Here is a 56291-nt window from a genome sequence, read left to right on the forward strand (position 1 = left end):
CCTCGCACTATCTCTTCGTCGCTGATCTCGTCTGGTTTCATCACGTTGCCCTCCTGGCGTTGCTGGCTTACCCTCTATTGGGACACATCAGTTTGAATCGCACCCTGCGCACGCATTCTGTATGTTTCAGTGGCAGAATGCTGCCTTGCTTCCGGTCCTTCCCCAGCCCAGTCGCATCCGCCAACCGGTTCAGCCGTGCCGCGGAAGGTTTTTCAACCAGCTCATGCCTCCTGCAGGGAGGCGGAGGTCAGCGCAATATGAGCGACACGCCAACTGTCTATCAAGCCTTTTTGGGCAATACCTATCTTTTCGGCGGCAACGCGCCCTACGTCGAAGAGCTCTACGAGAATTACCTCACCAACCCGGCCAGCGTGCCGGAAAACTGGCGCGATTACTTCGACGCGCTGCAGCACGTGCCCGCCGTAGATGGCACGAACGCCCGCGATATTCCGCACCTGCCGGTCATCAATGCGTTTGCCGAGCGCGCCAAGCAGGGCGGCACCCGGGTCGTGGTGGCCAGCGCCGACGCCGAAATGGGGCGCAAGCGCACGGCGGTGCAGCAACTCATCGCCGCGTACCGCAACGTGGGCCAGCGCTGGGCCGATCTGGACCCGCTCAAGCGCGCCGAGCGCCCGCACATTCCTGAGCTCGAGCCGTCGTTTTACGGCTTTGCCGATGCCGACCTCGAAACGGTGTTCGACACCAGCAACACCTTCTTCGGCAAAGACAAAATGCCGCTGCGCGACTTGCTCAACGCGTTGCACGAAACCTATTGCGGCACGTTGGGGGCGGAGTTCATGCACACCACCAACCAGGCGCAAAAGCGCTGGTGGCAGCAAAAGCTCGAGAGCATCCGCAGCAAGCCGCAGTTCGATGCGCAAAAGAAAAAGCACATCCTCGATCGCCTGACGGCCGCCGAAGGTCTGGAGCGCTACCTGCACACCAAATACGTGGGGCAGAAGCGCTTTTCGCTCGAAGGGGGCGAGAGCTTCATTCCGGCGATGGACGAACTGATCCAGCAGGCCGGCACCAAGGGCGTGCAGGAAATCGTGATCGGCATGGCGCACCGCGGCCGTTTGAACGTGCTCGTCAACGTGCTGGGCAAGATGCCTGCTGACCTGTTCGCCGAGTTCGAACACACCGCGCCGGAAGATTTGCCCGCAGGCGACGTGAAATACCACCAGGGCTTCAGTTCCGACGTGACGACGCCGGGCGGCCCCGTGCACCTGTCGCTGGCCTTCAATCCGTCCCACCTGGAAATCGTCAATCCCGTGGTCGAGGGTTCGTCGCGCGCGCGCATGGACCGCCGCAGCGACCCCAAGGGCAGCCAGGTGCTGCCCGTGCTCGTGCATGGCGACGCGGCCTTCGGCGGGCAGGGCGTGAACCAGGAAACCCTGGCGCTCGCGCAGACCCGCGGCTACACCACGGGCGGCACGGTGCACATCATCATCAACAACCAGATCGGCTTTACGACGTCCGACCCGCGCGACATGCGCTCGACCGTGTACTGCACGGACATCGTGAAAATGGTCGAGGCGCCGGTGCTGCACGTCAATGGCGACGACCCCGAGGCCGTGGTGCTGGCCACCCAGCTCGCGCTCGAGTTCCGCATGGAATTCCGCCAGGACGTGGTGATGGACATCACCTGCTTTCGCAAGCTGGGCCACAACGAGCAGGACACGCCCAGCCTGACGCAGCCCCTGATGTACAAAAAAATCGCCGCCCACCCGGGGACGCGCAAGCTGTACGCCGACAGGCTGGCGGCGCAGGGGCTTGGCGAATCGCTGGGCGACGAGCTCGCCCGTAGCTACCGCACTGCGCTCGAAGAGGGCAAGCGCCCGGTGGCGCCCGTGCTCACCAATGTGCAGCGCAAATTCGAGGTCGATTGGTCGCGCTACCTCGGCCAGAAATGGACCGATGCCTGCGACACGGCCATTCCCGTGTCCGAGTGGAAGCGTCTGGCCGAGCGCCTGACGACTTTGCCCGACAGCATCACGCCGCACCCCTTGGTCAAGAAGGTCTATGACGATCGCGCTGCGATGGGCCGCGGCGAAATTCCCGTCGATTGGGGCATGGGCGAGCACATGGCGCTTGCGTCCCTGATGGCGAGCGGCTACCCCGTGCGCCTTTCGGGGGAAGACAGCGGCCGCGGCACGTTCACGCACCGCCATGCCGTGATCCACGACCAGAACCGCGAACGCTGGGACGCTGGCAACTACGTGCCCCTGAACCATGTGGCCGACAACCAGGCGCCCTTCGTCGTGATCGACTCCATCCTGTCTGAAGAAGCTGTGCTGGCTTTCGAATACGGCTATGCGTCGAACGACCCGACTTCGCTCGTGATCTGGGAAGCCCAGTTCGGCGACTTCGCCAACGGCGCCCAGGTAGTCATCGACCAGTTCATCGCCTCGGGCGAGGTCAAGTGGGGGCGCATCAATGGCCTGACGCTGATGCTGCCGCACGGCTACGAAGGGCAGGGGCCCGAGCACAGCTCGGCGCGCGTCGAACGCTTCATGCAGCTCGCGGCCGACACCAACATGCAGCTCGTGCAGCCGACCACGGCGAGCCAGATTTTCCACGTGCTGCGCCGCCAGATGCTGCGCGACCTGCGCAAGCCGCTCGTGATCTTCACGCCCAAGTCGCTGCTGCGCAACAAGGAGGCGACCTCGTCTTTGTCCGAGTTCACCAAAGGCAGTTTCCAGCCGGTGATTGGCGAGCACAATGAAGAGGTGCTCGCCAAGGCCGCCAAGGTCAAGCGGGTGATCGTCTGCTCAGGCAAGGTCTATTACGACCTCGCGAAAAAGCGCGCCGAAAAAGGCGCGGACGATGTGGCAATCGTGCGCCTCGAACAGCTCTACCCGTTCCCGCACCGCGCCTTTGCCGCCGAACTCAAGAAGTACCCTGCGGCCACGGACCTCGTCTGGTGCCAGGACGAGCCGCAGAACCAGGGTGCCTGGTTCTTCGTGCAGCACTACATCCACGAAAACATGCTCGACGGCCAGCGGCTTGGCTACGCGGGCCGCGCGGCTTCGGCATCGCCGGCCGTGGGCTACGCGCACCTGCACCAGGAGCAGCAAAAAGCCCTGGTCGAAGCCGCCTTCGCCAAGCTCAAGGGTTTTGTCCTGACCAAATGACAAGGCCATAAACCCCCTCAGAACAAAACCCTTTTCGAAAGAATTCTCATGGCTATCGTAGAAGTCAAAGTCCCGCAACTGTCCGAATCCGTGGCCGAGGCCACGCTGCTGAACTGGAAGAAAAAGGCCGGCGAGGCCGTGGCCGAGGACGAAATCCTCATCGAGATCGAAACTGACAAGGTGGTGCTCGAAGTGCCGGCCCCGGCCTCGGGCGTGCTTGCGGAAATCGTCGTCGAAGACGGTGGCACCGTGGTGTCGGAGCAGCTGATCGCGAAGATCGACACCGAAGCCGTCGCCGGTACCCAGGCCGCTGCTCCTGCGCCCGCGGCCAGTGCTGCTGCTGCACCCGCTGCGCCTGCCGCCGCTACGGCAGCGTCCGCCGCCGGCGCCAAGGCGGGCGTGGCCATGCCCGCTGCGGCCAAGCTGATGGCAGACAAGCAGCTGTCCGCCGCAGCCGTCGCCGGAACCGGCAAAGACGGGCGCATCACCAAGGGCGACGTGCTCGGCGCCCTCTCTGCGGGCGCTGCCAAGCCCGCAGCTGCGAGCATACCGACGGGCGTCACCCCGCCCACGCTGCCCGCCGTGGCCGCGCCTGTGCCGGCGCCGAACCTGGGCGACCGCCCCGAGCAGCGCGTACCCATGAGTCGGCTGCGCGCGCGCATCGCCGAGCGCCTGCTGCAATCGCAAGCGACCAACGCCATCCTCACCACCTTCAACGAGGTCAACATGGCGCCGGTGATGGAGATGCGCAAGAAGTTCCAGGAAAAGTTCGAGAAAGAGCATGGCGTCAAGCTCGGCTTCATGAGCTTTTTCGTCAAGGCGGCCGTGCACGCGCTCAAGAAATACCCGGTCCTGAACGCCTCGGTCGATGGCAACGACATCATCTACCACGGCTACTTCGACATCGGCATCGCCGTGGGCAGCCCGCGCGGCCTGGTGGTGCCCATCGTGCGCAACGCCGACCAGCTGAGCTTTGCCGAGATCGAAAAGAAAATCGCCGAATTCGGCCAGAAGGCCAAGGACGGCAAGCTGGGCATCGAGGACATGACGGGCGGCACCTTCTCGATCTCCAACGGCGGCGTGTTCGGCTCCATGCTCTCCACGCCCATCATCAACCCGCCGCAATCGGCCATCCTGGGCGTGCACGCGACCAAGGAACGCGCCGTGGTCGAAAACGGCCAGATCGTGATCCGCCCGATCAACTTCCTGGCCATGTCCTACGACCACCGCATCATCGACGGCCGTGAGGCCGTGCTGGGCCTGGTCGCGATGAAAGAGGCGCTCGAAGACCCGGCGCGCCTGCTGTTCGACATCTGAGCTGCGTATCCGTCTGTATCTGCCCACCGTGGTGCGGAGCCTTTGACGGCGCTGCGGCACGTGGGTTTTTCGTTCACCGAACCTGAGAAATCCCCATGTCCAAACCATTCGACGTCGTCGTGATCGGCGCCGGCCCCGGCGGCTACATTGCAGCCATCCGTGCCGCGCAACTGGGCTTCAACGTGGCCTGCATAGACGCCTGGAAGAACGCCAGCGGCGGGCCGGCGCCGGGCGGCACCTGCACCAACATTGGCTGCATCCCCTCGAAGGCACTGCTGCAGTCCTCGGAATATTTCGAGCACGCCAAGCTCCATTTTTCAGAGCACGGAATCACCGCCAGTGGCGTGAAGATCGACGCCGCACAGATGATCGCGCGCAAGGATGCAGTCGTGAAACAGAACAACGACGGCATCCTCTACCTGTTCAAGAAGAACAAGGTCAGCTTCTTCCACGGCCAGGGTTCGTTCGTCCAGGCCACCGAAGCCGGCTACGAAATCAAGGTGTCGGGCGGCAGCGAAGAAACCCTGCTCGGCAAGCAGGTCATCGTTGCCACGGGGTCCAGCCCGCGCGCGCTGCCCGGCCTGCCTTTCGACGAGGAGCTGGTGCTGTCCAACGACGGCGCGCTGCGCATGGGGGCGGTGCCCAAGCGGCTTGGGCTGATCGGCTCGGGCGTGATCGGCCTCGAGATGGGCTCGGTGTGGCGCCGGCTCGGCGCCGAGGTCACGATCCTCGAAGCGCTGCCGACCTTTCTGGGTGCGGCCGACGAGCAGATCGCCAAGGAGGCAAAAAAAGCCTTCGACAAGCAGGGCCTGAAAATCGCGCTGGGCGTCAAGGTCGATGAGGTGAAGAAGACCGGCAAGGGTGCAAAAGCCGCCCTTTCCATCGCCTACACCGACGCCCAGGGCGCGGCGCAGTCGCTGGAGGTGGACAAGCTCATCGTCTCGATCGGGCGAGTGCCACATACCGCGGGGCTCAACCCCGAGGCCGTGGGCCTGCAGCTCGACGAGCGCGGCGCCATCGTCGTCGATGCCGATTGCAAAACCAACCTGCCCGGCGTGTGGGCCGTGGGCGACGTGGTGCGCGGCCCCATGCTCGCGCACAAGGCCGAGGAAGAGGGCGTGGCCGTGGCTGAGCGCATCGCGGGCCAGCATGGGCATGTCAACTTTGGCACCATTCCGTGGGTGATCTACACCAGCCCCGAAATCGCCTGGGTGGGGCGCACCGAGCAGCAGCTCAAGGCGGACGGCGTGCGCTACAAGGCGGGCACCTTCCCGTTCCTCGCGAATGGCCGCGCGCGCGCGCTCGGCGACACCACGGGTATGGTGAAGATGCTGGCCGACGCCGACACCGACGAAATCCTGGGCGTGCACATCATCGGCCCCATGGCGAGCGAGCTCATCGCCGAGGCTGTGGTGGCGATGGAGTTCAAGGCCAGCAGCGAAGACATCGCGCGCATCTGCCACGCGCACCCGAGCCTGAGCGAGGCCACCAAGGAAGCCGCGCTCGCGGTGGACAAGCGCACGCTGAACTTCTGAAACTTATAGAGAAATTGGCTGCTAGTGTAGTGTTTGATACTTGATGCGACAAATAAAACCGATGGATTTTTGGTCTGGGCAAGGCGCAAACCGCAGCGATACCGGGTGGTATCGCGAGGATTTGCAACGCGGCCCGGGCCGAAAAGACGCGGTTTTATGTCGCAGATAGCGTCGAACACTACACTAGTGCTTGTGTATCAAGCACTGGCAGCTATTCTTTTCATAGAAACTCCAACGTGAACGTCAAAGAGGCCTACCAGGCCGCACTCGCCGCCAAGGGCTTTCAGAGCGATCCGGCGCAGCTGCGTGCCGTGCAGGCATTGCAGCGCTGCGCCGACGAATGGGCTGCCTACAAGGTGCGGCGCTCGAATGCGCTCAAAAAGCTCATCAACCGCCCCGAGGTGCCGCGCGGGGTGTATATGTATGGCGGCGTGGGGCGCGGCAAGAGCTTTCTCATGGACTGCTTTTTCCAGGCCGTGCCGATCAAGCGCAAGGTGCGCCTGCACTTCCACGAATTCATGCGCGAGGTGCACCGCGAGCTCGCTGCGCTGCAGGGCACGGTCGATCCGCTCGACGCGCTCGGGGCGCGCATTGCCAAGCGCTACAAGCTCATCTGCTTCGACGAGTTCCATGTGGCCGACATCACCGACGCGATGATCCTGCACCGCCTGCTCGTGGCCTTGTTCGACAACGGCGTGGGCTTCGTCACCACGTCCAACTTCGCGCCCGACGATCTGTACCCGAACGGTCTGCACCGCGACCGCATCCTGCCCGCGATCGCGCTGCTCAAGCAAAAGCTCGAAGTCGTGAACGTGGACAACGGCACCGACTACCGGCGGCGCACGCTCGAGCAGGTGCAGCTGTACCACATGCCGCTCGGTCCTGCGACCGACGCGGCCATGGCACATGCCTTTGCGCAGCTTGCCGAAGGCTCGGACGACGATGACCCGCTGCTGCACATCGAGGGGCGTGAACTGCGCGCGCGGCGTTGTTCGGGCGAGGTGGTGTGGTTCGACTTTCGCACCCTGTGCGACGGGCCGCGCTCGCAAAACGACTACCTCGAAATCGCCACGCGCTTTCACACCGTGCTGCTGTCCGACGTTCCGGCGATGACTGCGAGCATGGCCTCGGCGGCGCGGCGTTTCACTTTGCTCGTGGACGTGTTGTACGACCGGCGCGTCAAGCTGGTTCTTTCGGCCGCGGTGCCGCCCGAGCAGCTTTACACCGAGGGGCCGCTCGCGCACGAGTTTCCGCGCACGGTGTCGCGGTTGCACGAGATGCAGTCCAAGGAATACCTGGCGCTCGAGCGCCGCAGCGTCGATACGGGGTTGACATGAGATTTGCACGTGGCATTGGTTTGGCGGGGCTTGCGGTGTTTACCGCCTGGAGCGCGGCGCAGGCCCAGCCGCCGGCAGCCGTTGCGCGGCCTGAGGACGCGGGCGTGCAGGCCGAGCGTGCGCACCTTCAGCAGCAGCGCGCCGCCATTGCGCAGCAGCGCGCGCGCGAAGAAAAGGCGTGCTACCAGCAGTTCGCTGTCGAAAACTGTCTGCGTGACGCGCGCCAGCGCGCGCGCCAGGCCGAAGCGCCTTTGCGCCAGCGTGAACTCGAACTCAACGACCAGGAGCGCAAACGCAAGGCGGCCGAGCGGCTGCGCGAGATCGACAAAAAACAGAGCGAGGCGGCCAAGCCGCCGCCCGCGGGCCGCAGCACGCTGCGCCCCAAGCCCGACACGGCCGCGCAGCAGCAACAGCGTGAACGCGACGCCCAGCACCGCGCCCAGGAGTCGCGCGCGCACCAGCAAAGTCAGGCGGCACAGCAGCAGCGGCGCATGCGCGACAGCGCCGAACAAGTCCCGCGCGAGCGCGCCCGCTACGAAGAAAAACAACGCCAGGCGCAGGAGCACCGCGCGCGTCTGGAAAAAAAGCGCGCCGAGGATGCGGCCGCGGGGCGCAAACCCGCCGCACCGCTGCCACCGCACCCATGAGCTGTGCCGGCGTTCAGGGTGCGGGCACGCCGTCCACCTTGACCACTGCCAGCGACAGGTTGTCGCCGGCGCCCCCGGCGCGGCTGCGGGCTTTGTCGATCAGGAATTCACTGGCTTCGCGCGGCGTCAACGCCTCGAGCACCGAGGCGAGCTCTGTAGGGGTGAAGTAGTGCCAGACCCCGTCGCTGCAGGCGAGGAGTACGTCGCCCGGCTGCAGACGCTGGATGGTGTGCAAGGCGGCCGGAGGTTCGCTTTCCGTGCCCAGACAGCCCACGAGAATGTTGGAGCGCGGATGGTTTTGCGCTTCGGCTTCGGTCAGCTCGCCACGGTCCACCAATGCCTGCACGTAGGAATGGTCCTTGGTGCGAAATGCCAGTTGCCCAGCGCGGAAGTGGTAGATGCGCGAATCCCCCGAGTGCACCCAGTGGCAATCACCACCGGGGTTGATGACGAAGGCCGCGAGCGTGCTGTGCGGCTCCTGCTCGGACGAAATGGCCGTGAGACGGATCACCAGGTGTGATTCCGCCACCAGATTCTTGAGCAGGATCTCCGCGTCGTCGGTGATCGGTGAGTAGCGCTCGAACAGCTGGCGCGCCGTGAGCATGACCTGGTCCGAGGCCTTGCGCCCGCCGCTGCGCCCGCCCATGCCATCTGCCACCACGGCGAGGACGCAACCCTTGTGCCGCGGGTGCACCAGCAGCGCCACCTGATCCTGCTGGTATTCGCGGTCGCCCTTGTGGATGCCGGTTGCGGCAAGCAGGCGGTAGGCGTCAGCTTTGGGTGCAGGGCGCGGCGGCGCGGCGCCGCGTGTCCTCACCACAACTTCCACCACGGGTTCGACCTGGGCTTGAAGCCCTGGGTCAGGTAGGTGCTTTGCGGGTAAGAGGCCTCGAGCACGCGGCGCGTGTCGTCGCGCAACTGGGTCATACCCAGTGCGTCGTAGGACTGCATCAGAATGTAGAGCGCCTCTTCGAGCGCAGGCACGTCCTTGTATTCGGCCAATGCGGCTTGCGCCCGGTTGATGGCTGCGACGTAGGCGCCGCGTTGGTAGTAGTAGCGCGCAACGTGCACCTCGTAACGGGCCAGCGCATTGACGATGTAAATCATGCGCTGGCGCGCATCGGGGGCGTATTTGGAGTCCGGAAATCGGGTTACCAATTCACGATAAGCCTCGAAGGAGTCTTTTGCCGCCTTCTGATCGCGCTCGGACAGGTCCTGGCGCGAAATCCAGGAGAACAGTCCCAGGTCGTCATTGAAGTTGATGATGCCTTTGAGGTAGAGCGCATAGTCGAACGCAGGGCTCGCCGGGTGCAGCTTCATGAAGCGGTCCAGAGTTGCGATCGCCTGGGCTTTCTCGCCGTTCTTGTATTGGGCATAGGCTTTCTCGAGCTGGGCCTGCTGCGCCAGCGGGGTGCCCGCGGCGCGGCCTTCGAGTTTTTCATAAAGGTCTATGGCCTTGTCGAACGCGCCGCCGTTCATCTCGTCCTTGGCCTCGGAATAGAGGCGATTCGGACTCCAGCCCGCGGTCGGGTCGGTAGGGGCGCTGGAGCAGGCTGCCAAAATGCCGGCGGCCAGCAGAACGGAGACGAGAGACGAGGAAGGGCGCAGCATCGCAGGTAGCTTTCAGACAAATACGCAAGGGAGCCGAGGGCACGGCGGCTCCCTGGTCGGCCGGGGCATTGTAGCGGGCGAGCCCAGCTTGCAAGAGCAGAGCAAAGGCCCTTCGCCGAAGTTACCCGTTCAAGCAAAAACGTGCCGTTTGCAGGCCCAGCACCGTCAAGAGCAGCGAGCCGCCCAGATGCAGCGTCGTCGTGCCCAGTGCCAGGGCGTAGCGCTGCTGCTGCAGCAGGGCCACGACTTCGGCGGAAAAGCTCGAGAAGGTCGTGAGCGCGCCCAGGAATCCCGTGATCAGCGCCAGGCGCCAGACCGGATCAAGCTGCGGCAGCGCCTGGAACACACCCACGCACAGCCCGACGAGGTAGCCGCCGACGAGGTTTGCGGCGAGCGTACCCCAGGGGATCAAGCCGCCGGGGCTGAGCCACAGGCCCAGCTGCCAACGCAGCAGGGCACCGGCGCAGGCGCCGAGGCAGATCGCAAAAATGTGTAGCATGGGGCGCAGTCAGTATGTGTCATTTTGGGCGCTGTGCAGGGCGTCTTGAGCCTGCGCCGCATTCAACTATTGTGCTGCAGCATGCGCAATAGGCCGTGGAAGTGCCAAAATTGTAGAAATAACGTGGAGCACAAAACCAATGTTTGTTACTGCTGTGGGATTCTGGCGCAAGGGTTCTTTTCGGGCCTTCCCGCGCATTGGGGCTTTGGCTGTGGCTCTTGGAGCGCTAGGCGTCAGCGCTTGGGCTCAGCAGTTCGAGGCGCGCCGATCCATCTATGTGGAAGCCGGTGGCAGCCTGGACAACAATGGGAGTGCCAGCACGGCCGTGCTGGGCCTGAGCCTGCCCATGCAGCAAAAGCTCTGGGGCGGCCGCATCGGCATGGCCTGGAATTTTTACCTGGGAGGCTGGGACGGCGACGCGCGCGAAGGGCAGCGCAAATACTACGCACAGATAGGCGTGGTGCCCATGTTCCGCTATCATTTTAATGATGGATCGTCGCCCTGGTTCGTCGAAGGCGGCATAGGCGCGTCCTACATGCACAAGACCTACCAAGTGGGCGACAAGCGGTTCGGCACGCGCTGGAATTTCAGCGATCATCTGGGTGTCGGTCGGGTTTTCGGTGATCAGCACGAGCAGGAACTTGGGCTTTATGTCAAGCATGTCTCGAATGCCGGATTCAAAAAGCCGAATCCTGGGGAGACCTTTTTGGAGCTGCGCTACGCACACGCTTTTTGATGGCTTGGCGCAGGGGTGCCGGGGTCGGGCCTGAAACGCAGCCGGGTTGCTGGGCTTGGATGGCGTCAGATTGAGGCATGATCACGTCTTCACGCTGCTTTCTCGCTTTCCCGGAGAAATACCATGTTCAAGCACATTCTGGTTCCCATAGACGGCTCCAAAACCTCCATGCTCGCGGTGTCCAAGGCCGCAGGCTTGGCCAAAACTTTTGGCAGCAAGGTCACTTTGCTCTATGTGATCGATCCTTATCCGTTCACGGGCGTGGGGGCGGACTTCGGGTATGGCCAGGAGCAATACCTGACCGCCGCGACGGCAGAAGCCAACATTGCCATCGATGCGGCCAAAAAAGCCATGTCCGAGGCGGGGGTGCAGGCTGAAGGTGTCATCGCCGAAGGGCATGTGGTGCACGATGCCATCGTCGAAGCGGTAAAAAATATCGGTGCCGACCTCATCGTGATGGGTTCGCACGGCCGCCGTGGCCTCGAAAAGCTCATGCTTGGCAGCGTGACGCAGCGCATTCTGAGCCTGGTGCATATTTCTGTGCTCGTGGTGCGCGATTGATGCCCATGGTGCCAGCGGGAACCGCGCAAGCGCCAAGCTTACTGACCGCGCACGACGTTTACCTGTTTCGCGAAGGTACGCACAGCCGCCTGTATGAAAAGCTCGGTGCGCATTTTTGTACGGTGGATGGCGCGGCGGGAGTGCAGTTCGCCGTGTGGGCGCCCAATGCGGCGCGTGTGAGTGTGATCGGCGACTTCAACGGCTGGGCCAAGGATGCGCATCCCTGTGCGCCGCGCGCCGATCACTCGGGCATTTGGGAGTGCTTCATCCCCGGCGTGCAGCAGGGTGATGTCTATAAGTTTCACATCCAGTCGCGCCACCACGGCTACGCCGTGGACAAGGCCGATCCGTTCGCCGTCTATGCCGAGCTGGCGCCGCGCACCGGCTCGCGCGTCTGGCCGCTCGACTACGCCTGGGGCGACCAGGACTGGATGGCGCGCCGGCGCAGCACGAACGCGCTCGATGCGCCCATCAGCGTCTATGAGGTGCACCTGGGCTCGTGGCGGCGCGTACCCGAAGAGGGGCAGCGCTTTCTGAGCTACCGCGAAATCGCGCCGCTGCTGGCCGAGCACGTGCAGGCGCTGGGCTTCACGCACGTGGAACTGCTGCCCGTGATGGAGCACCCGTTTTATGGTTCGTGGGGCTACCAGACCACGGGCTACTTCGCGCCCACGGCACGCTACGGCACGCCACAGGACTTCATGTACCTGATCGATTACCTGCACCAGGCGGGCATAGGCGTGATCCTTGACTGGGTGCCCTCGCACTTCCCGACCGATGCGCACGGCCTGGCGTATTTCGACGGCACGCATTTGTTCGAGCACGCCGACCCGCGCCAGGGTTTTCACCCTGAATGGAGCAGCGCGATCTTCAACTACGGCCGCAACGAGGTGCGCGCGTTCCTGCTGTCGAGCGCGCTGTTCTGGCTCGAGCACTACCACGTCGATGGCTTGCGCGTCGATGCCGTGGCTTCCATGCTCTACCTCGACTATGCCCGTACCGAAGGCGAATGGATTCCGAACCACTACGGCGGGCGCGAAAACCTGCAGGCCATAGACTTTTTGCGCCAGCTCAACACGGCGGCCTACCGCGAGCACCCCGACATCCAGACCTACGCTGAAGAATCGACGGCCTGGCCCATGGTGTCGCGCCCCGTGGCGGCAGGCGGGCTGGGCTTTGGCCTCAAGTGGAACATGGGCTGGATGCACGACACGCTGCGCTATTTCCAGCGTGACCCGCTCTATAGGCGCCATCACCACGGGCAAATCTCTTTCAGCATCTGGTATGCCTTCAGCGAGAACTTCATCCTGCCGCTGTCGCACGACGAAGTGGTGCATGGCAAGGGCGCGCTGATTGGCAAGATGCCCGGCGACGAGTGGCAGCAGTTTGCGAACCTGCGCCTGCTGTATGGCGCCATGTGGGCGCACCCGGGCAAAAAGCTGCTGTTCATGGGCGGTGAATTCGGCCAGCGGCGCGAATGGCAGCACGAGGAGAGCCTCGAGTGGCATGTGCTGCAATACCCGCTGCACGCGGGTGTGCAGCGCTGGGTCAGCGACCTGAACCGTTGCCAGCGCGCGCAGCCGGCCTTGCATGCGCAAGACTTTGTGCACGAGGGCTTCGCCTGGGTCGATTTTCACGACGCTGAGGCTTCGGTGCTGAGCTTTCTGCGCCGCGGCCGCGAGGCACAGGACCTGGTGCTGGTCGTGTGCAATTTCACGCCCGTGCCGCGCGCGCACTACCGCGTCGGCGTGCCATCTGCCGGGTACTGGCAGGAGCTGCTCAACAGCGACGCAGCGGAGTATGGTGGCAGTGGCATGGGTAATGGCGGTGGCGCGCACACCCAGGACGTGGCTGCGCACGGCTATGCGCAATCGCTATCGCTGCTGTTGCCGCCGCTGAGCGCGCTGTATTTGAAACCTGTTTCGGGGTGACGCGGCAAAGCCAAAGGGCGCCGGCAGCTACCTGCCGGCGCCCTTTGGGGTGTGGCGTGTGCCAGCCGATGGCCTGCGTTACATGCGTTCAAAAATTGCCGCGATGCCCTGGCCGCCGCCGATGCACATGGTCACGAGCGCGTAGCGGCCCTGGATGCGCTGCAGCTCGTACAGCGCCTTCACGGTGATCAAGGCGCCCGTTGCGCCAATCGGGTGGCCCAGCGAAATGCCCGAGCCGTTGGGGTTGACCTTGGCGGGGTCGGCACCCAGGCCCTTGGTGACGGCGCAGGCCTGCGCGGCAAAGGCCTCGTTGGCTTCGATGACGTCGATCTGGTCGAGCTTGATGCCGGTCTTTTTCAGCAGCATCTGCGTGGCGGGCACCGGGCCTATGCCCATGAGTTTGGGCTCCACGCCGGCGTGCGCGTAGCCCACGAGGCGCGCGAGCGGCTTGGCGCCGCGCGCCTTCGCGGCGCTGGCTTCCATCAGCACTACGGCGGAGGCGGCGTCATTGATACCGCTGGCATTGGCGGCGGTGACGGTGCCGTTTTCCTTCACGAACACGGGCTTCATCTTCTGGAAGTCCTCGAGCGTGGCGCCGGGGCGGAAGTGCTCGTCTTTCTCAAACGCGACTTCGCCTTTTTTGCTCTTCATCATCACGGGCACGATCTGGCCCGCGAAGCGGTTTTCGGCCCAGGCGCGCTCGGCGCGGTGGTGGCTCTCGAGCGCCAGCGCGTCCTGGTCTTCGCGCGTGATGCCGAACTCTTTGGCTACGTTTTCGGCCGTCACGCCCATGTGGATGGTGTGGAAAGGGTCGTGCAGCGCGCCGACCATCATGTCCACCATTTTGGTGTCGCCCATGCGCGCGCCCCAGCGCGTGGCGAGCGAGACGTAGGGCGCGCGGCTCATGTTCTCGGCACCGCCGCCCACGGCCACGTCGTATTCGCCGAGCAAAATGCCCTGGCTCGCGCTCACGATGGCCTGCAGGCCCGAGCCGCACAGGCGGTTGACGTTCATCGCGGGTGTTTCTTTGGGGCAGCCGCCGTTGATCGCCGCCACGCGCGAGAGGTACATGTCGCGCGGCTCGGTGTTGACCACGTGGCCGAACACCACGTGGCCCACGTCCTTGCCCTCGACCTGGGCGCGCGCGAGCGCCTCCTTGAGCGCGGTGGCGGCCAGATCGACGGTGGGGATGTCCTTCAGGCTACCGCCAAAGGTGCCAATGGCGGTGCGCACGGCGCTGACGACGACGACTTCACGGGTCATGTTCACTTCCTTCAATGATGAAAATATAGGCAAAAAAGGTGTTTTACGCAGTATCTACGGGCGCTAGCAGCTATCGAAAAAAGAATGGTGCAAGCTGCCGGCGCACCCTGCCTCTTTGCGCTGAGGGGCTCTGAGCATACTCCGCGCAGAAATCACAGCACCTCGCTCGCGAAATCGGCCAGGCGCGAGCGTTCGCCGCGCGCGAGCGTGATGTGGCCGCTGTGCGGCCAGCCCTTGAAGCGATCCACGGCGTAAGTCAGGCCCGAAGAGCCTTCGGTGAGGTAGGGCGTGTCAATCTGCGCGAGGTTGCCCATGCAGATGATCTTGGTGCCGGGGCCGGCGCGCGTGACCAGCGTCTTCATCTGCTTGGGCGTGAGGTTCTGCGCTTCGTCGATGATCACGTATTTGTTCAAAAAGGTGCGCCCGCGCATGAAGTTCATGCTCTTGATCTTGATGCGGCTGCGGATCAGCTCGTTGGTTGCGGCGCGGCCCCATTCGCCGGCGTTGCCGCCATCGCCCTTGGCGAGAAATTCGAGGTTGTCGTCGAGCGCACCCATCCACGGCCCCATTTTTTCCTCTTCGGTGCCGGGCAGAAAGCCGATGTCCTCGCCCACGCTCACGGTGGCGCGGGTCATGATGATCTCGGTATAGCGGCGCTCGTCGAGCACCTGTGTGAGGCCCGCAGCCAGCGCCATGAGCGTCTTGCCCGTGCCCGCCGTGCCTGCGAGCGTCACGAAGTCGATGCTCTGGTCCATGAGCAGATTCATCGCGAAGTTCTGCTCGCGGTTGCGCGTGGTCACGCCCCAGACGGCGTTTTTGGCCGAGCCGTAGTCGGTGAGCGTTTGCAGCACGGCGCTTTTGTCGCGGATTTCGACCACGCGCGCGAACAGGCTGGGCTCACCCGGGGCCTCGAAGTGGACGAACTGGTTGATCAGCAGTTGCGCCACCAGCGGCCCGCCGATGCGGTAGTAGGTGTGCGCGCCGTTTTGCCAGCTCTCGATGTGCTTGCCCGCGCGGCTCCAGAAGTCGGGCGGCAGCGCGAGCACGCCGGCGTAGAGCAGGTCCCCGTCCTCGAGCACCTTGTCGTTCTGGTAGTCCTCGGCGGTCAGGCCCAGCGCACGTGCCTTGACGCGCATGTTGATGTCTTTGGAAACCAGCACCACCTCGCGCGGCGCGTGCAGCTTGCGCAGCGCCTCGACCACGCCGAGGATCTGGTTGTCGGCCTTGCCCGGCGGCAGGCTGGTGGGCAGCGGGTAGTCGAGCGGCGCGGTCTGGAAGAACAGATGCCCCTTGGCCGTGCGCTGGCCCGTGGCGTCGAGGCGCAGGCCCAGCGCCATGTCGCCCGCGTGCAAGGCGGCCAGCGCGTCCAGCGTGCGGCTGGCCTGGCGGCCGTTGCGCGCAACCTCGGTCGTGCCCTTTTTGTGCGCGTCCAGCTCTTCGAGCACGATCATGGGCAGGAAGATGTCGTGTTCCTCGAAGCGGAACAGGCTGCTCGGGTCGTGCAGCAGCACGTTGGTATCGAGCACGAAGAGCTTGGCCGGGCCTGAGGCGCGGCGTTTTTTCGGTGCGGGTGCGCTGGCCGCGGCCGGCGCCCTGGTGGCAGCGGGGCCATGCGCCGACGGTTCCTTGCGGCTGCCCGGGCGCGCAGCGCGCGCGCGCGGGGCGGCGGGCGTTGGCGCCGTTTCGGGCGCGCGGGATGAAGTGGGTGCGACGGGCGCAGCGGGTTGCTCCGCGGGTGCGGTGCTTGGCACGAGCTGCAGGGCGGGGATTGTCTCGGCACGTGCGGCGGGGCGCACTGCCGCGGAGGCAGGGGCGGCCAGGGTTTCAGCGGTCAGACGGTCGGCGCGGCGGCGCGGGGCAGGGGGCAGGGGCATGGTGGGATGGGGGTGAGGAGGGGGAAAGTGGCTCAAAAAACAAAAAGCCGCCAGGAAACCCCGGCGGCTGGAAGGAGGAGAGGACGCAGAGCAGTGCTCAAGTGCATTGAACCATTATGCCTACGGTTCGTGAACAGGCTCGTAAACGACTCAGCAAGACTCAGGCGGCTTTTTTGTTGAGCGCCTTGACGGCCTTGACGGCCTTGAGCACTTCATCGACATGGCCGGGCACCTTGATGCCGCGCCATTCTTGCAGCAGCACGCCGTCGGGGCCGACGAGGAAGGTGCTGCGCTCTATGCCTTTGACCTTTTTGCCGTACATGATCTTGTTCTTGACCACGCCGAACATGTGGCACATTTTTTCTTCGGTGTCGGCGATGAGTTCGAACGGCAGTTCGAGCTTGGCCTTGAAGTCTTCGTGCGACTTCATGTTGTCGCGCGACACGCCGAACAGTGCCGCGCCGGCCTTGACGAAGTCTTTGTATTTGTCACGGAACTGCATGGCCTCGGTGGTGCAGCCCGGCGTGTTGTCCTTGGGGTAAAAATAAAGCACCAGGATTTGGCCCAGGTGCGAGGTGTTGGATACCTGGATGCCGCCCGTGGCGTTGGCTTCGAATTCAGGCAGGAGTTTGTTGACAACGATCGCCATGGCTTTCAGTCTCTCTGGAGGTAGTCGTTGGAAAGCCGGGAGCACATAAGAAGGCTGGAATTCGAGGCAGGAACCCAAAGCACCATCCCCCGGCCGCAATCCGCAATTTTACCGCGGAAAGCTTTACAAACAAAGCTTTACACCGAATGGCAGGCCCGTCGGCGCGCGCGGCATGGTGCATGGCGCCAGCGGGTTTTCGTCATGTCGCCGGCGCTTCGAGCACCAGCGCCGCAACCACTTTGCGCCCTTCGTGGGCGAGCACGTTGTAGGTGCGGCACGCGGCGGCCGTGTTCATGGTTTCCAGCGCCAGGCCCAGGGCCACGAGTGGCTGCAGCCAGGCTGCAGGGACGAAGCGGTGGCGGTTGCCGCTGCCCAGCAGCAGCACTTCGACGGGGCGCCCGGCGGCCTGCGCCGCAGGTGGTGCCGCAAGGTGCGCGGCAAGGTGCGCGGCAAGGTGCGCGGCAAGGGTGGCAAAGTGGGCCGGGCCGAGGTCTTCAAAGCGCGCGCAGTCCCAATCCAGGCGCAGACCGTCCGAGCCGAGGATGACGCTGTGGGTGATTTTTTCGCTCTCGACGGCGATCCAGCCGGGGCCGTAGCCGCGGATGGTCTGTGCTTCGGAGCGTTCGGGCGCGAATTTCATGGGCAGTTCGTGGGTGCGCGAGGGGGCGGCGCCAAAGGCGTGCGCTGCAGTGAAGCGCCGGGGGCGGATAGCGATCGTGCAGTAGCGGCAAAATCGACCGATCCGGCCGCCGATCTATGGTCAAATTATAGGTTTTCGGCGCTTTTGCCATCGTTTTGGGGCTGCCGCCCCTGGATTGCCGTCCGCTTATGAAAATCATCCAGAAATCCGCCAAGCTTGCCAATGTGTGCTACGACATCCGCGGGCCCATCATGGACGCGGCGCGGCAGATGGAAGAAGAGGGGCACAAGATCATCAAGCTCAACATCGGCAACCTGGCGGTGTTCGGCTTCGATGCGCCCGAGGAAGTGCAGCAGGACATGATCCGCAACCTGCCGAACTCGGCCGGTTATTCGGACAGCAAAGGCATTTTCGCGGCGCGCAAGGCCGTGATGCACGAGACGCAAAAGCTTGGCATCGCGGGCGTCACGCTCGACGACATTTACCTCGGCAACGGCGCGAGCGAGCTCATCGTGATGGCGACCAACGCGCTGCTCGACAACGGCGACGAGCTGCTCGTGCCCTCGCCCGACTACCCGCTGTGGACGGCGGCCGTGAGCCTCTCGGGCGGCACGCCCGTGCACTACCTGTGCGACGAGGGCAACGGCTGGATGCCCGACCTCGACGACATCCGCCGCAAGATCACGCCCGCCACGCGCGGCATCGTGGTCATCAACCCCAACAACCCCACGGGCGCGCTCTATGCGCCCGAATTGCTGCAGGGCATCGTGGCGCTGGCGCGCCAGCACGGCCTCGTGATTTTTGCCGACGAGGTCTATGACAAGGTGCTCTACGACGGCGTGCAGCACACGCCGCTGGCCTCGCTGAGCCAGGACGTGCTCACGCTGACCTTCAATTCGCTCTCCAAAGCCTACCGCTCGTGCGGCTACCGCGCGGGCTGGCTCGTGGTGTCGGGCGACAAAAAGCCCGCGCGCGACTACATCGAGGGGCTCAACATGCTCTCGAACATGCGCCTGTGTTCGAACGTGCCGGGGCAGTGGGCGATCCAGACGGCGCTGGGCGGCTACCAGAGCATCAACGACCTGGTCAAGGAAGGCGGGCGCCTGCGCAAGCAGCGCGATCTGGCCCACGAGCTCATCACCGCCATCCCCGGCGTGAGCTGCGTCAAGCCGCAGGCGGCGCTGTACATGTTTCCGCGCCTCGATCCGGCGGTCTATCCGATCGAGGACGACCAGCAGTTCTTCCTCGAGCTGCTACAGGAAACGCGCGTGATGCTGGTACAGGGCACGGGCTTCAACTGGCACGCGAGCGACCACTTCCGCATCGTGTTCCTGCCGCACGAGGACGACCTGCGCGAGGCCATAGGGCGCGTGGCGCGCTTTCTGGCGCAGTACCGCAAGCGCTGCGGTACCGACAAGATGCTCTGATGCTTTTGTTTTGATAGCTGCTCGCGCTTGTCCATCAAGCGCTGGTGGCATTTTTTAGGGATAAACCAATGAAACCCATCCAAGTAGGTCTGCTGGGCATAGGCACTGTGGGCAGCGGCGTGTTCAAGGTGTTGCGCCGCAACCAGGAAGAAATCCGCCGCCGCGCCGGGCGCGGCATAGAGATCACCATGGTGGCCGTTCGCGACGTCGCACGCGCCGCCGAGATCGTGGGCGAGGGCGTGGCCGTGGTCAGCGATGCGCGTCAGGTGATCGCGAACCCCGCGATCGACATCGTGGTCGAGCTCATCGGCGGCTACGGCATCGCCAAGACGCTGGTGCTCGAAGCCATCGCCGCGGGCAAGCACGTGGTCACGGCCAACAAGGCGCTGCTGGCCGTGCACGGCAGCGAGATTTTCGCGGCCGCGCAGCGCCAGGGCGTGATGGTGGCCTTCGAGGCCGCGGTCGCGGGCGGCATTCCCATCATCAAGGCGCTGCGCGAAGGGCTCACGGCCAACCGCATCGAGTGGATCGCCGGCATCATCAACGGCACCACCAACTTCATCCTCAGCGAAATGCGCGACAAGGGACTGGACTTTGCCGTGGTGCTCAAAGAGGCGCAGCGCCTGGGCTACGCCGAGGCCGACCCGACCTTCGACATCGAGGGCGTGGACGCCGCGCACAAGGTCACCTTGATGAGCGCGATCGCGTTCGGCGTCCCGGTGCAGTTCGACAAGGCCTACATCGAAGGCATCACGCAGCTCGCTGCCACCGACATCCAGTACGCCGAGCAGCTCGGCTACCGCATCAAGCTGCTGGGCATCACCAAGCGCACGGACAAGGGCGTAGAGCTGCGCGTGCACCCCAGCCTGGTGCCCGCCGCGCGCCTGATCGCGAACGTCGAAGGTGCGATGAACGCCGTCATGGTGCAGGGCGACGCCGTGGGCACCACGCTCTACTACGGCAAGGGCGCGGGCAGCGAGCCCACGGCCAGCGCCGTGATCGCCGATCTGGTCGATATTGCACGCCTGCACACCGCCGACCCCGAGCACCGCGTGCCGCATCTGGCCTTCCAGCCGCACACGCTGGACGCCGCCATGGACAGCCTGCCCGTGCTGCCCATGCGCGAGGTGGTCACGGCCTACTACCTGCGCCTGCGCGTAGCCGACCAGGTGGGTGTGCTCGCCAAGGTCACGGGCCTGCTGGCCGAGGCCGGCATCAGCATAGACGCCGTGCTGCAGCGCGAGGCGGACCAGGTGGGCGGGCAGGAGCCGACTTCCGCCCAAAGCCCCGCCGTGCCGCAAACCGACCTCATCATCCTCACCCACGAAACCCGCGAAGGCCTGATGGACGCCGCGCTCGCGCAGATGCAGCAATTGCCCACCGTGCTCGCGCCCATCGTGCGCATTCGCAAGGAGGAGCTGGCCTGATGCAGACTCCGCAGGTCTGGCACTGAGCGGTTCTGTCTATAATTCAGGTCATTCTGTCCATAAAAGGTGCTGTCATGACTACCGTCTGGCAAGTGCAAGAAGCCAAGAGCCGTTTCAGCGAGTTGGTCGAGTGCGCCCAGCGCGAGGGGCCGCAGCTCATCACGCGGCACGGCCGGCCGGTGGCGCGCGTCGTTGCGCTCGGCGATGACGACACCGCCGGCACCGAAGCCCAGAGCGACGACGGTTTCGTCGCGTTTCTGCTGAGCGCCCCCAAGCTCGAGGGCGGCTTGCCCGCCATGCCGCGCAGCGCAGAGGCCGGGCGGCCGCCGCTTTTTGGCGAGCAGTGAGCGCGGGTTCTGATGCGCTACCGTTGGCTGCTCGACACCTGCGTGCTCAGCGAGGTCACGCGCCTGCGGCCCGATGAGGGTGTGGTGCGCTGGCTGCGCGCGCACGGGCAAGGGGCGGCGGTGGCGGCGGTTTCTTTTGGCGAAATCCACTATGGCCTGGCCTGTCTGCCCATGGGTGCCAAGCGCAACCAGTTGCAGGCCTGGGCGTTATCGCTGGCGCAGCAGTTTGCCGGGCGCGTGCTGGTGACGGATGAGGCCGTGTGGCGGCACTTTGGTGAACTCAAAGCCTCGCTGCGCGCGCTCGGGCGCATGCAGGACACGCTCGACATCCTGATCGCCGCAAGCGCCATGGCGCACGGCTTGACTGTGGTGACGCGCAATACGCGCCATTTCGAAGACATGGGTGTGCCCTTGCTCGACCCGTGGACGGCGCCAGCACCTTGATTTTTGCTACTTGTTTTTCACCCTATGCACTACCTCTCCACCCGCGGTGACGACACACCGCGCAAGTTTTGCGACATCCTGCTCGAGGGGCTGGCACCCGACGGCGGGCTTTACATGCCTGCGCACTACCCGCAGATCGACGCCGCGCGGCTGCGGGCGTTGCGCGCGGTGTATCGCGAGCAGGGCTACGCGGCGCTCGCGTTCGAGCTGCTGTCGCTTTATATAGACGACATTCCCGCGCCCGACCTGCGCCGCCTGTGCGAAAAAACCTACACGCCCGAGGTGTTCGGCACGCGCGCGATCACGCCTCTGAAAAAGCTAGAAGACGGCTTTTACCTCGAAGAACTTTCGAACGGCCCCACGCTCGCCTTCAAGGACATGGCCATGCAGCTGCTGGGCAACCTGTTCGAATACGAGCTCGCGCGCCGTGGCGAGGCGCTCAACATTCTGGGCGCGACCAGCGGCGACACCGGCAGCGCGGCCGAATACGCGATGCGCGGCAAGCGCGGCATCCGCGTGTTCATGCTCAGCCCGCATGGGCGCATGAGCCCGTTCCAGCAGGCGCAGATGTTCAGCCTGCAGGACGCCAACATCCACAACCTGGCGATCGAAGGCGTGTTCGACGACTGTCAGGACATCGTCAAGGCCGTGAGCAACGACCTGGACTTCAAGCGCCGCTACCGCATAGGCACCGTCAACTCGATCAACTGGGCGCGGCTGCTCGCGCAGGTGGTGTATTACTTTGCGGGCTACTTTCAGGCCACGGCATCGGAGAGCGAAAAAGTCAGCTTCAGCGTGCCCAGCGGCAACTTTGGCAACGTCTGCGCGGGCCACGTGGCGCGCATGATGGGCTTGCCCATAGACCGTCTGGTGGTGGCGACGAACGAGAACGACGTGCTCGACGAGTTCTTGCGCACCGGCGTGTACCGCGTGCGCGCGAGCCGCGACACGCACGAAACCAGCAGCCCCAGCATGGACATCAGCAAGGCGAGCAACTTCGAGCGCTTCATCTTCGACCTGCTGGGGCGTGACGGCGCGCGCGTCAAGGCACTGTTCCAGGACGCGCTCGCGCAGCACGGGCAGTTCGACCTGAGCGCCGATCCGGCCTTTGCCGAAGTGCGCGAGCGCTACGGTTTCGTGAGCGGCAAGAGCACGCACGCAGACCGCCTGGCGACGATCCGCGACGTGCATGCGCGCGGTGGCGTGACGATCGATCCGCACACCGCCGATGGCGTCAAGGTGGCGCGCGAATACGTGCAGCCGGGCGTGCCCATGATCGTGCTCGAAACCGCGCTGCCCATCAAATTCGCCGCCACCATCCGCGAAGCGCTGAGGCACGAACCTGACCGCCCTGCGCGCTTCGAAGGCATCGAAAACCTGCCACGCCGCGTGCAGGTGCTGCCGGCCGAGGTGCAGCGCGTCAAGGACTACATCGCGCAGCATTGCGATTCATGATGAAAAACGGCTTTTTTGCAGATATATCAAGCGCAAGTAGCTATTAAAAATATAGTTTCCAGAGGGCGCAAGGCATGAAAGTCGTCGGCTTTGCCGGGTTTTCCGGCGCGGGCAAGACCACGCTGATCGAGCAGATCATTCCCGCGCTGCGCCAGCAGGGCCAGCGCGTGTCGGTGGTCAAGCACGCGCACCACAGGTTCGACATCGACCATCCGGGCAAGGACAGCTTCCGCCACCGCGCGGCGGGCGCCTTCGAGGTGCTGGTGGCGTCGGATCAGCGTTTGGCGCTGCTGCGCGAATTCGAGCAGCCCGTGCAGCTCAGCGTGCACCAGCTGCTCGCCGAGCTCTACGACGGTGTGGACTGGGTGTTCGTCGAAGGCTACAAGTGGAGCGATCTGCCGAAGATCGAGGTTTGGCGTCCTGCGCAGCTTGGCGAAGCCGAACGCGCCGTGCTCTACCCGCACGACATGTTCGTCGTCGCGGTCGCAACCAACGCGCCCGAGCGCCTGCCCGAGCCCACGCAGCGGCCCGTGCTGCCGCTCGACGCGCCGCAACAAGTCGCGCAATGGCTGCGCACGCAGGCCGAGCGTTTTGATTACGATCCAGCCCGTCACCTCGCTGGCAAGCTCCCCGCATGACGATGAAACACCCGCCCTTGAAACCTTTCGACGAGGCTCTGGCCGAGTTGCTCGCGTGCGCCACGCACTTGCCGGGCCGCGACGCGGTCGCCACCTGGGACGCCGACGGCCGCGTGCTGGTGGCGGACGCCGTTTCGCCGCTGCACGTGCCGCCGCAGGACAACAGCGCGATGGATGGCTACGCGCTGCGCTGTGCCGACGTGCCGGCTGCTGGCGCCGTGCTGCGCGTGGCCCAGCGCATTGCCGCGGGCAACAGCGGCCTGCCCCTGCAGCCGGGCACCGCGGCGCGCATCTTTACGGGCGCGCCCGTGCCGCCGGGCGCCGACGCCGTGGTGATGCAGGAAGATTGTGAGGCGCTGCCGGGCGCCGCTGAGGATGCAGGCGAGGGCGCCGGGCCGGCAAGCGCGGGCACATCCACCTCGGCGGATGTGTCCACCTTGGGCCGCGTGCGCATCCACACCGTGCCCCAACCGGGTCAGGCCATACGCCGTGCGGGCGAGGACATCGCGCGCGGCGCCGTGGTACTGCGCGCGGGCACGCGCCTCACGCCCGCGGCTTTGGGCCTGGCGGCCAGCATAGGCATGGACAAGTTGCAGGTGGCGCAGCGCCCGCGCGTGGCTTTGTTTTCCACGGGCGACGAGCTCGTCATGCCGGGCGAGCTGCCCCCCGAGCGCATGCCACCCGGCGCGATCTACAACAGCAACCGCTTCTTTTTGCGCGCGCTGCTGCAGCGCCTGGGCTGCCACGTCACCGACCTGGGCATCGTCCCCGACCAGCGCGACGCCACCGTGGCGGCGCTGCGCACGGCGAGCGCGCAGCATGATTTGATTTTGACCAGCGGCGGCGTCTCGGTGGGCGAGGAAGACCACGTCAAGCCCGCGGTGCAGGCGCTCGGGCGGCTCGATTTGTGGCAGATCGCGATCAAGCCGGGCAAGCCGTTCGCCTATGGGCACATCGACGCGGCCGCACAAGGCGGTGCTGCGAGCGGCGCTGCGGGCACAAGCGGCCCCACGCATTTCATCGGCCTGCCGGGCAACCCGGTGTCCAGCCTCATCACCTTCATGCTGCTCGTGCGGCCGTTTTTGCTGCGCCTGCAAGGCGTGGCCGACGTGCAGCCGCGCTTCATTGCCGCGACGGCGCACTTTGACTGGCCCAAGGCCGACCGGCGGCGCGAATTCGTGCGCGTGCGGCGCAACGACCAAGGCGGGCTGGACTTGTTTGCCCACCAGGGCGCAGGCGTGCTCACCTCGACCGTGTGGGGCGACGGCGTGGTCGATGTGCCGCCGGGCCAGACCATTGCGCGCGGCGACACGGTGCGCTACCTGCCGTTCGCGGAGCTGATGGCATGAGCGCGTCTGCACTGCAACCCGCGGCCAAGCGCGTCACCGTGCGCTACTTTGCCGCGATCCGCGAAGCGCTGGGGCAGGGCAGCGAAAGCCTGCAGACCGAGGCTGCCACGCTGGGCGCGCTGCGCGACGCACTGATCGCGCGTGGCGGCGCCTACGCCGAGAGCCTTGCGCGCAGCCGCGCCGTGCGCATGGCGCTCGACCAGACGCTCGCGAGCGAGGACGCTGCGCTGCACGATGGCGCCGAGGTGGCTTTCTTCCCGCCCGTCACGGGTGGCTGATTGCATATAAAAATAGCCTCTAGGAGCCTGTCGGACTTTGGAATCGTCGGCTGCGAATGCGCCGCAGCGGCCCATTTTTTACCGTCTTCTTGCCCCATAGTCCCGCTATGGGGCTGCGAATCCGGCAAAAACTGGTCTCGCTGGGGCGCATTCTCGCTTTCGACGCCCAAAGTGCGGCAGGCTCCTAGCGCCCGTGTATCAAGCGCTGAAGCTATCAAAAGATTAGCAATGCGGGATTTTCAGCGCGGTGCCATGCGGATCGCGCCGTCAATGCGGATCACTTCGCCGTTGAGCATGTCGTTTTCGAAGATGTGCTGCACGAGCTTGGCGTAATCGTCGGGGTGGCCCAAGCGGCTCGGGAAGGGCACGCTCGCAGCGAGCGAATCGCGCACGTTCTGCGGCAGGCTCATGAGCAGGGGCGTGCCGAAGATGCCGGGCGCGATGGTCATGTTGCGAATGCCGTCGCGCGCCAGGTCGCGGGCGATCGGCAAGGTCATGCCGACCACGCCGCCCTTGGACGCCGAATACGCGGCCTGGCCGATCTGCCCTTCGAAAGCCGCCACGCTCGCGGTCGAGATCATCGCGCCGCGCTCGCCGGTATCGGCGTCGGGTTCGTTCTTGCACATGGCCTCAGCCGCGAGACGGATCATGTTGAAGCTGCCGATCAGGTTCACCGTGATGGTCTTGGTGAACGCAGCCAGCGGGTGCGCGCCGTTCTTGCCCACGGTTTTTTCTGCAGGGCCAATGCCCGCGCAGTTCACCAGGCCCATGAGCTTGCCCATGGACACCGCCTTGGCGACCACGGCCTGGCCGTCGGCCTCGCTGCTCACGTCGCATTTCACGAAAGCGCCGCCAATCTCCTTGGCCACGGCTTCGCCCTTTTCCACCTGCACATCGGCGATGACCACCTTGCCTCCCTGCGCCGCAAGCCGCCGCGCCGTGCCTTCGCCGAGCCCCGATGCGCCGCCCGTGACGATGAATACCTTGCCTTTGATTTCCATGCTGAAAAGTCTCCGTCGAGTGAGTGAAAAAACGCCGCAGCGATGCGGGTGCGGCAGATTATCGGGCATGGCCGCAGGCCCAGCGCCGCGCATGAGGCCGCGGTGCGCATAGCGCGCATGCTTATAATCGGCACCCTCTCGGACAAGGGCGCCCAGGCAAGTTTTCTGCTGGGCTCTTCAATGTCTGACGTATCTCTCGCGGGCGTCGTTCAATGGCAGGACCTGAGCTTCCCAAGCTCAAGACGTGGGTTCGATTCCCATCGCCCGCTCCACTGCATCAATCTGCGGACTTCCGCAGAAGTCCAAGAGAGCCTGCAAGTCGTTGCTACACAAGGACTTTTCCTCTCTTTGACGTTCTGCCGCGGTCCACTGCGATCCGCCTACAGCCGGGACTTTTAAGTCCACAAACAAGTCCATTTTTGCGGGTGCGGCTGATTCCGGATTGTTGATGGAGGGGCGAGGTCGACGTGACCAGCATCTGGTTCCTGACTCATGTTCAGGAGCAAGAGCATGGCACTCTCAGACCTGGCCGTTCGGCAGGCCAAGGCAACTGGCAAGGCATACACCCTCCCTGACTTGGATGGCCTCTCCCTGGCCGTCACCGCTGCCGGGGGCAGGACTTGGCACTTCCGCTACTACTGGGCGGGCAAGCAGAAGCGGATGTCGCTCGGCACCTACCCGGAGGTGACGCTTCGCGAGGCCCGCAGCCTGCGCGACGAAGCGCGCGCCCTGCTGGCCAAAGGCACCAATCCTCGCGTTCACCGCAAACAGAAGCGCACCGCTGTCCGGCTCGCCGACGAAAACACCTTCGAGGCGGTGTATCGCAAGTGGCTCAAGCATCGCGGGCTCAGCCTCAAGGAAGGCCGGCAGACGACCCTTTCGATACTTCCGCGCATCTTCGACAAGGATGTGTTGCCCACCTTGGGCAAGCGGTCGATCTATGAGATCAAGCGTCCCGACCTCTTGGAGGTCATCGCCAAGATCGAGAAGCGCAGGGCGCTCTCCGTCGCCGAGAAAGTCAGGACGTGGTTCAACCAACTGTTCCGTTACGCGCTGGTGATCGTGCCGGGTCTGGAGCAGAACCCTGCCTCCGATCTCGATGTGGTGGCGCTGCCACTGCCACCCGTCAACCACAACCCGTTCCTGCGTATGGCCGAGCTGCCGAAGCTGTTGCAGCGGCTGCGCAGCTATCGCGGCAGGCGGCAGACCCAGCTCGGGCTGCGGCTATTGCTGCTGACCGGCGTGCGAACCGGAGAGCTGCGACAGGCGACGCCGGATCAATTCGATCTGGACCGTGGGCTGTGGACCATCCCGCCCGACGTCGTGAAGCAACTCCAGTTGGATATGCGCAAGAAGCGGAAGCAGCCGAAGGACATCCCGCCCTACATCGTGCCGCTGTCGATTCAGGCCATGGAGATCGTCCGGCACCTGCTCGATGAGTTCAAGCCGGCCCAGCGCTACCTGTTTCGGCACGACAGCGACTTGAAGAAGCGCATCAGCGAGAACACGCTCAATGGTGCGCTCAAACGCATGGGCTACCAGGAACGCCTGACCGGACACGGTATCCGCGGCACGATGTCCACCGCGCTCAACGAGATCGGCTACCCGAAGGTCTGGGTGGATGCACAGCTCTCGCATGTCGATCCCAACAAGGTCAGCGCGACCTACAACCATGCCGAGTACGTGGAGCAGCGTCGCCGCATGATGCAGGACTGGGCCGATCGGCTCGACCTCTTCGAGCAGAACCAGGTCGAGGCGGCCAGCATGCCGCTCACCGTGCATCTGGAAGGCGTGCCCGCATTCCCGAGTGAGCAAACCGCAAGCGCACCCTCTACGCCGGTTGCCGCTTCGCCAATCCTGCTCGTGACGAAGCCGGGTGACGCCATGCCGTTGGTTTCTGCCGCCGCACATCGGCTGCCGGCGGTTCCGCCCCCTCGATCGGCCGCGCCGCTGGTGCCTTCGGACATTCAGCGCGAGCGGATGGAGCTGTTTGATGTCTTCGAGGCGCCGCACAACCTCCCCGTCGCTGCGTTTGCCAAGATGGCGGGCAAATCCCGCAGGTGGATCAGCTACGAGATCAAGGCGGGCAACTTGCTGGCGTTGAACGTGGGCAACCGCGGCCAGCGCGTGCCGGATTGGCATCTCGACCCACTCAAGCACGAGCTGATCCAGTCCGTCCTGAAGCTGACCAGGGGTGCGGACCCTTGGCAGATCTACCATGCACTGCTGCAACCGCGCTCGATGCTGAGGGGGCGTTCGGCACTGGAGGGCGTGACGGCCGGCAATCTCGACAAGCTCGTCATGGCAGTGAGCACAGCCGTGAAGGAAAGCGAATGGACCCCGCTGCGGGTCGGGGTTGCCTAGCAGCAGGAATGCGGGATCGTGGCGAAACCGCGATTCCCGCGCGTCTGTCAGGACACCAAGCGCGCGCGGCGGGCGAATCTTGCCTGGGTGTCCGACAAGGAAGCGTTGCGGCGCAGCAGGTAAGCCATCACGATCGTTGGTGCGCCGGCCAGCGGCCGCACGGCGATGCCTCGGCGTAGGTAGCTCGCCAGTCTCGCGGCAGGCGCAATGGCGATCCCGTACCCGGCGGCCACCAGCGTCATCGCCACATCGAATGTCTCCACCGTTCGCTCCCGCTCCTGCAGCGCGTTATCGAACACGCGCTGCACGGTCTTGCGCCATGGTTCATCGGCCGTGGACTGCGAGCAGATCAAGGGCTGCTTGAGCACTTCCTGGCACGGCACTTCACGGTAGGCCAGCAGGTGGGAGCGCTTGGCCACGGCGACCGCCAGCGTGTCATGCCACAGCGGCTCGCATACCCAGCCAGGCCACTGCCGGGCAACCGCAGACAAGGCGAAGTCGAAGCCGTCGCCCGGCAGCTCCGCGCCTCGACCGGGATCTGTCCATCCGGCCAGGACGGCATGAGTCTCCGGCTCTTCGGCGCGCTGCAGGGCGAGCACGTCGGCGAGCTGGGGAGGCACCCATTCGCCGAGGACGGCCATGCGAATTTCGGCGGTGATGTCACTCGATTCCACGTCCAGCTCCCCCCAGGCGGTGAACTCGTGGCAACTGATCTCGAAGCCGTTGAATGAGTTAAGTTTAACGTGGTTTAAATCGTGACCGTGTTCGACGCTCTTGGCAATGCCAAAGCGTTCGATCCAAAGGGGCCGCCCCACCGGCACCACTACCTACGAAGCGGAACCAGCCATCGCGTTTGGGGCTGCCGTGCGGGAAGAAAGAACCAACCAGGGTATCGCTCAGGAAACGCTGGCCCACATGGCCGGCATCGAACGGTCGCACATGGGCAAGATCGAGCGCGGCGAGCATGTCCCCACGCTCCCTCTCATCCTCAAGATCGCCCGTGCGCTGAAATGCAGTTCCGCCCACTTGATGACTCTGACCGAAGCCAAGCTGGCGGAGTCGGCCCCATCCGCGGATTGAAGCCGGCCTGCACAGCGGTCGCATGCCTCACCTGATCGTCGTCCTTGCCCCCAAGGGCTGAATCTTCGCGCTTTGCGGCCTCGTTGAGGAGCCGCAGGTATGGGTTGTCTGGCGGCGTCTCCTGGAGCAGCGCATCCGGGCTGACGAGCAGGTAGCCGTGCAGCCGGCGCGACTTGCGCGGCCCCGTGACTTCGCAGGTCCAGATGTTCAGCCCGCTCGGCTGCTTGCGGTGCTGTCCCAGCTTCTCGAAGCGCTTCTGTACCCACTGCCACCCCTCCAGCTTCTCCTGCTTGGCCAGCGCGGCGACTTGAAGGTACTCCTGCGCGTAGCGCTGGAACACGCCGGGGCTGACGAGGTAGGTCGTACCGGCGACGGTATGCACCAGGGCCTTGGCGTCGTTGATGATGAGCTTGCGCGTCTGGATGCCCTGACGCAGCCAAGCCATGAAGTGCGCCCCGGAGGGCTCCGCGCGATCCTGGGAAGGCGCGAGGCTCATCTGCGGCGGGGGCACGGTCGAAGGGGCCGGCTCGGCCTCGGCGATCTCCGGCGCTGTGGGTGGAGCAGTGTCGCCCAGCAGGTCGAGCAGCGCGGCCACGCCGGTATCCGTGGCTGTGGATGCGATCGGCGCCGTGCTCGCGGGTGCAGCTTCGGTGCCTTCCACGCGCGGCCCATCGGCAACCGCCTGCGCCAGCGGCGGCGGCTCCGCTTGTTCCTCTTCGACCTGCACAAGGCCTGCGAACGGCGCCGGCCGGTCGGCGGCATCCCAGATCATCGCCGGCGAGAGTTTCAGGAAGGTGAAGGCGTGCGACCAGCCGGCGTCGCTGGTGACGGTAGCCTTCCAGATCGCCTTGCCATCCGGCGTCGGTTGCACGATGCCGTGATCCTGCAACACGTTGAACACCGCCGTATTGCTCGCCGGGATGCCGTCGAAGCCCTGCGACAGCAGATGTGCGCGCAGCTTGTCGGAGACGGTCTTGCTCACCAGCCACAAGGCGTCTTGTGTCAGCCAGCCGTCCGCCGGGCCGGCCTGGTTCAACTTGAACGCTTCCTTGAGCAGGTAGCGCAAGCCGTCGAGCAATTTGCGTTGCAGCGCATGCTTGGGCGCCGCCAGCGCCTTGCTGGGGTCGCCGCCGAGTTCCTGGGCGACCGATGCCTGGTCGGCCTGCACGACCAGTTCGCCGAGCGTGCCGGCGTGCTCGTACTGGCCGGCCAGCACGTACAGCAGCGCGGCCCAGAGGTCGGGATAGCCGCTGAGCCAGTCGAAGATGTCCCGATCGAGAAGGCGCGCGTAGAGCAGCCCGGTGGCGGCGCTGTGCAGGCGGTACTCGCGCTCCTTTCGGTAACGGAAGCGGTAGGGCTTTCGCAGCGGGCCGTGCCAGGGATGCCAGACGCTGCCATCGGCATGCTCGACGTGTAGATCGACCGCAATCTTGCCGATGTCGTGCAGCAGGGCCGCGTAGGCCGTGCCTGCGGTCCAGGCTTCGGCCTGGGCCGCCTGTGCCTCCGGCGTGACGCCCGCAGGCAGCAGGTATGACTGCCGCAGCTTCAGCGCATAGGCGACGATCTCCAGGCCGTGGTCCAGCATGCCGCCCGGATAGGCGTGGTGGTGGTTCTCGGAGGCCGGGAACTGCTGGACCAGCTCGGCGTAGCGCTCCAGTGGGGCGAGGTAGAGCGTGGCGAACTGCCGGCGCGAGAGCGATGTGCGCTGCCAGATGTGTTCCAGCAGTTTCTGCCGGCGCGGCGTGGCCAGCAGCGATGCGGCCGACTCCGGCCGCATCGACCCTTTCGGAGTTTCGATGGCGGAGGTGGGCGGCGTGCCGGCGGTGGGTGGCACCCGTTTGCGCTGGAACAGCGAGAGCATGGCGAACCCCGGATGACGGGCTGCTCGGGGCGCCTTTTGGCCTTTTCAGGATAGGGCCTTTCCCCTTGGCACCCTTCCTTTGCCCCTTCCCAGCCCTTTGGCCTTTGTCGGAAGCCTTTGGGTATAGGGCCGCTGCTTCGCGGGTGCCACGATGAATGCGGCATGGGGCAATCCCGGCAAGTGGGGCGCTGCGGGACGTTCGTCAGCTCTGGCCCAAGCCGGTGTCGAGGGCGGCGGATTGCGCTGCGAAGTCGTCGGGACGGCGCTTGCGGAAGGTTTCGAGATTGCTCAGCTTCCAGCGCAGTGCCGGCAGTTGAGCGGCGTGTTGGCATTGCACCAGCGACCAGTCCGGTTCTGCGCGCACCAGCCCGCTCAGAAACTGCTTGTGCGCGGTGCTCAGTCGCTGTGGCAGTTCGCGCCGCAGCCTGGCGCGAGCATCGAGCAGCATCTCCAGGGAGCAGTCCACTTCCGTCATGCCGACAAAGGCCCGCTCGTACTCGCCGGCGATGTCCTTGTCGTTGCCGAACAGCACTTCGTGGGGCGGCCGGTTGTGGCCCGCCAGATAGATCACGAAGCACTCGACCATGCCGTCGCTGATGTCGCCCGATTCGTAGAGCTGCCACACGTCGAACAGGTCGCGGGGGTGCTGTCGATCCAGCGCGGCCACCAGCTTGCTGGCGTACAGCTCGTCCGGTGCCAGAACCGGCAGCTCGAACTCGACGCCGAACAGATCGCTGGTCTTGGCGCTCAGCGGCCGCCGCTCGACGGGCAGCACGCTGCCGCGGAACACGACATTGACCTCGATCTTCACCTGGCTGGCGTCGTTCTCGACGATCAGCTTGGTGTCTCCCAGGTCCTTGGCGCGAACCAGGCGTGTCTGCACGCCCAGTGGTGCAACGCGCGTGGCGATGGCGGCCAGCTCCTGGTTGATGGCTTGCAGCGCTTCGTCGCGCGGCGTCTGCCACGGGAGGTACACCACGTCGATGTCCACCGACAGGCGCGGCATGTCCCGCACGAAGAGGTTGATGGCCGTGCCGCCCTTCATGGCGAAGATGTCGTTGGCGAACACGTCGGGCGCGACGGCCAGCAGCAGGCGAACGGTGTCCGCGTAGGTCTTATCCATGAGGTCTCAGGCTCAGCAAGGTGCCGTCATCGAGCCGGCTCATCCAGCGCGTGTTGCTGCCGGTGCGAACCGGGTACTGCTCCAGCAGGGCATCGACATCCACGAGGCTGGTCTCGCGCGCCCAGGTCAGGAACAGGCGCACGGCCTTCACGCTGGCGCAGCAGGACAGCAGTTGCCCGAGCAAGTCCTTGCGGGGGGAACGCAGTCCATCAAAGACGTTGCGGGCCTCTTCGAGGCTCTGCTTGACGCCGGCTTCGTACAGCAGCTCCAGAACGGCACGCTCGGAGGCAGCCACCCGCAGATCCTCGGGCAGGCCAGGCGGCGTGGTCAGGGTCTTGCTGGCCAGCGCCGTGTCCGGCCAGTCGAACAGGCGGGCGTGGACGTAGCGGGCCGGAAAGCGCGAGGTGAACCAGGCCGGCAACGCGAAACGACCGTCGCCCCACAGCACCAGCGCCTCCCGGCTGCCCAGGTTGTGCTGCACCCCCTGCAGGGCCAGGGCGCTCTTGCCGCCGACGTGCAGGCCGGGCACGCGCTGTTGCAGGAACTTCAGCGCACCGTAGACCCCGAACTCATCGTTCGGGAAGGCATAGACGCCATGGGCCAGGCGCACGAGCCACCCGCCGTCGGCATAGTGGGCGGCGAGCTGGGGCGACACCCCGAACTGGCTCAGGGTGGCAAGGTCGAACGGCGCCCCACGGGAGAGTCCCGCCTGCAGTCGCTTGATTACCTGGTGCCGAGAATTTCCATCCATGCTATAAAAATAACACAGAATCCAATCGACCCCTAGAGCCATTGCAAGAACGTGCATGGAAAGTAGCATAAGGTTTTATTTATCGCGCAGAATCTAATCGACCTACGACCCGAGCCAACCCGGCTCTGCCGGCCGCAACCCGCCCTCCTGATCGCGGTCTATGCTGGAGGGCAGGCCACGACCGGCCGCTCCGCGAGGTGAGGCACCACTGAAGCCGAGGCATATGAGCATGACCACCAACACGCACAACGGGCGCTGGAGCCACCGGCTGGGCCGGGGGGCTGGCCGTGCCTGGCGTGGATACCTGCGCCGCGAGCAGCGTGTCGCCGGCTGGCTGGTGACGCGCGGGGTGCCTGCGGGCGCGACCACGGCGGTGCTCTGGATCGTCAAGCTGGCCGTACTTGGCGTGCTGCTCTGCACCGTATCCTGGCTCGTCCTGCTGCTTGCCTTTGCGGTGGTCGCCGCATGGCTCGCGCGGAACGCCGATGCGGATGATGAGAACCAGCCAGAGTGGCGTGAAGGACACTCCGGCCATGGTCTGTACGACAAGAACGAGTGGCGCCACGACATGGGCGACTCTGACGAGTCGTAGCTGCCCCATCGGTGCGAAAGGATGCGCCTTACTTCGCGCCGCCTTTCGACGCAGCCGTCATCGCAAGGCGAGAGCCACTACCTCCAGCCGCCTTTGCGTCGCCGGTAGCGACGGTAAGCGCTCCAAGAATATTGCCTGCCCGTACACCAGCCCAGGCCAGTGCCATCACCCAAAACGTCGGCAGCACGATGAACATCATCGCCATGACGAAGTTGAGCAGCATGTCGCCAAAGGCGTTGTTCAAGCCGATCAGCGGATCGAAGTTCGTGTGCGGCCTGTCCGCGCCAAACCCCCAGCCGTAGAGCGCATCCAGGATCGTGCTGTCTATCCAGCGCGCGAGCTGGAACCAGAAGTCCACGAAGAACAGCGCGAACTGGACGCAGCTCACCGTCACCACCGTCTTCAGGTCGTAGGTGCCGATCAGCAGCACCAGCGGGATGCAGATGACGAGCGCCATCTTGAGCATGGTCAGCACCATCGGCAGCGCCTGGCGCACCACGTCCATCGCCGGAAAGAAGCCCAGCGAGCCGACGGTCAGCCCCAGGTCGCTCGCGCCGCGCGTGACGATGTTCGGCAGCGTCTTGTCGATCTGGCCGCCGTAGTCGGTGTAGACGGCGCCCTGGTTCATCTTCTGCTGCCTCGGCGAGACCACGGCGCGGATCACCGAGTCATTGACCTCGCTCTGCGACAGGAAGCCCACCCAGCGCCCGATGCGGGTCAGCAGGTCCGGGTCGACCTGTGCCAGCAGCCGGCTGCGCAGTCCCTGGCCGCCATCGGCCCACCACTGCCGGCAGGACGGATAGCCGCCGCCGCTGTCCACCTGTGCCAGCCCCGCATCGCGGGTCGCGTCGTAGGGCCAGGCCGTGCGTGGGGTCTTGGCGCGATAGGTGTCATAGAAGCCGGGCGTGTCGAGGAAGTAACTCGACCCGATCCAGGTGACGTCGTTCATCTGCTCGTCGGAGAGCGTCGGCCGGTTCATGAACAGCTTCGCGCGCGACGGCCCGTAGCAGTCGTGCGTGAAGTCGGCGACCTCCTGTGCCAGCACCGGATCATCGATGCGCGTGGCATCGACATCCATGCGAATCTGACGCAGGTCGGTGCCGCAGGGAATCGCCGCTACCGCGGCGCCCGTCACGGCTTTCGACAGCGCGTGCATGAAGAACCACCACACCGGCACCAGCGCGCTCTGGTCGTTGAGCGCCGTGTAGACGTTGGCCCAGCCCGTGTCGTTGGGTAGCGGGACGCTGACCTGGCATTGCGCGGAGCGCGTGGTGTCGAACCTGATCGTGGCGAGATCCACCGGGATGAACGGGATGCCGGCGAACATGATGACCACGATCGCCACCCACACCCGGTTCTCGATGCGCATCGACGACAGCACGCCCTTGTTGCCCTCGTCCGCACCTTCGCTGCGGGCCTTGAGCCATTCCTGAATCACGATGGCCACGAACGGCAGCGCGAACACGCCGCTGGCCACGAGGATGCTCCAGATGCCGTTGTTGACCACCCAAGCCACCAGGGTCAGGTAATACTCCAGGTAGTCCGTGGTGTAGAGCGTCATGCCTGCCTCCCGGTCTCAGCCGTGCCGCAACAGTTGGCTGGCTTCCAGCGCGACCACGGCGATCACGGCCGCGATCTCCGTGCGCAGCAGGCGCTGATGCGTCTCGCGGGACGGCTCCCGCCGCAACAGGCGCCGGCGCATCCACCACCAGCCGTAAGCCGTCGCCCCGTAGAGGCACAGCCGCCACGCGAAGAAGTGGCCGGCGTGCGCCTGCAGCCAGTGCTGCCAGCCCTCGACGCCGCCGACCACGTGGATGCCGGCGATGTTCACCGCCACCGCCGCGGCCACCACCAGCAAGGTCCACAGCAGCGCCACGCCGACGCGGCGGTTGAACAGCCATGGCAGCCGCAGCCAGGCGAGCCGGCTCATGGCGTACCGCTCCGCGGCTTCTGGACTTCCCGCAGACGGTCGCGCGTGGTGTCGCCCTCGAAGACGCCGCGCGAGCCGGCAGCGCGGGTGCTGTGGCGCTGGATGATCGCCATCGCCGAGTTGCCGGCCAGCGTGCGGCGCAGCTCCAGCTCAGTCTTGAGGTTGTTGATCTCCTGCTCCAGCGCGCTGTTCTCCTGGTCGACCGCCTGCACGGCCAGCTCGTTGGCGGCGACGTTCGGCTCCTTCTTGCCGGTCAGCAACGTGCGTTGCAGCAGCAGGGCCTTCTCCAGCACGCTGGACAGCGCCGCCTCGGACGCGAGGCGCCGGCCCAGCACGTCCTGGTCGGGCTCGTCACGCAGGGCCTCGATCACGCCGCGAGTGATCGGCAGCGAGCTGCTGCCGGCTGCGTCGAGATTGGTCGGCGTCGTCGGCCGGGCGCCCGTCACCAGCTCCTGCAGCACCTGCAGCTTGGTCTCGTACTCTTCCTGGATCACTGGCGTGAGCCCGACGCCAGGCGTGGTCTGGGTCTTCGTGCAGTTTTCGCAGGTGCGTTGCTCGCGTTCGCCCAGCACGCGGTTCGCAAAGGCCGCGGCCGCGCCAGGCGACGACCATGTCTGGCAGGTCAGGCGGTTGCCGCAGGCGCTGCGCGCGATCGACGAGGTATCGGTGGCGCTGCGCCCGTTGAGCAGGTTGTAGCCCGCGCGCGTCACATCGCCGACCACCTTGATCGAACTCTGACCGGAGCCGCCCGCGTTGCCGCCGCCGACCCATGGCACGCCGTTGTTCCCTTTGTTGGACTCGGCCTGCTCGATGGCGGAGACAGCGTCGGTGCTGCTGACCGCATCCCGCAGCGCCATCCCCTCGGCGAGCTGGTCCCAGCCGGCTTGGCCGCCGGCCATGTCCGCCATCCGATTGGCGATGGCCCGGCAGGTCATCTTCGAGCGGTCGAAATCCAGGCGCGCCTGCAGGATGCCGTTGGTGAGCAGGTTGTACAGGCCCGGGTCGGCGCGCTGGATGATCAGCGCCGGCAGCGAGGCCACGGCGCTGGTGGCGTTCTGGATCACGTTGCTCATGATCGTCTGGAAGCCGTTGGTGATGCCGTTGAGCTGGTTCTGCAGCGTCGTGGTGATGCTCATGTCGCCGCAGATCAGGTTGCTGTTCCAGCCGACGCCGACGCCGATGCTCTGCATGTTGCCGGCACCACCCATCGACACGGCCCGGCCGCCGCCGATGCTGTAGAGCACGTCGTCGCCGATCACGCTGCCGCTGACGTTCACGCCATTGGGATCGATGCGGGTCTGCGCCCAGGCGACGCCGACGACCAGCGTGATGGCCGCCACGAGCAGCGTGGCCCGCAGGGGCGATTTCGCGCGGCGCAGGAAGTCAGGGAGGGAGGCGTTCATCGTGGGTTCCTCACATGAAATCGACGCTGCCGAGGAAGACCTGGCCACGGCGCCGGCAGCAGGAGTACGGCCGCCACAGGGCCCAGGCGTAGTCGCCTCGCTGGGCCTGCACGCGGGTGCGGCTGTGCGGGAAAACCACGCAACTGTTCGAGAGCGTGGGCGTCAGCTCCTGCCACTTGCCCGTCGAGGCGTCGGTCTCCATCAGCGCGCCGGCCGGCCAGTAGCCGTCGCGGGCGTTGGCCAGCAGAGGCTGGTACACGTGAATCTGGTTGCGGCGCGTCACAATGTCGCCCGCGCGCTGCGCGACCACGGCGCCACTCTTGTGGTCGTCGGTCTGGTGCAGGAAGCCACCGCGGGGATACACGTTGCCCCAGAGGTTCAGGCCGGTGCGCGTACCGATTTCGCGCCGGCCGGGGATGAGCGCTTCGGGGTAGAACGCTTCCGGGATGTTGTAGCGCCAGGCGATCGTGTCGAGCGTGCTCAGCAGATACGGCATGAAGGCCGTGCCAGCGCCTTCGCAGGTGTAGCCGGAGGCGCTGGCGAACTGGCTGAACACCATCCCGGCCGGATGGCCGATGACATCGGCGTTCTTGAACTTGGCGAGGTTGTTCTCGTTGTCGTGATTGGTCGTGCCGTCACCGCCCGCCTTGGCGGTCGGGTTGGGCATGCTCATCGCCCTGACTTCCAGCCACGGGTTTTCGCCGGTGTTCGAGTAGCTCGAGACCACCGCATCGGGGACGTAGTGGCGCACCTTGACGGAAGTGCGAACCGAGCAGCCGAAGGGCGTGCAGTACAGCCAGTAGCAGATTCCGACCACGCGGTATTCGAGGCAGTCGGGGGACAGCGCCGACGAGACGATGGTGGCGGTGTCCAGGGCGAACGTCGATGTGGCCGCGCTCAGCAGCAGCGAGGCGGCGGTGGCGCGCAGGCGCCGGCGTGCCAGCAGGAGGCTCATGGCTGCGTGCTCCGGTAGGCGTTGATGCGCGCGACGGCGCGGGCCACGTCGGGCTCGCCGTAGACCACGTAGCGTCGATCGACCACCACGGCGGGAATCTTGGCGATGCCCAGTCCCCAGGCATCCGCGACACCTTGATAGGCGTGGCCGATGCGGCGCTGCAGCGCCTCGCCGCCGTCATGCAACCGCTGCCGCACCAGGGCTGCGGCCTGTTGCGGGTCGGCCGGCAGGTGCGCGGCGAGTTCGGCCTCGATGCGCGTGGCCTGGTCCAGCTCGATGATCCGCACGCCGGCCGGGGCCTGCACCGGATGACGGCTGTCGGTGACGATGAGCACATCGGCGGCCGCCGCGATGGGAGCGAGCAGCGCGGCGCACAGTCCAGCGGCCAGCCTGGCGGCCAGGGAGCGCCGCGAGACGGCAGGAAGGTTGAGGAAATGAGCCGGCATGTCGCGTCTCCGAGGAGTCGATGCAGGCTCGTAGTCGAGCGCAAATGCAGATCAGGGAACGACAAAGAAACCGAAACCGGTCAGCCCCGATTCCCTGCGGACCGGCGAAAAGAAACGGGAGCCAAGGGCTCCCGTGGTGATGAATTGAGTGCACTACAACAAGCCGGCTTCTGCGAACGAGTACGGACTGCCCTTGCCGACGATGAAGTGGTCCAGCACCCGGACATCGACGGTGGCCAGGGCGCTCTTCAGCCGCTCGGTGATCGCACGATCGGCGGCCGATGGCTCGGTGGTCCCCGAGGGATGCTGATGCGCCAGGATCAGCGCCGAAGCGTTGAGCGCCAGCGCACGCTGGACCACCACCCTCGGATACACCGAAGTCTGGTCGACCGTGCCCTTGAACAGCGGTTCGAAGGCGAGCACCTGGTGCTGGTTGTCGAGAAACACGACGGCGAAGATTTCGTTCGGCTCCGCGACCAGTTTCAGGCGCAGGTAGTCGCGCACGGCGGCGGGACTGCCCAGCGCCGGACCGGCCTTGAACACGCGGTTCTCCAGCAGGGTGATGGCCTGCCGGATGATCCAGTCTTCGTGCTGGGCGGCGATCAGGGTGAGCGACTCCGGGCAGGAGTCGGCGATGACAAGAGACATGGCGAACCTCCAATGGATGAGATCGGAGGGCGCCTGCCCCAGGAGGGCAAACCCTCCGGGGGACGATGGGGATGGAACAGGTGACGAGCGGGCATCCACCACCGCGGATGCGGTGGCTGTTCGCGTCAAGGGATGCGATGCGAACGGGCTTCGATCAACGCGGACGAGCCGCGCCGCAGCCTTGAAGATCGATGGCTACCTGGGCATGTCACCGGCGACGCCGGCGGGCATGTCTGGGGAATGGGCGGGTTCGGCTGCGGTCGTGCTGCCGGCGGCAAGCAGGTCGATGGCCGACAGCAAGGCGTCGCCTTCGACGGGGCCGTGCAGCAGGAGGGTCTTGCCGGACTCGCGGTCGCGCAGTTGCAGGGCCGGCGTGGCCGCGATGCCCTGCTGTGCCGCTTCCGCCGCCTGGGCACGGATGACGGCATCGGGGCGCTCGCTGTCGAGACAACCCTGCATGGCTGGTGTGAGGTCGGGATAGCGCAGGCCTTCCGGCAGGCCCTGGCCGTCGCCACGGGTGTTCGCGTAGAGCCAGGCCACGGCCTGCCAAAACGCGGCGTGTCCGCCCGTCTCGCCCGCGCACTCGGCCAAGCGCGCCCCGGCAGTCGCGGCCGGCTCGTGCATGGACAGCGGCAGGTGGTGCCACTGCCAGTTCACCTCGGGATGGGCGTCGATCCAGCGCTTGAGCGCGGGGAAGTAGGCCCGGCAGTACGGACACTCCAGGTCGGCGTACCCGACCACCGTGAAGCGCGCATCGGCACGGCCATACAGCCAGGGCGGGCCGGCCGGTTTCGGCGCTTCGGACCCGGCGGCGACCAGGGACATGGACTCGGTTGCCGGATGCGGCGCGCGCAGCAGCATCCACGAGGCCACCGCAATCGTTGCCACGATCAGCAGACCGATCCGGGGATGACGGCGGGCGAAGGAAGGCATGCGCATCGTGTCGCTCCCGTCAGGCCAACGTATCCAGCGCCAGCGGTTCGATGCCCCGCGCACGGTCGATCTTCTCGGCCACGCGGAAGGCGGCATCCAGCTCGCTGATGCCGTGCTGCTGCATCAACTGGAAGCGTTCGGCCTTCTCCTCGGGCTCGGTCATCGCCATCGCCAGGTAGAGGCTGGGCGGCACGGCGCGGAACAGCACTTCCATCGACTTGGACAGGATGACGCCCTCGCTGAACTTGCCGGCCTCCTTGCGGGCCGAGAGCATCAGCGCCTTCTGCGAAGCGTTGAGTTCGCGGAAGCGCGCGATCTTTTCGACTTCATCGGGCGGCATCGACAGGCAGATCCACCACTCGATCATGTTGAGCATGGGCTCGGCCGCTTTCGGCAGGTCGTCCAGGTTCTGCGTGGCGAGCCAGAACCAGGCGCCGAGCTTGCGCCACATCTTGGTGATCTTGACCACGTAGGGCGCGAGCAGCGGGTTCTTCGTGATGATGTGGCCTTCGTCCGTCACGTTGATGATCGGGCGGCCCAGGAACTGGTCGCGCTCGGCGATGTTGTTGACCGTGTTGATGAGCGAGATATAGGCAATCGAGAGCTGGGCGTTGTAGCCCTCGCGCGCGAAGGTGGCCAGGTCCACGATGGTGATGTCCGCCTCGGGCCACGGCGTGCCGGACCGGTCGAACATCTCGCCGTCCACGCCCTGGCAGAACATATCCATGGCGTCGGCCATTTCCAGCAGCCGTGCGCGCCGCATCTCCGGCAGCGTGGCGTCGCGGGCGCGCTCGCGCAGCGCGTCGCGCACATCGCGCGTGAGCACCGTGCGCTTGTCCGCCACGCAATGCTGGGCCGCATCGAGAATGCACTGGCGGATCAAACTGCGGTCGGCGCGCGTCATGCGCGCTTCTTCCTTGTCCTCGCCGCCGGTGATCATCAGTCGTGCAGTGATCTCCAGCTCGCCGAGCACGTCGCGCTGCTCATCGCCTTCCACGGCCATGCCGGCATCGGTCTGGTCCTCGTCGAGCGCATCGGCGTCCAGCGTCTGTACCTGGCTCGGCGTATCGACCAGCCGCCAGGCGTCGGCGAACGGAGCCAGACTGACGCCCGCGCCGGGCGCGAGCTTCACGCGATGCACGGTGAGGCCCCGCCGTGCCGCGAAGTCGCCGAACAGGCCGAAGCTGTTGCCAGCCTCGACGATGAACAGGCGCGGCCGATAGATCGCCGTCACCTGGTTCAGGATGTTGTTGAGCGTCGCGCTCTTGCCCGAACCCGTGGGGCCGAACAGGAATAGATGCGCGTTCATCTGCCGGTCGAGGCGGTTCAACGGATCGAAGGTGATCGGGCCGCCGCCGCGGTTGAAGAACGTGATGCCCGGATGCCCCGTGCCCTGGCTGCGGCCCCAGACCGGCGCCAGGTTCGCCGCATGTTGCGCGAACATGAGCTGGGTGTACCACTGGCGCTTGTCGGCAGCCGGGTCGAACACGCACGGCAGCCAGCGCAGATAGCTGTTCAGCGGCGCTACCTCGTCCTCTTCGCGTACCGGTTGCAGGCCGGCGTTGAGCATCACGTTGACGAGCTGCAGGCCGCGCGCATCGAGCTGGGCAAGGTCGCGGCCGCGCAGGTAGAACGCCAGCGCGCCGCGGTAGAGCTTGTGCGCGCTGCCGATCAGGCCGCGCGCCTGCTGCACGTCCTGCCGGGTCTGCTCCGAGGCCAGGGTCTCGCCGACGGCCTTCCTGGCGAGGTGGTTGAGGTGCGCCTCCAGCACGTCCTGGGGCGTGGCGACCAGCGTCAGGCACATCACCGTGTCCTCGGGCATCTGGTCGAACAGCGCGTTCATGGCATCGCCGCCCTTGCGCGTCTCGCCCGTCAGATGGCCCGTCACGGGTGGCGTGCGCAGGCGATCCATCACGATCACCCGATGCGGCATGCCGTCGAAGAACCACAGGCCGTTGGGCACGTCCGAGCGGGGCTGGCCGAAGAACAGGCGCTGTGCGAAGTCGGTGCCGCTGGCGAGTTCGATCTCGCCCTCCTCCCGCTCTTCCGGGTAGCGGGTCAGCGCGTAGAAGCGTTCGCGGTCTTCAGCAGTGGCGCCGAGCAAGGTCGGATTCGGGTTGAACCAGCGCAGCAGCCAGGCGTGGATGTCCGCTGCGCCGAGACGCCGAGCCTTCACGCCGGCATTCGCCAGCCCGCCGACGAGGCGGTCGCAGATCGTGGTCAGCGCCTGCTCGGGCGACTGGCCGCGCCGCGGGGTCGGGGCCGCGGACGTGCGGCGGTAGACCACCATGCGCACGCGCCGGACCTGGCCGCGCCACGGCAGGCGCGTCACCGTGGTGTCCTCGAACAAGCCACCCGGCTTGGCGATGGCCCGCAGATGATGGGCGAAGAAGCGCAGGTAGAAGTCGCTGAACGCACTGCCCTGCGCACGCGGCTGCAGATAGTTCGCCAGGGAGCGCAGATAGTTGTCCCAGTCGGCCTCGTCCTGGGCATAGAGCTGCACCACCCAGGGGTTGTCGTCCAACTCGTCGAAGGAGTCCTGCAGGGCGTTCTCCAGCGCATCGCGCGCCTGCCACAGCCAGGCCATCTCGCGGCCCTCGGTGCCGACCGGCGCCAGCTCGAAGAAGGCCGCCACCGACTGGCCATCTTCCAGCAACATGCACTTGCTGCCGGGCAGGTACTCGACCCAGGGCAGCAAGTCCGCGAACGACGGCGCGACGCCATAGAGCGCATCGTGGTCGGCCTGGGTGGCCGGCCTGCGCCGGCCCCGGCCGAGCGCGCTGCCCGGCTCGGCGACACCCTGTACCGCCAGCGCCGTTACGTGCCGTGCCCAGGCATCATCGGCCGCATCTACGGCGTCAGCAGGCGATGCGTCGGGCTTGCGTGACCACGGCAGCGACCAGGCCATCAGTAGTCCTCCACGCGCTCGCCCGGCATCGCGTACTGCACGCGCTGGTAGAGCGGGAACACCGTGCTGTAGCCGGGCACCGGCACCGGGTCGGTGCCCGCCAGGTGCGGGAACACGTACATCACCAGGTCGGGGTTCGGCAGGCGGTGGAACTGGCGGTAGATCTCGTTCTGCGCGGTACGGGTGTAGCGCGCCTGCACGCCGGGCGCCGCCTGCACATCGGCCTCGACCAGCGGCCGGCGCAGGCCCTGGCGCGCATCGAGCAGTTGCCGCGCGGCCTGGCCGCCGCCCGCGCTGCCGCCGGTCTCCCGATGCCAGATGTCGAGCATGGTGCTGTCGCCGTGCGGCAGCAGCTTCTCCTTGCTGGTGGCGCAGCCGCCGAGCAGGGTGGCCGCCAGCAGCACGGCGGCCGCGTCAATCCAGATCCGAGGCATGGGCTTCTCCGGTGCGGTGGTGGACCCGACGCCCCTTGGCGTCGTAGTCGATGTCGAGCGGCTGCTCCAGGTGCACGGCCACTTTGGCGCCCGGCTGCACGTAGACCGCCGCGAAGGCCTGGCCGTAGAGCTTGTTGACCCAATCGGCCATGTCGCGCACGCCGCCCGCGAGGATGCGGCCCATCGCTTCGTTGCCGCTGATGCCGACGGTGCCCAGCGAGCCGTTGCTGTTGGCGACCACGGCCACGCTGCCGTTGTCGGACTTGATGAGCGAGGCCGCGCCGGCGCCGGCCGCGGTGATGAGCGCCTGGCTGCCCAGGTACTGCTGGGCGTTGCTGCGCCGCTCGCCGCTGACGCAGGGAATGCCGTAGGGGTCGCTGATCCAGCCCAGACCGCCTTGGATGCTGGCGCCGTTGTGCCCCGAGTTGCCGCCGCTGCTGCCGCCCTTGCTGCTGTCCTCCGGCACCGTGCGGATGGTGCCGTCCTGGAACACGAACGTGACCGAGCGGATTTGCCCGCGCACGCACGAGAGCGTCCAGTCGCCCGAGGCCGTGCCGCTGACCACGGCGCCGGCCACGTCGGGGATGTCGATGCCGTTGGCCGTGAGGTTGTCCGGGCCGATCAGCACCTTGAACGGATAGGGATCGTTGACGGTTCCATCGATCGGCACGCGCCCGATCAGCGCCGTCATGGCAATCGACCCCATGAGCGTCGAGTTCGACGGCACGGTGTAGACAGCCTTCGTGGATGCGCCCACCGCGCGGCTGCCGACGTCGGCGACGGATTCCACTGCGGCCGACAGGCTTTTCTGGGCCGGCCCGAAGCTCAGGGGAAAGCCCGGCTCCTTGTTGCCGTTCTTGGCGTCGACCTTGGCGTCGTCGGGCTCGACCCACTGCGTGCCACCGGCGCCGCGGTTGAAGCGCTTGCCGTCACCCTCTTCCAGCCCCAGCCCGACGGGCAGGTCGGACGGGCCACCCTTGCCGGAAAGGCCGTCCAGTTGCCGCTGCAGATCCTGCAGCAGCCCCTGGGTCTGCTGCCTGTCGCTGGCCACCTGGGTGCGCTCCTGCTCCAGGCGGTTGCGTTCGCCTTCCAGCGCGCTCTGGATGCGTTGGTCGATCGCGCTTTCCCGCGCACGCAGGCGCTCGTTCTCGGCCTTGTGCTGCTTGTTGTCGCCGAGCGCGCTCTGCAGCTCGGTGCGCAACTGCTTCACCTGGGCCACCAGCGTGGCGACGGTATCGCGCGGCGTGTCGCCAGCGATGCCCAGGGCTTTCATCTCCTCGGGCGTGAGCGTACTGGCCGCGCCCTTGGGTGCGGGCTGGCCGCCGGGCGTGCCGGAGAACAGTTTGATGCCGACGAACACCAGCAGCAGCGCCATCGGGATCAGCAGCCACTTGAGCAGCGGATTACTCTTCATCGCGCGCTCCTCCGGTCGAGCCGGCCGCGGCGGCCGGCGGCAGGTTCACGGTGGCGTCGATCGGGCTCAGCGCCGGCAGCAGCGACTCGGCCAGGCCGTGGCCGCGCGTGACCAGGTAGAGCACCGTGGTGTCGGACGCGGTGCCGGCCGGCCCCAGGTTCGGATGCTGGAAGGTCGCCGCCACGAAGTTCCCCTGCAGGGCGCGCGGGTCGAGGTCGAGCCAGCGCGCCGAGGTATTGGTGAGTCGCACGGCCGTCACCCACTGGTCTTCCAGGCGCCACGCGGCCAGTGCCCGCGCGTGCACCGGCAGCGTCGGCAGCAAGGTGTCCAGCGCGAGGTCGCGACGCAGGTTCACGCGCCCGATGCCGGCGACCGGCTCGACGGTGCGCAGCGGCGCGTACAGGTTCTGCGCGGCATGGCGCGTCAGCACGACCGATACCGGCGTTTCGCGCCGGGGAACGGATTTGTCTGCGGGCGCATCGGCCTGCTCGTCCGCGCCACTTGCTGCACCGCCGCCGTAGCGCTTCGCGGGGGCCTCCGCTTCCACGATGCGCACCGGCTCCAGTGGCGCCTGGCCGTCCTTCGCCGGCTCGGCGGCGATGTCGAGCAGGATCAGCGCGCCGGATTCCACGTCCTGCAGTTGCAGCCGCGTGGGCGGAATCGGCTCGCTCGCCCGCAGGTAGATCGCGCCGCCCGCACTCTGCACGCGCAGATGGTCACCGACGCTGGCCGGCACGCCGACGCGCACATTGCGGTCGATGAAGACCACGCGCTCCTGGCCGACCACCAGCGGCACCGGCAGGGGCAGCCGCTCCCAGCGCAGGATTTCCACGGCCTGGCTGGCCGGCACGAAACCGAGGATCAGCAGGACGCCGGCCAGGGCCGACAAGGCAATGGGCTTCATGGGGGGTCTCCCTGCAGGTGGCCGGAGGCGTTGGCGGGCGCGCCGGCCTGGGGTGGCGTCGGCGGCGTTTCGATGCGCTGGGGTGCGCTGGCGTAGCAGTCCAGCGCCAGGCCGAAGGGGTTCCGCTCGGGGTCGATGTCCAGCCGGACGACCTTGATGGGGTAGCGCACCAGGGCGCGCTTGACCTGCTCGGAGCCGTAGTATTCGTCCGCGCTCACGTCGAGCGTGACGATCCAATCGCGGTCGGAGACCATCTTGACGCGCGAGGCCGGATCATCGCCGTAGCCGCGGCCGGGAATCTCGTAGATGCCGCGCACGCGCTGACGCAGCTCGCCACTGGCGCGCCGGTACTCGTAGTCCTGTTGCAGGAAGGCCCGGCAGCTCGGCGTCAGGTAGGCCGACAGCGCGCGCAAGTTGCGCGGATAGTCCTCTTCGCCGTTCGTGGGCCAGCGCTGTACCTGCTGCCAGATGTAGAACGAGAAGGCATACACGCTCTCGGGCGGCACGTCCCACCACTTGCGCGTGCTGCCCGAGCGCAGATCCGGCGGCACATGGATGGTGAGACTCTTCGGCGCACTCCACCAACCGAAGCCGAGCAGCAGCGCCACCACGAACAGCGCGCCGGCCCCCAGACGCAACGTCTTCACGTGCGCCTGCAGGTGCGCAACCTCGTTCCTGAAACGGCTCATGGCGCACCTCGATCGGCGTTGCGCCGGTTAGTCCAGTAGCCCGAGCGGGTGATGAGGCGCTGCCCGCCCAGGAGCGCTGCCAGCGCCGGGTGCCGCAATGCCAGCCGCCACTGGAGCTGCCGGTACAGCCAGGTGTCGGGCCGGCCGCGCTTCTGCGCGCGCAGAAAACCACCGCCGACGAAGACGCCCAGCGCGATGCCGGCGACGATCAGCGTCGGCACCATGGCGATGCTGTGCGTGAGCCAGGCCAGCGGCAGGCCGAGCGCGAATCCGGCGGCGGCCGACAGGCCGGCGCAGATCCACAACTCGTCGGCGGTCAGCCCGCGCACGACCACCGGCTGGCGGTTCAGCCGGTGCGGCAGGAAGGTCACCAGCATGTCGCGCGGGGTCTCCGGAGGTACGGCCATCGCTTGCCGCCCTCACAGCACGCCGGTGGCCTTGGTGAGCAGCCAGATGCCGACCACCAGCAGGATCGCGCCCACGGCGACCGTCAGGCCGAACTGGCCCCAGGTGGCGCGGCCGGTGTGGATCTCCGAATAGCGCGTGTAGGCGTGATAGCAGACACCGACGAACATCGAGGCGACCACGAGCAGCGCGATCAGCAGCACGATGTCGTAGCCGTAGTTCTGCAAGGTCTGCAGGATGCCGCTGCCCTGGCCGCGCGATGGGTCTTCCATGGTCGGCAGGCCCTGCGCGAAGGCCGACAGCGGCAGGCCTGCGAGCGCCAGCGGCAGCAGCGGTGCGGCGATGCGGGACGGAATGCGATGGGGTGTCGGTGGCATGTTCATGGCGTATGGCCTTTCGTGACGGTCAGGAGAGGAGGAAGAAGGTCAGTACGAGGTACATCGCCACGAAGCGCACGACGACGGCGAGGAACTGACGTTCAGTGATGCGGTGCTCGGCCCAGCCGACGTAGGCGGTGCGCATGGCCCACACGCCCCACAGCAGCAACACGGCGAACACGAAGCCCAGCACCACGGCAGCGACGGCCGAAGGCGCAAAGCCGCCGTTGGCCTGGAAGGCGGCGACCTGATCGGCAGAGGGCGTCATGGCGACGGCTCCTCGTCGTCGGCGCGGTCGCGGTGGACGTAATCGCCGGCCAGCGGGACGGGATCGCGCGGCTGGGCGCGCTGGGGCACGAGGTAGTCCTGCAAGCCGGCGCGAACGCGCTTCAGGTCGGCGCGCAGTCGGGCGTAGTCGAAGTGGTAGCGGGCGCGTTCCTGCGGAGCGGTATGGGCGGCGTGCTCGGCGAGGCGGTCGATCAGGTCGAGTTGGCGGGCGAGCGCGGCGAGCTGCTCACGCTCCAAGGCGAGGCTGTCGGCGGCGACGGCAGGCTGCAGCGCCGAAAACGACACAGCCAACACCATGGCAAGCGCAGGCCATGCGGATGTGCGGCGGTTGGTCTGTCCCATCGTGCCATTCCCCGTTGAAGCGGATGGCCAGATGCTGTGGCGCGCTCTCGCTTTGCGCCGCAGGGAATGGGAACTACGGCATGACCGGATTTGTTGGTCGCGTTGGCCGACATTCGCGCAATGCCTGGTGGATTTCTTGTTGGCTAGCGCCTACCACCCTTTTGTAGAATTGGGCAAACTTGGCAATCCAAAGTCACGAAAGACCAAACCAGATGGTTTTCAGATGAGTGAAGTCGAAAGCGAGATCCTCACGCTGGAGGAAGTCGCGGCCTACCTCAAAGCCGGCAAACGGACGGTCTATCGCCTTGCCCAGAAAGGAGAGATTCCGGCGTTCAAGCTTGGGGGAACCTGGCGCTTTCGCCGCTCGGAGCTGGATCGGTGGATCGCCGAAAGCATCAACAAGAAGAAGCCGGAGGCCGAGTGAGCGCGGACCATGCCAGCCGCCGAATCACGCTCGGGGAAGAACTAAGGGGAGGATCGCCGTTGACGACACAGCAGCTTCTGACGCCGCACCAGAGCCAGTACTTTGCTTGGCTGCTGACCAGGCGTGCAGCAGGCGACTCGGTGGAGTCGCTGGCTTCGACTTTGGTCGATTCGCAGGTCGATCTGAATCCCCATCAGGTCGAGGCCGCGCTCTTCGCTTGCCGCAACCCCCTCTCACGCGGCGTGATCCTCGCCGACGAGGTTGGTCTAGGCAAGACCATCGAAGCCGGCTTGGTCATCTCCCAACGCTGGGCGGAACGGCGGCGGAAGGTGCTCATCATCGTTCCAGCGAACCTGCGCAAGCAATGGCACCAAGAGCTGCAGGACAAGTTCGGCCTGCAAGGACTGATCCTCGAAGCCAAAAGCTACAACGCGATCCGCAAACAGGAGCAGCGGAACCCGTTCCTGTTCGCCTCCGGTCCGATCATCTGTTCCTACCAGTTCGCGAAGGCCAAGGCTGACGATGTCAAGGGCATCGACTGGGACTTGGTCGTCCTCGACGAAGCGCATCGCCTGCGCAACGTCTACAAAACCAGCAACGTCATCGCCAAGACCCTCAAGGAGGCGCTGTCGCGCGTTCACTCCAAGGCGCTCCTGACCGCGACGCCGTTGCAGAACTCGCTGCTCGAACTCTATGGGCTGGTCAGCTTCATCGATGACCGCGTGTTCGGAGACCTTGATAGCTTCCGCTCGCAATTCACTGGCAGAGAGCAATCCTTCAGCAGCCTGCGTGACCGGCTGGCCCCCATCTGCAAGCGCACCCTGCGCAAACAGGTTCAGCCCTACGTGTCGTACACAGCGCGCAAGGCCATCGTCGAGGAGTTCACGCCGTCGAGCGAAGAGCAGGAACTTTCCAGGCTCGTCGCCGATTACCTGCGCCGCCCCAACCTCAAGGCCCTGCCCGAGGGGCAGCGCCAACTGATTTCGCTCGTACTATGGAAGCTGCTCGCCTCCAGCACGCACGCGATTGCGGGTGCGTTGGAGACGATGGCCAAGCGTCTCCAGGGTGTGCTCGACGAAGTCACCGAGGCTCCCGATCTGGTCGATGAACTCGACGAGGATTACGAGTCGCTCGACGAAACCGCCGATGAGTGGAGCGACCAAGACTCAGATGTCGAAGCATCGAGCCGAACGGAACGCGAGGCCATCGCGCAGGAGATCGACGAGCTGCGCCACTTCAAAGCGCTGGCAACCAACATCCGGGACAACGCCAAGGGCAAGGCGCTACTCACCGCGCTGGATCGCGCCTTCGCCGAACTGGATCGGTTGGGCGCGGCCCGGAAGGCCATCATCTTCACCGAGTCCAAGCGCACGCAGGAATACCTCCTCAACTTGCTGGCCGACACGCCATACGGCGACGGCATCGTGCTCTTCAACGGCACCAATAGCGACCAGCGTGCGCAGGCGATTTACAAGGACTGGCTGAAGCGCCACGAAGGCACCGACCGCATCACCGGCTCCAAGACTGCCGACACCCGTGCGGCACTGGTCGAGCACTTCAAGGAGCGTGGCAAGGTCATGATTGCCACCGAGGCCGGAGCCGAAGGCATCAACCTCCAGTTCTGCTCGCTCGTCATCAACTACGACCTGCCGTGGAACCCGCAGCGCATCGAGCAGCGCATCGGGCGCTGCCACCGCTACGGTCAGAAGCACGACGTGGTGGTGGTCAACTTCGTCGACCGCAGCAATGAGGCCGATGCACGGGTGTACGAGCTGCTGTCGCAGAAGTTCCAGCTCTTCGAGGGCGTGTTTGGGGCTAGCGACGAAGTGCTGGGTGCCATCGGCTCCGGTGTCGATTTCGAGCGGCGTATCGCCGAGATCTACCAGAACTGCCGAGAGCCCGAGGAAATCAAGTCCAGCTTCGAGCAACTCCAGCTCGACCTCTCCGGCGAAATCAACGAGGCGATGGTCAAGACGCGCCAGGTACTGCTTGAGAACTTCGATGAGGAGGTGCAGGAGAAGCTGCGCATGCGGGCCGACGACAGCCGCAACGCGCGCAACCGCTTCGAGCGCATGCTGATGGACTTGACCCGCGCCGAACTGGTCCATTGCGCCGCGTTCGATGACGACGGCTTCGATCTCCGCCACATACCGACTGGAGTCGAGCACGGCGGCCTCGCGGGCATCGAGCTGGGGCGCTACGAATTGCCCCGCCGCTCCGGCGACGCGCATCTATACCGCATCAATCATCCGCTGGCGCGATGGGGCATCGAGCAGGCCAAGGCTCGCGCACTCAACGGGGCTCGTCTTGTGTTCGACTACAACGCCCACGGTGCAAAGATCAGCACGCTTGAAGCCTGGCGCGGCAAGGCCGGATGGCTCACCGTGAAGCTAATCTCGGTCGAGACACTCGGCAACCAGGAGCAACATCTGCTGGTTGCGGCGGGCACGACCGACGGCGTCGTGCTCGCGGAAGAAGACCCGGAAAAACTGCTGCGCCTGCCCGCGACCACGCAGGCGGCCAGTCTGTTCAACGCCCCTGATGCCACCCTGCTGGCCGACGTGGAAGCCCGCAAGACCGCACTCCTGCGCGACGTCAACGAGCGCAACCTCGGCTACTTCGAGCAGGAAGTCCAGAAGCTGGATGCCTGGGCGGACGACCTGAAGCTCGGTCTGGAGCAGGAGATCAAGGAGATCGACCGCGAGATCAAGGAGGTGCGCCGAACCGCCGCGGCCTCGCCGACGCTGGAAGAAAAGTTGTCATGGCAGAAGAAGCAGCGCGAACTGGAGAGTAAGCGCAGCAAGCTGCGCCGCGAGTTGTTTGCCCGGCAGGACGAAGTCGAAGCGCAGCGCAATGACTTGATCAGCCAGCTTGAAGTGCAACTCCAACAGCAGGTCGAGGAGCGCACGCTGTTCACTGTCGAGTGGGAGCTGGTGTAATGACTAATCAAGTAGCACCGTTAGACCTGCGCATGACCAGGCCGCGGTTGAAGCGTGCCAAGAATTGAGGAGAGCGAGATATGGCTAGCGGAAAATTACTGCGGCAACTCATCAAATCGGGAACGCAAGGCGATGCTTCGGGCTTTCGCGCGGCGTCCGAGGCAGTGATCAAAGAGGAGCGCGAGAAGAACCATCATCTGCTCGCAAATGACCTTGAGCGTTTACTTTACGGCGATCAGGCAACGGTCGGGAAGAGTGCGCGGAAGCTGCAAAGTTTGCCCAGCGTGCCGACAAATAAAGACAACGGCCTTGCGCTACTAGAAGAGCGTGCCGTGATTCGAGAGGAGAAAGACATCATTCTCTCGGATGCTTCGCAGTCGGCACTCGATGAAATCCTGATGGAGCACAACCGGACGGACGTGCTTCGATCCTATGGCCTGCAACCCGCGCAGAAGCTGTTGTTTTGCGGGCCTCCCGGCTGCGGCAAGACGCTGGCCGCCGAAGTCATCGCGCATTCCCTGTCCATGCCGCTCATCCTCGTTCGGCTGGACTCGGTCATCTCGTCGTTTCTGGGAGAGACGGCCGCCAATTTGCGCAAAGTGTTCGATTACGTCGCAACGCATCCCGTGGTCGCATTGTTCGATGAATTCGACGCCCTGACCAAGGATCGTGGCGACAGCGCCGATCATGGTGAGCTCAAACGCTCCGTAAATGCCGTCTTGCAGATGATGGACGGTTATCGAGGCGAGAGCATCCTGATCGCCACCACCAACTACGAAACCTTATTGGACAAGGCGGTTTGGCGACGCTTCGATGAGGTTGTGCGCTTCGAGATGCCGAATCTGGAGCAGATCAAACGCTTGTTAGCTCTGAAACTCTCCGGTGTCCGCCGCAATTTCGAGCCCGACGATGGCCAGGTGGCATCCGTGTTCAAGGGCATGTCGCACGCCGACATCGAGCGGGTTCTTCGGCGCTCCGTCAAGGAAATGATCCTGTCCGGCCGGGAGTTCCTGGAGAAAAGCCACCTCGATACCGCGCTTGCCCGTGAGTATCGTCATAAGAGTTAAGGGATGGAGGGGGAGGCATGGCCTATGAACACTTGCGCTTGGAGCGAGAAGCGCCCTCAACGGAGCGCCATCCGAGGCGTCATCCGGGAATTCGCCCTCCTGCCGATCCGAGAGCGCATGGTGCCGCGTTAGCCGGGCGGCTCGACCAAGCGCGGCAACGTGCGATGGCAGAGGACGTCGGCGGGTTCGACGACCGTAAGCTGCTCAAGATTCGGCTGCGCGCGGGCGACAAGAGCGTGCCCGCCTTCGATGCCATTCCTGGCGTGGAGATTGTCAGCCAGGAAGATGAATCCATCGTGCTGGCATTCGCCACTGATGACGGCTTGAGCGAGTTCGAGAGCCGCCTGGCCACCCTTGCACGTGATGGCGTTGTTACACGCAAGGAACTGTTCTACGTCATCGAAGACTTCGACCACTGGACACCCCAGGACCGTACCGGCGCGGCCTTGCTTGAGCAAGGATTTCCAGCCGCGCCAACCTTCATGCTCGATGTCGAACTATGGCCCCAGGAGCGACAGGACAAGCGCCAGCAAATGGTGCGTGCCTTTCTCGACTGGTTGCATGCACAAGGCATTGAGCGGCTGGACGACATCCAGCAACCCTCGCTCGTCATGGTCCGTGTGCGCTGCAACGGTGCGCAGGCCGAGCAGATCTTGCACCATCGCGATGTGCGCACTGCCGACCTGCCGCCCCGCTTGGGTGTGGCCGTACAACTGCTTCATACCGACATCAACCAATTTCCTCCGATCGATCCCCCTTCTGACGATGCTCCGTCCATTGCCGTGCTGGATTCAGGCTTGACGCGCGGACATTCGTTGCTCGGCGCAGCGGTCGGCGACGCGCAGGGCTACCTCGCACCGCATCGCAGTGCGGATGACACCGATCCCCACTGGCACGGCACCTTCGTCGGCGGGCTTGCGTTGTACGGCGATGTCCATAGCGCTATTCAGCAAGGGCAGTTCGTCCCGCAGCTTCGCCTGTTCTCCGGCAAAGTGTTCGAAGACGACGGACAAGACCAAACTGAGTTCGTCGAAAAGGCGGTCGAGGAAGCCGTGCGCGAACTGCATGCGCAATACGGCTGCCGGGTCTTCAACCTAAGCTATGGCGACCTGAACAAGGTCTACGATGGCCGTCATGTGCGCGGGCTCGCCTACACGCTGGATCGGCTGACGCGTGAGCTGGGGGTCCTGTTCGTAGTACCAGCGGGCAATTTGTTGTCATCCCAGTTGCCAGCCGATACACGCGCGAGTTACCCGGACTACCTGTTCGAAGGCCACGCCCGCCTGCTGGACCCCGCCACATCGCTCAACGCGCTGACCGTTGGCGGCTTGAGCCTGAACGAGGCCACACGCAATGCACAGCGCCATCCCAACACGATTGAAGACCACGTGTTGGCACGGGCGGAGCAGCCGTTTCCATTGACTCGCAGCGGCCCTTCTGCCAGCGGCGCCATCAAGCCCGACGTGGTCGCGCATGCCGGCAACATCGCCTTGCGGCGCACTGGAGGTGGCACAGACCATGCCGGTCTGGGAGTGGTGTCGCTCAACGGCGGCTTTGCCTTGGGGCCGGCGTTCAAGGAAGACATCGGCACTAGCTACGCCGCCCCCCAAGTCGCCCACCAAGCCGCGCGGCTACTGGCCGAAGTGCCCGACGCTTCGCCCAGCCTGCTGCGCGCACTGATCGGCGCCCATGCCCGCTGGCCGCAAGCCTGCGAAGCGCTGTTGAACCCCGGCAACAATGCTGAAGGCCGCGACAAACTCCTGCGCCTCGTCGGGTATGGGCGCGTGGACGATGCGGCGCTGTTCCGCTCGCTTGATCACACCGTCACCCTGCTGGCCGAAGAGCGCGTCGGAAACGACCAGCACCACTTCTTCGAATTACCTCTACCAGACAGCTTCTGGGACGGTGGCCGCCGCACGCGTGAGGTGACCGTCGCGCTCGCCTACAGCCCTGCCGTGCGCACCACGCGGCTGGACTACCGAAGAGCCAAACTGTGGTTCCACCTGGTGACGGCTGGCAGCCTGGATGAGGTCACCCAAGCCTACCGGCGCAATCGGGAAGAAGGCATGGGCGAACGCGCCAACGGCCGCTGGCTACCCAACGACACCCGCAAGAACGGCACGTTGCAGGTCTCTCGATGGCGCTTCAAACAGGCGCTGGCCAACGGTCACAAGGTGTTCGTCGTGGTGACCCGGCAAGACAGCCTTTGGTCCGATGGGCGCGATGGGGACGAGCCCTATGCCGTCGCCGTGGTGCTGGCGGATCGGGAGCAGGCCAACGCTCAGCTCTACGCCCAGGTGCAAGCAGCGCTGCAAGCGCGTGCCCAGGCACGTGCGCGCGCTCGGATTGGCGGGAGGGCCTGATGCCGGCGCTCGAACCTCAGTACTTGGCCATCTTGAAGCAGGTGCTCGCCGCCCGCTTCGTGCCGTTCCTGCCGCCATTGCTCGGCAACGTCAATCCCGCCGATCACGCGGCGAAACAGCTTTCGCGGGCCTTCAGCGCCTTCGTCCTCCACAAACTGCTCGACATTACGCCGCAGGTGGCGGCCGCCTCGGTCGTGGATGATTTCAACGACAAGGGCATCGACGCGATCCACTACCACGCGCCGTCGGAGACTCTGTACCTGCTGCAAACCAAGTTGAAGGAGTCCGAGCAGTTCAAGCAGGAGGATGCGCTGCCGTTCTGCGAGGGCATTCGCCTGTTGCTCAAACAGGACTTCACCGCGTTCAACGGGAACGTCCTAAATCGGAAGGCTGATATCGAGGGCGCACTCGATGCGTGCAGCCACATCAAGCTGGTCGTGCCCTGCACCGGCGATGGTGTATCGCAAACGGCCCGCGACGCCTTGCAGGCGCTGCTCGACGACGAAGCCCTGGACGAAGAGCGGCTGGTCAAACAGGTGGAATACTACACGGCAACCGAGATCGCCCGCGATCTGTTGGCGGAGCAGGCCTACCAACCCGTGCACACGGATATCGCGTTGCAGAAGCACGCGAAAGTCGAAAGCCCGCGAGCCACGTACTACGGTGTCGCGCGGCTGGCGGACTTGGTGGCCCTGCATCAGACGCACGGCAAGGCCCTGTACGAACGCAACATCCGCTACTTCCTCGGCAGCAGCAAGTCTGATGTTAACAAGGCCATCAAGACGACCTTGCATGACGCCCCGGCGGACTTCTTCTACCTGAACAATGGCGTCACGGCCGTCTGCGACCTGATCGAGCCGAAGGCTAACAAGAATGGCGTCAAGAAGTTCAAGGTGCGCGGCTTGTCCATCATCAACGGCGCGCAGACGGTGGCGTCGGCTGCCGAGTTCGTGCGCCAGCATCCGGGCAAGAGCATCGATGACGCCAAGGTGATGCTCACTTTGATTAAGGCATCGGCGGACGGCCAGTTTGGGAAGAGCGTGACCAAGGCTCGCAACCACCAGAACCCGGTGCAGACCGCGAACTTCGCCTCGCTGGACGAGAACCAGGAGCGGCTACGGCAGGAGATCGCCCACCTCAGCTTCGATTACCACTATCGCCCCGAGGCCCTCGCGACCGGCCCCAAGGCCATCACGCTCGATGAGGCTCTGCGGGCAATGGCCTCGCAACAGAACGACCCACGCTACGCCGTATGGCTCAAGAGCGAACCGGTGCGGCTCGCCAACCCCGACTCCACCGAGTACCAGGCGCTGTTCACTGCCGCGCTACCGGGCGTGACGCTGATCAATGCGGTCCTGTGCCACCGCGCCATCCGCGCCCTGGTGGTGGATTACGAGCAGAAGGCTCCAGCGCGCAGCCAGGAACGTCTGATCTACCGTCACGGCGTACACGTCATCACAGCCGTCATGATGAAGCGCCTGCGCAGCCGCATTGGCACGGCGGCCGTCATCGACCCGGCAGCGATTCCCGCGCTGATCAGCCAGCCGCTCG

General features: G+C 65.5%; 51 protein-coding genes, 1 tRNA gene and 1 pseudogene (1 of these 53 running past the window's edge). 25 read left to right on the forward strand and 28 right to left on the reverse strand.

From position 1 onward, the window contains the following. Positions 1 to 257: 257 nt before the first annotated feature. From PYV55_RS12355 to PYV55_RS12375, 5 genes are all read left to right on the forward strand, one after another. A complete protein-coding gene (locus tag PYV55_RS12355; RefSeq protein ID WP_275851650.1) occupies positions 258 to 3134 on the forward strand; it encodes a 2-oxoglutarate dehydrogenase E1 component in 2877 nt (958 codons plus the stop codon). 48 nt (positions 3135 to 3182) lie between these two features. Further along, entirely contained in the window at positions 3183 to 4451 is a 1269-nt protein-coding gene (odhB, locus tag PYV55_RS12360; protein ID WP_275851653.1) for a 2-oxoglutarate dehydrogenase complex dihydrolipoyllysine-residue succinyltransferase, read from the forward strand. Positions 4452 to 4546: 95 nt separating this feature from the next. Next, the gene (gene lpdA / locus PYV55_RS12365) at positions 4547 to 5986 is read left to right on the forward strand and encodes a dihydrolipoyl dehydrogenase (RefSeq protein WP_275851656.1); all 1440 of its coding nucleotides are present in this window, start codon (positions 4547 to 4549) and stop codon (positions 5984 to 5986) included. A 236-nt stretch (positions 5987 to 6222) separates the two neighbouring features. Continuing rightward, positions 6223 to 7323: a cell division protein ZapE gene (gene zapE / locus PYV55_RS12370; protein WP_275851658.1), complete on the forward strand. Its 1101-nt coding sequence runs from the start codon at positions 6223 to 6225 to the stop codon at positions 7321 to 7323. Then, positions 7320 to 7970: a hypothetical protein gene (locus PYV55_RS12375; RefSeq protein WP_275851660.1), complete on the forward strand. Its 651-nt coding sequence runs from the start codon at positions 7320 to 7322 to the stop codon at positions 7968 to 7970. Before zapE ends, PYV55_RS12375 begins: the two co-directional genes overlap by 4 nt. A gap of 13 nt (positions 7971 to 7983) precedes the next feature. Here the strand turns inward: PYV55_RS12375 and PYV55_RS12380 are convergent, their stop codons facing one another. From PYV55_RS12380 to crcB, 3 genes are all read right to left on the reverse strand, one after another. Then, positions 7984 to 8787, reverse strand: coding sequence for a PP2C family protein-serine/threonine phosphatase (locus PYV55_RS12380; RefSeq protein ID WP_275851662.1), 804 nt, complete (start codon positions 8785 to 8787; stop codon positions 7984 to 7986). Further along, positions 8784 to 9581: an outer membrane protein assembly factor BamD gene (locus PYV55_RS12385; protein ID WP_275851664.1), complete on the reverse strand. Its 798-nt coding sequence runs from the start codon at positions 9579 to 9581 to the stop codon at positions 8784 to 8786. The genes PYV55_RS12380 and PYV55_RS12385 overlap by 4 nt, the downstream gene beginning before the upstream one ends. 121 nt (positions 9582 to 9702) lie before the next feature. After that, positions 9703 to 10080, reverse strand: a complete 378-nt coding sequence (gene crcB / locus PYV55_RS12390; protein WP_275851666.1) for a fluoride efflux transporter CrcB — start codon at positions 10078 to 10080, stop codon at positions 9703 to 9705. A 154-nt stretch (positions 10081 to 10234) separates the two neighbouring features. On the opposite strand from crcB, the gene PYV55_RS12395 reads away from it, so the two are divergent. From PYV55_RS12395 to glgB, 3 genes are all read left to right on the forward strand, one after another. Beyond that, complete coding sequence (locus PYV55_RS12395; RefSeq protein ID WP_275851669.1) at positions 10235 to 10816, forward strand: acyloxyacyl hydrolase; 582 nt, start codon at positions 10235 to 10237, stop codon at positions 10814 to 10816. 123 nt (positions 10817 to 10939) lie between these two features. Continuing rightward, positions 10940 to 11377, forward strand: a complete 438-nt coding sequence (locus PYV55_RS12400; protein WP_275851670.1) for a universal stress protein — start codon at positions 10940 to 10942, stop codon at positions 11375 to 11377. Continuing rightward, positions 11377 to 13308 (forward strand): 1,4-alpha-glucan branching protein GlgB, encoded by a 1932-nt coding sequence (gene glgB / locus PYV55_RS12405; protein WP_407066800.1) that lies wholly within the window; start codon positions 11377 to 11379, stop codon positions 13306 to 13308. The genes PYV55_RS12400 and glgB overlap by 1 nt, the downstream gene beginning before the upstream one ends. Before the next feature lie 78 nt (positions 13309 to 13386). Here the strand turns inward: glgB and bktB are convergent, their stop codons facing one another. The 4 genes from bktB to PYV55_RS12425 form a co-directional block, all read right to left on the reverse strand. After that, the gene (gene bktB / locus PYV55_RS12410) at positions 13387 to 14571 is read right to left on the reverse strand and encodes a beta-ketothiolase BktB (protein WP_275851676.1); all 1185 of its coding nucleotides are present in this window, start codon (positions 14569 to 14571) and stop codon (positions 13387 to 13389) included. Between the two features lie 152 nt (positions 14572 to 14723). Further along, entirely contained in the window at positions 14724 to 16445 is a 1722-nt protein-coding gene (locus PYV55_RS12415; RefSeq protein ID WP_275851679.1) for a PhoH family protein, read from the reverse strand. Between the two features lie 160 nt (positions 16446 to 16605). Continuing rightward, entirely contained in the window at positions 16606 to 17094 is a 489-nt protein-coding gene (locus tag PYV55_RS12420; protein WP_275851681.1) for a peroxiredoxin, read from the reverse strand. A gap of 199 nt (positions 17095 to 17293) precedes the next feature. Then, the gene (locus PYV55_RS12425; protein ID WP_275851683.1) at positions 17294 to 17734 is read right to left on the reverse strand and encodes an Mth938-like domain-containing protein; all 441 of its coding nucleotides are present in this window, start codon (positions 17732 to 17734) and stop codon (positions 17294 to 17296) included. Positions 17735 to 17922: 188 nt separating this feature from the next. Between PYV55_RS12425 and PYV55_RS12430 the strand changes: the two genes are divergently transcribed. The 8 genes from PYV55_RS12430 to moaD all read left to right on the forward strand — a co-directional run bounded on the left by PYV55_RS12430 (position 17923) and on the right by moaD (position 25099). Then, positions 17923 to 19161, forward strand: coding sequence for a pyridoxal phosphate-dependent aminotransferase (locus tag PYV55_RS12430; protein ID WP_275851684.1), 1239 nt, complete (start codon positions 17923 to 17925; stop codon positions 19159 to 19161). Between the two features lie 68 nt (positions 19162 to 19229). Then, on the forward strand, positions 19230 to 20588 hold the full coding sequence (locus PYV55_RS12435) for a homoserine dehydrogenase (RefSeq protein ID WP_275851687.1): 1359 nt from the start codon (positions 19230 to 19232) through the stop codon (positions 20586 to 20588). 74 nt (positions 20589 to 20662) lie between these two features. After that, positions 20663 to 20935, forward strand: a complete 273-nt coding sequence (locus PYV55_RS12440) for a type II toxin-antitoxin system Phd/YefM family antitoxin (protein WP_275851690.1) — start codon at positions 20663 to 20665, stop codon at positions 20933 to 20935. 12 nt (positions 20936 to 20947) lie between these two features. Further along, on the forward strand, positions 20948 to 21379 hold the full coding sequence (locus tag PYV55_RS12445; protein ID WP_275851693.1) for a type II toxin-antitoxin system VapC family toxin: 432 nt from the start codon (positions 20948 to 20950) through the stop codon (positions 21377 to 21379). 24 nt (positions 21380 to 21403) lie between these two features. Then, entirely contained in the window at positions 21404 to 22834 is a 1431-nt protein-coding gene (gene thrC / locus PYV55_RS12450; RefSeq protein ID WP_275851696.1) for a threonine synthase, read from the forward strand. Between the two features lie 74 nt (positions 22835 to 22908). After that, positions 22909 to 23472: a molybdopterin-guanine dinucleotide biosynthesis protein B gene (gene mobB, locus PYV55_RS12455; RefSeq protein WP_275851699.1), complete on the forward strand. Its 564-nt coding sequence runs from the start codon at positions 22909 to 22911 to the stop codon at positions 23470 to 23472. Next, positions 23469 to 24821 carry a molybdopterin molybdotransferase MoeA gene (locus tag PYV55_RS12460; RefSeq protein ID WP_407066801.1) on the forward strand — a complete coding sequence of 451 codons (1353 nt, stop codon included), beginning with the start codon at positions 23469 to 23471 and terminating at the stop codon, positions 24819 to 24821. Before mobB ends, PYV55_RS12460 begins: the two co-directional genes overlap by 4 nt. After that, a complete protein-coding gene (gene moaD / locus PYV55_RS12465; RefSeq protein ID WP_275851701.1) occupies positions 24818 to 25099 on the forward strand; it encodes a molybdopterin converting factor subunit 1 in 282 nt (93 codons plus the stop codon). Before PYV55_RS12460 ends, moaD begins: the two co-directional genes overlap by 4 nt. A gap of 239 nt (positions 25100 to 25338) precedes the next feature. On the opposite strand, the gene PYV55_RS12470 is transcribed toward moaD, so the two are convergent. Further along, positions 25339 to 26100: a 3-hydroxyacyl-CoA dehydrogenase gene (locus PYV55_RS12470; protein ID WP_275851704.1), complete on the reverse strand. Its 762-nt coding sequence runs from the start codon at positions 26098 to 26100 to the stop codon at positions 25339 to 25341. Positions 26101 to 26298: 198 nt separating this feature from the next. Here PYV55_RS12470 and PYV55_RS12475 point away from each other — a divergent pair. Continuing rightward, positions 26299 to 26372 (forward strand) — tRNA-Gly (locus PYV55_RS12475). 238 nt (positions 26373 to 26610) lie between these two features. Continuing rightward, entirely contained in the window at positions 26611 to 28464 is a 1854-nt protein-coding gene (locus tag PYV55_RS12480) for a tyrosine-type recombinase/integrase (protein ID WP_275851706.1), read from the forward strand. Positions 28465 to 28511: 47 nt separating this feature from the next. Here PYV55_RS12480 and PYV55_RS12485 read toward each other — a convergent pair whose 3' ends face one another. Further along, on the reverse strand, positions 28512 to 29138 hold the full coding sequence (locus PYV55_RS12485) for a substrate-binding domain-containing protein (RefSeq protein WP_275851708.1): 627 nt from the start codon (positions 29136 to 29138) through the stop codon (positions 28512 to 28514). A 106-nt stretch (positions 29139 to 29244) separates the two neighbouring features. On the opposite strand from PYV55_RS12485, the gene PYV55_RS12490 reads away from it, so the two are divergent. Then, a complete protein-coding gene (locus PYV55_RS12490; protein WP_003282197.1) occupies positions 29245 to 29544 on the forward strand; it encodes a helix-turn-helix domain-containing protein in 300 nt (99 codons plus the stop codon). A 31-nt stretch (positions 29545 to 29575) separates the two neighbouring features. On the opposite strand, the pseudogene mobH reads toward PYV55_RS12490, so the two are convergent. The 3 genes and pseudogenes from mobH to PYV55_RS12505 all read right to left on the reverse strand — a co-directional run. Beyond that, positions 29576 to 31405, reverse strand: a pseudogene (gene mobH / locus PYV55_RS12495) (MobH family relaxase); the annotation flags it as partial. A gap of 202 nt (positions 31406 to 31607) precedes the next feature. Next, a complete protein-coding gene (locus PYV55_RS12500) occupies positions 31608 to 32528 on the reverse strand; it encodes a nucleotidyl transferase AbiEii/AbiGii toxin family protein (RefSeq protein WP_045786225.1) in 921 nt (306 codons plus the stop codon). Next, on the reverse strand, positions 32521 to 33279 hold the full coding sequence (locus PYV55_RS12505; protein WP_181817645.1) for a type IV toxin-antitoxin system AbiEi family antitoxin domain-containing protein: 759 nt from the start codon (positions 33277 to 33279) through the stop codon (positions 32521 to 32523). The genes PYV55_RS12500 and PYV55_RS12505 overlap by 8 nt, the downstream gene beginning before the upstream one ends. Positions 33280 to 33508: 229 nt before the next feature. Here PYV55_RS12505 and PYV55_RS12510 point away from each other — a divergent pair, with 229 nt between their 5' ends. Next, positions 33509 to 33871: a DUF3742 family protein gene (locus PYV55_RS12510; RefSeq protein ID WP_425314432.1), complete on the forward strand. Its 363-nt coding sequence runs from the start codon at positions 33509 to 33511 to the stop codon at positions 33869 to 33871. A gap of 28 nt (positions 33872 to 33899) precedes the next feature. Here PYV55_RS12510 and PYV55_RS12515 read toward each other — a convergent pair whose 3' ends face one another. The 16 genes from PYV55_RS12515 to PYV55_RS12590 form a co-directional block, all read right to left on the reverse strand. After that, positions 33900 to 35432, reverse strand: a complete 1533-nt coding sequence (locus tag PYV55_RS12515) for a conjugal transfer protein TraG N-terminal domain-containing protein (RefSeq protein ID WP_203787847.1) — start codon at positions 35430 to 35432, stop codon at positions 33900 to 33902. Positions 35433 to 35447: 15 nt separating this feature from the next. After that, entirely contained in the window at positions 35448 to 35801 is a 354-nt protein-coding gene (locus tag PYV55_RS12520) for a hypothetical protein (protein WP_203787849.1), read from the reverse strand. Continuing rightward, positions 35798 to 37204 carry an integrating conjugative element protein gene (locus PYV55_RS12525; RefSeq protein WP_061959008.1) on the reverse strand — a complete coding sequence of 469 codons (1407 nt, stop codon included), beginning with the start codon at positions 37202 to 37204 and terminating at the stop codon, positions 35798 to 35800. The genes PYV55_RS12520 and PYV55_RS12525 overlap by 4 nt, the downstream gene beginning before the upstream one ends. A gap of 10 nt (positions 37205 to 37214) precedes the next feature. Next, positions 37215 to 38159, reverse strand: a complete 945-nt coding sequence (locus PYV55_RS12530; protein WP_061959007.1) for a TIGR03756 family integrating conjugative element protein — start codon at positions 38157 to 38159, stop codon at positions 37215 to 37217. Then, positions 38156 to 38605 (reverse strand): TIGR03757 family integrating conjugative element protein, encoded by a 450-nt coding sequence (locus tag PYV55_RS12535; RefSeq protein WP_061959006.1) that lies wholly within the window; start codon positions 38603 to 38605, stop codon positions 38156 to 38158. The genes PYV55_RS12530 and PYV55_RS12535 overlap by 4 nt, the downstream gene beginning before the upstream one ends. A 153-nt stretch (positions 38606 to 38758) precedes the next feature. Continuing rightward, positions 38759 to 39253, reverse strand: a complete 495-nt coding sequence (radC, locus tag PYV55_RS12540) for a RadC family protein (RefSeq protein ID WP_059301319.1) — start codon at positions 39251 to 39253, stop codon at positions 38759 to 38761. A gap of 195 nt (positions 39254 to 39448) precedes the next feature. Beyond that, positions 39449 to 40192: a DsbA family protein gene (locus tag PYV55_RS12545; RefSeq protein ID WP_275851723.1), complete on the reverse strand. Its 744-nt coding sequence runs from the start codon at positions 40190 to 40192 to the stop codon at positions 39449 to 39451. Positions 40193 to 40205: 13 nt separating this feature from the next. Beyond that, positions 40206 to 43094 carry a conjugative transfer ATPase gene (locus tag PYV55_RS12550; protein WP_275851725.1) on the reverse strand — a complete coding sequence of 963 codons (2889 nt, stop codon included), beginning with the start codon at positions 43092 to 43094 and terminating at the stop codon, positions 40206 to 40208. Next, entirely contained in the window at positions 43094 to 43528 is a 435-nt protein-coding gene (locus PYV55_RS12555) for a TIGR03751 family conjugal transfer lipoprotein (RefSeq protein ID WP_004254902.1), read from the reverse strand. Before PYV55_RS12555 ends, PYV55_RS12550 begins: the two co-directional genes overlap by 1 nt. Then, complete coding sequence (locus PYV55_RS12560; protein WP_275851729.1) at positions 43509 to 44942, reverse strand: TIGR03752 family integrating conjugative element protein; 1434 nt, start codon at positions 44940 to 44942, stop codon at positions 43509 to 43511. The genes PYV55_RS12555 and PYV55_RS12560 overlap by 20 nt, the downstream gene beginning before the upstream one ends. Then, positions 44932 to 45846 carry a TIGR03749 family integrating conjugative element protein gene (locus PYV55_RS12565; RefSeq protein ID WP_275851731.1) on the reverse strand — a complete coding sequence of 305 codons (915 nt, stop codon included), beginning with the start codon at positions 45844 to 45846 and terminating at the stop codon, positions 44932 to 44934. Before PYV55_RS12565 ends, PYV55_RS12560 begins: the two co-directional genes overlap by 11 nt. Then, positions 45843 to 46535, reverse strand: coding sequence for a PFL_4703 family integrating conjugative element protein (locus tag PYV55_RS12570; protein ID WP_275851732.1), 693 nt, complete (start codon positions 46533 to 46535; stop codon positions 45843 to 45845). Before PYV55_RS12570 ends, PYV55_RS12565 begins: the two co-directional genes overlap by 4 nt. After that, positions 46532 to 46942 carry a TIGR03750 family conjugal transfer protein gene (locus PYV55_RS12575; protein WP_275851734.1) on the reverse strand — a complete coding sequence of 137 codons (411 nt, stop codon included), beginning with the start codon at positions 46940 to 46942 and terminating at the stop codon, positions 46532 to 46534. Before PYV55_RS12575 ends, PYV55_RS12570 begins: the two co-directional genes overlap by 4 nt. Positions 46943 to 46954: 12 nt before the next feature. Then, positions 46955 to 47323: a TIGR03745 family integrating conjugative element membrane protein gene (locus tag PYV55_RS12580; protein ID WP_021248605.1), complete on the reverse strand. Its 369-nt coding sequence runs from the start codon at positions 47321 to 47323 to the stop codon at positions 46955 to 46957. A gap of 22 nt (positions 47324 to 47345) precedes the next feature. Beyond that, entirely contained in the window at positions 47346 to 47585 is a 240-nt protein-coding gene (locus PYV55_RS12585) for a TIGR03758 family integrating conjugative element protein (RefSeq protein WP_003294214.1), read from the reverse strand. Then, entirely contained in the window at positions 47582 to 47947 is a 366-nt protein-coding gene (locus tag PYV55_RS12590; RefSeq protein ID WP_275851742.1) for an integrative conjugative element protein, RAQPRD family, read from the reverse strand. Before PYV55_RS12590 ends, PYV55_RS12585 begins: the two co-directional genes overlap by 4 nt. Before the next feature lies 1 nt (position 47948). Between PYV55_RS12590 and PYV55_RS16370 the strand changes: the two genes are divergently transcribed. The 5 genes from PYV55_RS16370 to PYV55_RS12615 all read left to right on the forward strand — a co-directional run. Continuing rightward, the gene (locus tag PYV55_RS16370; RefSeq protein ID WP_472924680.1) at positions 47949 to 48371 is read left to right on the forward strand and encodes a helix-turn-helix domain-containing protein; all 423 of its coding nucleotides are present in this window, start codon (positions 47949 to 47951) and stop codon (positions 48369 to 48371) included. 59 nt (positions 48372 to 48430) lie between these two features. After that, positions 48431 to 51310 (forward strand): SNF2-related protein, encoded by a 2880-nt coding sequence (locus PYV55_RS12600; protein ID WP_275851744.1) that lies wholly within the window; start codon positions 48431 to 48433, stop codon positions 51308 to 51310. Positions 51311 to 51390: 80 nt separating this feature from the next. Beyond that, a complete protein-coding gene (locus PYV55_RS12605) occupies positions 51391 to 52377 on the forward strand; it encodes an AAA family ATPase (protein WP_003141003.1) in 987 nt (328 codons plus the stop codon). A 17-nt stretch (positions 52378 to 52394) separates the two neighbouring features. Further along, positions 52395 to 54740, forward strand: a complete 2346-nt coding sequence (locus PYV55_RS12610; RefSeq protein WP_237717435.1) for a S8 family peptidase — start codon at positions 52395 to 52397, stop codon at positions 54738 to 54740. After that, on the forward strand, positions 54740 to 56291 hold the 5' portion of the coding sequence (locus tag PYV55_RS12615; RefSeq protein WP_275851748.1) for an AIPR family protein. Its footprint extends 239 nt past the window's final position; the window shows 1552 of its 1791 coding nt (coding positions 1-1552); it begins with the start codon at positions 54740 to 54742; the stop codon falls past the right edge of the window. The genes PYV55_RS12610 and PYV55_RS12615 overlap by 1 nt, the downstream gene beginning before the upstream one ends.

The organism is Extensimonas soli (genome assembly GCF_029211265.1).
GTDB lineage: Bacteria > Pseudomonadota > Gammaproteobacteria > Burkholderiales > Burkholderiaceae_C > Extensimonas > Extensimonas soli.

Excerpts from the sequence above, each read along its gene's own strand:
- PYV55_RS12355 (WP_275851650.1), top strand. The coding sequence starts at position 258 with ATGAGCGACACGCCAACTGTCTATCAAGCCTTTTTGGGCAATACCTAT.
- odhB (WP_275851653.1), top strand. The coding sequence starts at position 3,183 with ATGGCTATCGTAGAAGTCAAAGTCCCGCAACTGTCCGAATCCGTGGCC.
- lpdA (WP_275851656.1), top strand. The coding sequence starts at position 4,547 with ATGTCCAAACCATTCGACGTCGTCGTGATCGGCGCCGGCCCCGGCGGC.
- PYV55_RS12375 (WP_275851660.1), top strand. The coding sequence starts at position 7,320 with ATGAGATTTGCACGTGGCATTGGTTTGGCGGGGCTTGCGGTGTTTACC.
- PYV55_RS12385 (WP_275851664.1), bottom strand. The coding sequence starts at position 9,581 with ATGCTGCGCCCTTCCTCGTCTCTCGTCTCCGTTCTGCTGGCCGCCGGC.
- crcB (WP_275851666.1), bottom strand. The coding sequence starts at position 10,080 with ATGCTACACATTTTTGCGATCTGCCTCGGCGCCTGCGCCGGTGCCCTG.
- PYV55_RS12400 (WP_275851670.1), top strand. The coding sequence starts at position 10,940 with ATGTTCAAGCACATTCTGGTTCCCATAGACGGCTCCAAAACCTCCATG.
- glgB (WP_407066800.1), top strand. The coding sequence starts at position 11,377 with ATGCCCATGGTGCCAGCGGGAACCGCGCAAGCGCCAAGCTTACTGACC.
- bktB (WP_275851676.1), bottom strand. The coding sequence starts at position 14,571 with ATGACCCGTGAAGTCGTCGTCGTCAGCGCCGTGCGCACCGCCATTGGC.
- PYV55_RS12415 (WP_275851679.1), bottom strand. The coding sequence starts at position 16,445 with ATGCCCCTGCCCCCTGCCCCGCGCCGCCGCGCCGACCGTCTGACCGCT.
- PYV55_RS12420 (WP_275851681.1), bottom strand. The coding sequence starts at position 17,094 with ATGGCGATCGTTGTCAACAAACTCCTGCCTGAATTCGAAGCCAACGCC.
- PYV55_RS12425 (WP_275851683.1), bottom strand. The coding sequence starts at position 17,734 with ATGAAATTCGCGCCCGAACGCTCCGAAGCACAGACCATCCGCGGCTAC.
- PYV55_RS12430 (WP_275851684.1), top strand. The coding sequence starts at position 17,923 with ATGAAAATCATCCAGAAATCCGCCAAGCTTGCCAATGTGTGCTACGAC.
- PYV55_RS12435 (WP_275851687.1), top strand. The coding sequence starts at position 19,230 with ATGAAACCCATCCAAGTAGGTCTGCTGGGCATAGGCACTGTGGGCAGC.
- PYV55_RS12440 (WP_275851690.1), top strand. The coding sequence starts at position 20,663 with ATGACTACCGTCTGGCAAGTGCAAGAAGCCAAGAGCCGTTTCAGCGAG.
- PYV55_RS12445 (WP_275851693.1), top strand. The coding sequence starts at position 20,948 with ATGCGCTACCGTTGGCTGCTCGACACCTGCGTGCTCAGCGAGGTCACG.
- thrC (WP_275851696.1), top strand. The coding sequence starts at position 21,404 with ATGCACTACCTCTCCACCCGCGGTGACGACACACCGCGCAAGTTTTGC.
- mobB (WP_275851699.1), top strand. The coding sequence starts at position 22,909 with ATGAAAGTCGTCGGCTTTGCCGGGTTTTCCGGCGCGGGCAAGACCACG.
- PYV55_RS12460 (WP_407066801.1), top strand. The coding sequence starts at position 23,469 with ATGACGATGAAACACCCGCCCTTGAAACCTTTCGACGAGGCTCTGGCC.
- moaD (WP_275851701.1), top strand. The coding sequence starts at position 24,818 with ATGAGCGCGTCTGCACTGCAACCCGCGGCCAAGCGCGTCACCGTGCGC.
- PYV55_RS12470 (WP_275851704.1), bottom strand. The coding sequence starts at position 26,100 with ATGGAAATCAAAGGCAAGGTATTCATCGTCACGGGCGGCGCATCGGGG.
- PYV55_RS12480 (WP_275851706.1), top strand. The coding sequence starts at position 26,611 with ATGGCACTCTCAGACCTGGCCGTTCGGCAGGCCAAGGCAACTGGCAAG.
- PYV55_RS12490 (WP_003282197.1), top strand. The coding sequence starts at position 29,245 with ATGCCAAAGCGTTCGATCCAAAGGGGCCGCCCCACCGGCACCACTACC.
- PYV55_RS12500 (WP_045786225.1), bottom strand. The coding sequence starts at position 32,528 with ATGGATAAGACCTACGCGGACACCGTTCGCCTGCTGCTGGCCGTCGCG.
- PYV55_RS12505 (WP_181817645.1), bottom strand. The coding sequence starts at position 33,279 with ATGGATGGAAATTCTCGGCACCAGGTAATCAAGCGACTGCAGGCGGGA.
- PYV55_RS12510 (WP_425314432.1), top strand. The coding sequence starts at position 33,509 with ATGACCACCAACACGCACAACGGGCGCTGGAGCCACCGGCTGGGCCGG.
- PYV55_RS12515 (WP_203787847.1), bottom strand. The coding sequence starts at position 35,432 with ATGACGCTCTACACCACGGACTACCTGGAGTATTACCTGACCCTGGTG.
- PYV55_RS12520 (WP_203787849.1), bottom strand. The coding sequence starts at position 35,801 with ATGAGCCGGCTCGCCTGGCTGCGGCTGCCATGGCTGTTCAACCGCCGC.
- PYV55_RS12525 (WP_061959008.1), bottom strand. The coding sequence starts at position 37,204 with ATGAACGCCTCCCTCCCTGACTTCCTGCGCCGCGCGAAATCGCCCCTG.
- PYV55_RS12530 (WP_061959007.1), bottom strand. The coding sequence starts at position 38,159 with ATGAGCCTCCTGCTGGCACGCCGGCGCCTGCGCGCCACCGCCGCCTCG.
- PYV55_RS12535 (WP_061959006.1), bottom strand. The coding sequence starts at position 38,605 with ATGCCGGCTCATTTCCTCAACCTTCCTGCCGTCTCGCGGCGCTCCCTG.
- radC (WP_059301319.1), bottom strand. The coding sequence starts at position 39,253 with ATGTCTCTTGTCATCGCCGACTCCTGCCCGGAGTCGCTCACCCTGATC.
- PYV55_RS12545 (WP_275851723.1), bottom strand. The coding sequence starts at position 40,192 with ATGCGCATGCCTTCCTTCGCCCGCCGTCATCCCCGGATCGGTCTGCTG.
- PYV55_RS12550 (WP_275851725.1), bottom strand. The coding sequence starts at position 43,094 with ATGGCCTGGTCGCTGCCGTGGTCACGCAAGCCCGACGCATCGCCTGCT.
- PYV55_RS12555 (WP_004254902.1), bottom strand. The coding sequence starts at position 43,528 with ATGCCTCGGATCTGGATTGACGCGGCCGCCGTGCTGCTGGCGGCCACC.
- PYV55_RS12560 (WP_275851729.1), bottom strand. The coding sequence starts at position 44,942 with ATGAAGAGTAATCCGCTGCTCAAGTGGCTGCTGATCCCGATGGCGCTG.
- PYV55_RS12565 (WP_275851731.1), bottom strand. The coding sequence starts at position 45,846 with ATGAAGCCCATTGCCTTGTCGGCCCTGGCCGGCGTCCTGCTGATCCTC.
- PYV55_RS12570 (WP_275851732.1), bottom strand. The coding sequence starts at position 46,535 with ATGAGCCGTTTCAGGAACGAGGTTGCGCACCTGCAGGCGCACGTGAAG.
- PYV55_RS12575 (WP_275851734.1), bottom strand. The coding sequence starts at position 46,942 with ATGGCCGTACCTCCGGAGACCCCGCGCGACATGCTGGTGACCTTCCTG.
- PYV55_RS12580 (WP_021248605.1), bottom strand. The coding sequence starts at position 47,323 with ATGAACATGCCACCGACACCCCATCGCATTCCGTCCCGCATCGCCGCA.
- PYV55_RS12585 (WP_003294214.1), bottom strand. The coding sequence starts at position 47,585 with ATGACGCCCTCTGCCGATCAGGTCGCCGCCTTCCAGGCCAACGGCGGC.
- PYV55_RS12590 (WP_275851742.1), bottom strand. The coding sequence starts at position 47,947 with ATGGGACAGACCAACCGCCGCACATCCGCATGGCCTGCGCTTGCCATG.
- PYV55_RS12605 (WP_003141003.1), top strand. The coding sequence starts at position 51,391 with ATGGCTAGCGGAAAATTACTGCGGCAACTCATCAAATCGGGAACGCAA.
- PYV55_RS12610 (WP_237717435.1), top strand. The coding sequence starts at position 52,395 with ATGGCCTATGAACACTTGCGCTTGGAGCGAGAAGCGCCCTCAACGGAG.